Genomic DNA, 45,906 nt, shown 5'->3' on the forward strand with positions numbered 1-45,906 from the left:
AATAACTTCATTATCAATGTGAAATAGACCACAGGTCGCTCCATATTCAGGAGCCATATTGGCAACCGTTGCTCTGTCGGCGATACTTAATTTGGAAACACCGGAACCATAAAACTCAACGAATTTGCCAACGACACCATAGTTTCTCAATATTTGAGTGATAGTTAAGACTAAATCAGTTGCCGTGGTACCGACTTGCATTTTTCCTAGCAATTTAACGCCTACTATTTGAGGAGTATTTATACTCAATGGTTGGCCTAACATTGCGGCTTCGGCCTCAATACCTCCGACTCCCCAACCAAGCACCCCCAAGCCATTTATCATCGTCGTATGACTATCAGTACCGACCAATGTGTCTGGAATTAATACATTAACTTCATCTCTAACTACTTGTGCTAAATATTCGAGATTGACCTGATGGCAAATGCCACGCCCTGGTGGGATAATAGTTAAATTACTGAATGAGGCTTGTGCCCATTTTAAGAATTGGTAACGCTCATGATTTCTTTCCATCTCACGTTGTTGATTATGCGTTAATGCATTGGGGCTTCCAGCCAGATCTACAATAAGTGAATGATCTATTACTAAATCAACGGGGCATACGGGATTTATAATAGTAGCGTCACCGTCTTTATCTGCGATTGCATCTCGCATTGCTGCCAGATCAACTAATGCAGGCACGCCTGTATAGTCTTGCATTAATACACGACTGGGGAAAAATGGAAATTCAAAGTCAGCTGGAGATGTTGACGCAACTATATTTTTGATTGTTTTGACAACATTTTGATAATTAAAAGTGTCATTAGCTGTGCAGTTTCTAAGGAAGTTTTCCAAAAATATCTTGGTAATAAATGGTAGATCATCCAAATTGAACTGAAAATCTTCAGCAAGCTTGTTTAGTGACCAGTAGTAATTAATCTTACCTTTATTGTGTTTGTTATTGTCAATTAAACGCGTTAAGTACCTTTCTTGCCATGCGGCTTTATTTATTGGAATCACTGGATTGCTCCTTAGGAACATCTTGATCTAACGCTGCAACATTCAATGCATCTTGAAAGTTATTAAAGCGTAATTGTTTGTAGCAATAAACCTTCTTGTACTCGCAAAAAATACCGTACTTTTCCATAAATACTCGTTGGTCATTAAGTGAAGTCATCATCAGCTCTCCAAAACACGTTAAAAGTAAAAAGTCATCTTAAGCAAGTAAATCGCTTAGCTATTTAGCTTGTATTGTTTTGCCTGTTCTATTAATACCGTTGATAAATTTAAATAGGTCACTGTCTGTTGACATAACCAGCGTTGTATTGTCTGAAATTATTTCAGGATAGGCGCGCATGGTGCGGGTAAACTGATAAAGACGAATTGCTTCAGGGCTCTGGCTGTAAGACATAGCATAAATATCAGCGGCCTGCGCATCAGCTAAACCTCTTATGGTTTCAACTTCTTTATACGCCTCAGATTGTATTTTATTGAGATCTCTCTTTCGATTACCCCGTATTCTTGCCGCTTCACCATTACCTTCGGATAAAAATCGCTCTGCAATTTGTCTGCGTTCACTGATCATACGGTCGTAAATTTTAGGACGTACACTTTCGTTGTAATTAATGCGCTTAAAACGAATATCCAGCAATTCAATGCCAAACACTTTGACTTTCTCTGCTGCGGCAGTAAATATCTCTTGTTCAACCCATTTTCGACCTTTTTTAATAGGCACTAAATTACCCATTTTTAACTCTATTTCAGCCTTGGTCAGCATTGTATCGCGAAGTGGTTGGCGATCATTAGTGGTACGTATAATTTCTATTAATTCATGTTTTGCCACCGCATTACGCGTTTCGCTCCCTAATATGTCATCAAGCCGCGATTGCGCACTACGCTCGTCTCGCAGCCTTAAAAAGTACTGGAGAGGATCGGTAATTCGCCAGCGAGCAAAAAGATCGACTGAAATATATAACTTATCTTTAGTTGGCATATCGGAGGGGGCTCCATCCCATTCTAATATACGCTTATCAATGGCGTTTACAGATTGAATGAAAGGCATTTTTGCGTTTAAGCCAGCCGTCATTACTGGTTCGCCAATTGGTTTACCAAACTGGGTAATGATCACTTGTTCCACTTCATCTACGGTATAAAGCGATTGCTGTACTGTAATAGCTAAACACGCTAGTACGATCAGGAAAATAGTAGTCTTTTTGGAGATCATCGCTTTTCTCCTATTTTTAACATTTTATTTGATTGTTCAAGGTTAAGCAGTGGCAATATACTGCTTGTTGATTTATCTATAATGATTTTAGAGTGCACTTGAGGTAGCACTTGCTGCATGGTTTCAATATAAATACGACGAAGCGTCACTTCTGGCGCTTTAACATATTGAGCAAGCAAGGCATTAAATCGAGCAACATCACCTTCAGCTTCATTAATGCGTTTTAATCGATAACCATCCGCTTCACGAATTCGTTGATCTTTTTCACCTAACGCTAAAGGAATAACTTTGTTGTAGTCTCTCCTTGCCTCGTTGATCAGCTTTTCCTTCTCTTGCTGCGCTTGATTCACTTCATTAAAAGATTCTTGTACCGGTTTAGGAGGGTTAATATTCTTTAACTGTACTTGATCAATGCTAATGCCCATAGTGTATTTAGTTGAAAGAGCTTGCATCTTTATCAGTGCTTGTGATTCTATTTCTTGGCGACCAATAGTAATAACTTCATCAACGGTTCGATCACCAACCACTTCACGCATGACCGATTCAGAAACATACCTAAGTGTTTCACTAGGCTCCCTGACTTCAAATAAAAATTTCACGGGATCCAAAATACGATACTGCACCACCCACTCAACTAAGGCCGCATTGAGATCGCCGGTGACCATTTGAGTTTCGCGTTGAATATCTTTATTTTTACTATTTTGGTATGGGTCTTGTGCACCTGACGTTGTAAAACCAAACTCTTGCTTTAACTGACGTTTTACTGGAACAATTGTTGCTGATTCAATACCAAAAGGGAATTTAAAATGCAGGCCAGGTGGTACCTCCCTTGCGTATTTTCCAAATCGTTTAACGACTGCGATAGAATCACTTGGAATGGTGTAAACCGATGTCCAAACAGTAAAACCTAAAAACACAATGAGTATCGTTAAGAAGAAATTTAACAGACTTCCGCCGGGTAAAAAGCGTTGAAATTTAGACATTCCATCACTTAATAACTTGTCTAAGTCTGGTGGAGGTGGCGATTTATCGCCCCATGAGCCTCGAGAAGGAGGTTCGGCATTAGCAGGCATAATAACGCCCTCTGAATAAATGACCATGATTGATCACTTAACCTTATATATGGGGTCAAAAAACAGACAATCAAGAGGGGAAGGTTCCTAATTATTTTATTATTGGGTACCTATAAGTATTCATTAAGCTATTTTGTCATACACAGTATCTGCCTAACTTAGTTCGGACGTTTATCCTTACAAACTAATTTACATGTGAAAGTTAACAAGACAATTGGCCGCCTAAGCCAAATTCGACTGGAAAGTTAACGAGAACAGTTGGAGGAATAATCCCTTTTCAGACATTATGTCCGATCAAAAGGGGTAATGACATTACAGCCATTACCCTCTAATTTATCCCAAAGTGAGCAAACGAACACAGCTTTGCTCAATAAAAACTAAAACATCATATTTTCAATCACTTATGACATTTTTACCTAAATAAACCATAGGTTAACTCGATTCGCTTACCATATTCACCGTGTATTTTGGTATTTCAACAACCAAATCTTCATCGGCAATAATGGCCTGACAACCCAAGCGAGATTCAGGCTCTAAGCCCCATGCTTTATCAAGCATATCGTCTTCAAGCTCATCGCTTTCTTGCAATGAATCAAAACCTTCACGGATGATCATATGACAGGTTGTACATGCACACACTTTTTCACAAGCGTGTTCTACTGGGATGTCGTTTTTTAACGCGACATTTAATACCGTCTCACCGGTATCAGCTTCGACTGCTAAACCGTCTGGACATAATTCCTCATGAGGAAGAAAGATAATTTGTGGCATGATTAAACCTCATCTACCGAATGGCCAGCCAACGCCTCGCGAATGGACGAGTCCATGCGACGTTCAGCAAATATGGCCGTAACTTTATCAACCGACTCAATTGCTGCTTCAATAGCGGCAATATCATCACCTTGACTGATTTTAATTAATTCGTTTAATGCTCCGTTGATGGCATTTAGCTCACCTTCGGACAGTAATCGACTTGCATCTGCGGCTACCGCTGCAGTCACGCTCTCGTGTACTCGGGCAGCTTCGACTTGCTGTTCTTTCAACATTCGTGCGTCCATATCCCCTTTGGCGTGAGCCATAGAGTCTTTTAACATTTGCACGATGTCATCTTCTTGCAAACCAAACGAAGGTTTCACTTCGATTGACGCTTCAACACCGGTCGATTTCTCCATGGCGCTAACACTTAGCAAACCATCCGCGTCGACTTTAAAGGTGACACGAATATGTGCGGCACCAGCGGTCATTGCCGGAATATCACGCAATTCAAATCGCGCTAATGAACGACAGTCTTCAACCAACTCACGTTCACCTTGAACAACATGAATCGCCATCGCCGTTTGACCATCTTTGAAGGTGGTAAACTCTTGTGCTCTAGCAACCGGAATGGTGGTATTGCGAGGAATAACCTTCTCAACCAATCCACCCATGGTTTCTAAGCCTAAACTTAACGGCGTCACATCAAGCAATAACATTTCGCTTTCAGGCTTGTTACCAACTAAGATATCCGCTTGTATCGCCGCACCTACCGCAACCACTTTGTCTGGGTCAATTGAGGTTAATGGTTGGCGTTGGAAAAACTTGCCGACTTCTTCACGCACCAAAGGCACTCGTGTTGAGCCACCAACCATAATGACTTCAAGCACTTGCTTATTGCTAACGCCGGCATCTTTTAATGAACGACGACAAGCACGCAAGGTTTTGCTGACCAAAGGTTTCACTAGCTCATCAAACTGACCACGAGTTACCTCAAATTGACACGACTCGCCGTTTTCTAGGGTAAGCAGGCATTCGGTCACAGGTGCTGCAGACAAACGCTCTTTTACCGACGTTGCTTGCATCAATACCTGACGTTCCATTTCATGTGAAAGTGGACGGGTTAAACCAGCTTGGCTGACAATAAAGTCAGATAAAGCATGGTCAAAATCATCGCCGCCTAGCGCAGAATCACCGCCGGTGGCCATCACTTCAAAGACACCTTTATTTAGGCGCAAAATAGAAATATCAAATGTACCTCCACCTAGGTCATAAACGGCAATAACGCCTTCTTGACCACTATCAAGACCGTAAGCGACGGCAGCGGCCGTCGGTTCATTAAGCAGTCGCAGTATATTTAAACCAGCTAGGGTTGCTGCATCTTTGGTACTTTGTCGTTGCGCATCATCAAAGTAAGCAGGTACGGTAATAACCACACCTTGTAATTCACCGCCTAACGACATCTCGGCACGTTCAGCCAAGGTCTTTAATATGTCAGCCGATACCTGCACAGGGTTTTTGATCCCTTGGCGGGTTTCAATTGAAGGGTGAGATGCATCGCCACAAAAGTTATATGGCAATGATGGATACTTTTGCTGAATATCTTGCAACGAACGACCAATCAAGCGTTTCGCCGAAACAATGGTATTTTGTGGGTCACTAATGGCTTGTGCTTTGGCTTTATCACCAACCAAAACGTCTTTGCTTTGATAGCTCACAATCGATGGTAAGATATCGTTTCCTTGGGAATCAACCAAGGTCTTCGGTAGACCACTCATAACACTGGCGACCAGTGAATTCGTCGTACCTAAATCGATACCTGCTGCCAGTTTGTGTTGATGCGGAACACTGCTTAGTCCCGGTTCAGCGATTTGTAATAATGCCATAGCTAATATTCGTACTCTTTGCCGTTCTAATCGAACAGCTTGTCTTCAATTCGTTCAAGCTCTATCTGTAATTTTTGATAAAACTTTAGCTTTCTCAGGGTTTCAGCCGCTGCTTTGTTATCGCTTTCGCTGTTGCTTACAATGCTCGCTTTAAGCTGCTGCCATAAACTTTGTGATTGGATATCGAGCGTTTCTTGTGCGGCAAACAACGCCGAATCAGGATCACTGGCATGTTCGACCTCACCAAGCATTTCCCTTAGCTCCATTTGCTGCATCAAAAATTCAACATCAGCAAAGCTTTGTTGTTCCGACGGCAGTTCGACACCACGTTGGGTCAGCAAATATTCACCGCGAGCAATAGGTTGCTTTAAGGTTTGGAAAGCATCATTGATTTCTGCAGACTTTTGCACCGCAATCATTTGTTCTTGAGCAGAAGAATGTGCAAAACGGTCCGGGTGGACCGTTTTTTGTAGTGCTTGATAAGTTGCAGATAGCTCTGCCAGATCGAGCTCAAAGTTGGCCTCAAGACCAAACAATTGAAAATAATCCAAAGTGTTATTCTCTTTTACAGAATAAAATCAACTGAAAGTTGCGATTTCATTACACGCTGAAGCTTTCACCACATCCACATTCGCCTTTGGCGTTTGGATTGGTAAATTTAAAACCTTCGTTCAAACCTTCTTTGACGAAGTCTAATTCAGTACCATCAAGATGGACTAATGACTTACCATCAATGATGATTTTAACGCTATCTATATTAAACACAGCGTCATCAGGATTAACTTCATCAACAAACTCCAACACATAGGCCAGACCTGAACAGCCTGTCGTTTTTACACCAAGACGCAGGCCTACACCTTTGCCTCGGTTTAGCAAAAACGTTTTTACGCGCTCAGACGCCGCTGGCGTCATAGAAATTGCCATAGCTTAGTCTTCTTTCTTCGCTTTGTAATCGTCGATTGCTGCTTTGATTGCATCTTCGGCTAAAATCGAACAATGAATTTTAACTGGTGGTAACGCTAATTCTTCAGCGATTGCGGTGTTTTTGATTTCCGCAGCTTCGTCAATAGACTTACCTTTAACCCACTCAGTAACCAATGAGCTAGAAGCAATAGCAGAACCACAACCGTAGGTTTTGAATTTTGCGTCTTCAATGATACCTTGCTCATCAATTTTTAATTGCAACTTCATTACGTCACCACATGCTGGTGCGCCTACCATACCGGTTGCAACGCTAGGGTCGTTTTTATCAAATGAACCTACGTTACGTGGATTCTCGTAATGATCGATAACTTTTTCACTATAAGCCATAATTTACCTCTGAATTCTTTTCACTAATTACCTAGTGACCAACCCACTCTACTTTGTCTAAATCAACACCGTCTTGGAACATTTCCCATAGTGGTGACATGTCACGTAAGTGATTAATTGCATTTTTAATAAGTTCTATTGCGTAATCCACTTCTTCTACCTTGGTGAACCGACCAAAGCTGAAACGGATTGAACTGTGCGCTAACTCGTCGTTAAGACCAAGAGCACGCAGCACATAAGATGGTTCTAAACTTGCTGACGTACAGGCTGAACCTGACGATACTGCCAAGTCTTTCAATGCCATAATTAATGATTCGCCTTCAACAAAGTTAAAGCTCACATTCAGGTTACCTGGGTAACGTTGACTGAAATCACCGTTAACGAATACTTGGTCCATTTCTTTGATACCAGCCCATAAACGATCACGCATAGCCGTTACATGCTCAAGATCTTGTTGCATATCTTCTTTGGCAACTCGACATGCTTCACCAAAACCAACGATTTGGTGAGTCGGCAATGTACCACTGCGCATACCACGCTCGTGACCACCACCGTGTGTTTGTGCTTCTAAACGGATGCGAGGCTTACGACGAACAAACAATGCACCGATACCTTTTGGACCGTACATTTTATGTGCCGAAATCGACAGTAAATCAACTTTCAATGCTTGCATATCTACCGGAATTTTACCGACTGATTGTGCCGCATCTACATGGAATACGATTTTACGAGAACGACATAGCTCGCCAATTGCTGCAACATCTTGAATGACACCGATTTCATTGTTCACGTGCATGATAGAAACAAGCACGGTGTCATCACGCATTGCCGCTTCTAACTTAGCTAAATCGATTAGACCATCAGCTTCTGGGTCTAGGTAAGTTACTTCAAAACCTTGACGCTCAAGTTCACGACAGGTATCAAGTACGGCTTTATGCTCAGTTTTACAGGTAATAACGTGCTTACCTTTTTTGCTGTAAAAATTAGCAGCGCCTTTAATCGCTAGGTTATCTGATTCTGTTGCACCAGAGGTGAATACAATTTCACGAGGATCGGCATTGATTAAATCAGCAATTTGATTTCGAGCGATATCAACTGCTTCTTCTGCTTGCCAACCAAACTTGTGCGAGCGAGACGCTGGGTTGCCAAAAATGCCATCATTGGTCATGTATTGCACCATCTTATCAGCAACACGTTTGTCTACTGGCGTTGTTGCTGAATAATCTAGGTAAATAGGTAACTTCATCAAAAATTCTCTCTTACGTAAACGGGTGTATTACCACTCGTTAATAATGCTTTTCGTTGATATCACGGTTCCGACGGGTTTTTGCTGGTGATTACTAATGTATTCAGCATCCTGACGTTCCGAAACTTGCTGTACATCGCCTTGATTTACTAGCTCACTTAAAGTGATACCGCTTAGAAAATCAGCAATGCGTTCACTTAAATCGTTCCACAAATTGTGGGTTAAACATTTATGGCCGCCTTGACAGTTGCCTTGGCCTTGACATCGAGTCGCATCGACACTCTCATCAACGGCACTTATCACATCGGCAACAGCAATCTTTGCTGAACAGCGACCTAGGCGGTAACCGCCACCAGGACCTCGCACACTGCTAACCAAGCCATGTTTACGTAGCTTTGAAAACAGCTGCTCTAAATAAGACAGCGAGATACCTTGCCTTTCAGATATATCCGCCAAAGGCACAGGACCACTTTCAGCATGGATAGCAACATCCAGCATAGCAGTAACGGCATAGCGACCTTTAGAAGTCAGTTTCATGTTCTCAACCTGAAGTAAAATGCTCTAACCATAGCAATTTTGCTATTACATTATTGTTACAGTTAAAGGGAGTATTTAGCGCAAAAAATGTGGCAAAATGTAGCCTGTATGTATTAATCACAGCGCATTTTACTTATCCATACAAAATAGTCAACTAAATACCCACATAAAATAGTCAAACTAATACCTGACCATTTTACTAAGGAATTACTGTTACGGCAAGTTTAAATTTTAGGATCAAACTTTTCTTGTTCGGATTGACGACGTTTGGCGGCACTTTTTTCAGCTTCGGCAAACTCGGTGACATGTAATTCAGGCAGTTCGTCTTCGCAAACATTACCACCTAATTTATTTAATTCGCAGGTCATTTCCTGCAATTTTGCGTCCATCAGATTGACGTGATCAAGCACTCGACCAATGGCTTTGGCAACCGGATCTGGATTATCTTCTGATACAGCGTAAGCATCAAAACCATATTTACTGGCTAATTCATTACGCTTGTCTTGCTCGGCATCATGACCATTGCTAACCACACGCCCGGGAATACCAACCACGGTCGCGCCGCTTGGCACATCTTTAACAACCACAGCGTTAGAACCAATTCTGGCATTCGCACCAACACTTAACGGCCCTAATACTTTTGCGCCGGCACCAATAACCACATTATTACCTAAGGTAGGATGACGTTTACCGGCATCCCAACTGGTACCACCTAATGTGACGCCATGGTAAATCGTACAATCATCGCCAATCTCAGCGGTTTCACCAATAACGATACCCATGCCATGATCAATAAAAAAGCGACGACCAATGGTTGCACCAGGGTGAATTTCCACACCGGTAACCCAACGTATTAAGGTTGAAACTATGCGCGCCAGTAATTTCAGATTTTTTTGCCATAACCAAGACGATAGACAATGCCCCCAAATGGCATGAAGCCCCGGATAGTTGGTAAGCACTTCAAACGTGGTTCGAGCCGCTGGGTCGCGGTCAAATACGCTTTTTATATCTTCTCTAATTCTGGCAAACATAGTTGTCCTAATTTAGTTGCTGCTTATTTTACCGACTTATCGATTGACGCTAAAATGCCGCGAAGCATTTTTAGCTCTTTGCCATCAGGTCGGGCACGGTTAAACAAACGACGTACTTTCGTCATGATCATGCCTGGATGCTTCGGCTGAATAAAGCCAGTTTTTTCCATCGCTGATTCAAAATGCTGATAAAAACGTTCCGTTTCATCGACCAAAGGATACTGCTCTTCGCTGTCTTGCTCTGGCTTAGGTTGATGCTGAGCGTCAACACTTTGCAAATAGTTCACGCGTACTTCATAACTTAACGTTTGTACTGCCATCGCTAGATTCAATGAGCTGTATTCAGGGTTTGCCGGAATACATACATGATAATGACAAAGTTGTAATTCATCATTGGTTAAGCCACTGCTTTCCCGACCAAACACCAAAGCGACAGGGTACGTCTGCCCTTCTTCGACCATTTTGGCACCGCACTCTCTTGGCTCAAGCATAGGCCAAGGTAAGGTGCGCGAGCGAGCACTGGTGCCAACAACCAAACCACAATCGGTGATTGCTTCTTCTAATGTGCTTACCACTTTAGCATTGGCTAATACATCTGTCGCACCCGCCGCCAAAGCTTGCGCTTGGCCGTTCGGCATTTCCATAGGATCAACCAAATACAGGTTTTTCAGGCCCATGGTTTTCATCGCCCGAGCAGCGCTGCCCATATTGCGGCAATCAGAGGTGTTTACCAGTACAATTCGAACGTTATCTAACATAATTTGTTTCTTGATTTGGAAAATTGCCGCGATTTTAACACAGCACAAGATTTCCTGTCGTTAAAATTAGCATATTTCGTTAACAAAAAAGATCAAAATTATTTGCTCCGATTAGAGCATTTATTTATGACACCTTGCTTTTGTTTATAAAAAGTAAAAGCCTTGTTAGCAAAGGGGTTAAGTTGAAAATACCTATGATTGAACTATAACTATTAGCCAACTTCCAACAGTTTTGATCCTCTATCGCTTTTTTAATTCGCATTTGTTATACTGCGCGCCGTTTTGCAGACCAGCGAATGAGACTGGTCAAAATTGTTCTTTCTAAAATAAGGTAGTCACACATGCATCCAATGCTGAATATCGCTGTGCGCGCTGCGCGTAGTGCCGGTAACGTTATTGCTCGCACTTTTGAGCAAACGGACAAGATAGAAATAGAAGCCAAAGGTAGCAACGATTTTGTTACTAATGTTGATACACAAGCTGAGCAGATCATCATCGATACTATTTTAAAGTCGTATCCTGATCATTCTATCATTTCTGAAGAACGCGGTATTATTGCGGGTAAAGATGCTGACTACCAATGGGTCATCGATCCTCTTGATGGTACCACCAACTTTGTTAAAGGCATTCCTCACTTTGCCGTATCTATTGCCCTTAAAGTTAAAGGCAAACTAGACCAAGCCGTTATTTACGATCCAATCCGTGGTGAATTATTCACCGCCAGCCGTGGTAAAGGCGCACAACTGAATAATGTGCGTATTCGCGTAAACAATATGAAAGAACTAAACGGTACCGTATTGGCTACCGGCTTCCCTTTCAAACAAAAAGCCAGCATTGATGCCTACCTTGGTATGTTCAAAGACTTATTCGCGAAAACCGCTGACATGCGTCGAGCAGGTTCTGCGGCGCTTGATTTAGCTTATGTTGCGGCAGGTCGTATTGATGGTTACTTTGAACTTGGCCTAAAACCTTGGGATACCGCTGCTGGTGAACTATTGGTTATTGAAGCGGGTGGTTTGGTTTGCGACTTTACCGGTGGCAACAACCACGCTAAAAGTGGTAATACCGTTGCAGCAAACGCTCGCGTATTAAAGAATATCCTAACCGATATTCGTCCTCACCTTACGCCGGCGATGAAAAAGCTGTAATCACAAAATAGATTCAATAAAAAAGGCTGCAGATGCAGCCTTTTTTTATTTGTAGTTAATTAAAATTAGATTGTTTTGCCTTGGCACCAAATACTCAACTTTATCGCCATTATAAAAAGCGTTTTCTTCGAGCATTATCATCACGTCTTTTTGCCACTCCTTAACAAAGGTTGTGACATTCAATTCAATTGAATACGCCGCATCAGGATATAACTTACGGTCGCCATCGCCCGCGACACCATGCTGAGAATCCCACTTACCTATAGTGGTACCTGCGCCATGGCCATGATAGCCAATTGGATGGGTATAGATCATAGGGCGCAAGCCAGCAAGCAAAGCCTGTTCTCGAGCACGGGATAAAATTTCATTACCACTGCGACCGGGTTTAAATTGCTTTAATAACAGGTCTTGTAATTTATTGCCTTCTCCCAGCGCCTGCTTTAAGTATCGCGGCGCGGTTTTTTCTTGCGCTTTTAATACATAGGCATGTTGCTGAATATCGCTATTGAGGCGTAAATAATGAATGCCAAAATCTACATGCAACAAATCACCTGGCATAATGATTTCGTCAGGGTTTTGGCTTACCCCCATTTTTTTGTATTTGCGCTGCAAACGAATCGCAGGTTGAAACCAGGTATCGAGCCCTAAACCATTTACGCGCTCACGAAACCACCACACCAAATCACCAATAGTGGTTTTACGTGGACGTATGACTTTGGTCGAAAAGCCCTCATGAATAATGGCCTTGGTTAAGCCAACCAAATTGCGATGCATTTCGACCTCTTCATCAATACGGGTATCTAGCCAGCTCACCGCCAACTCTTCAGCCGACACTAAACGTTGCGATAAATTCGCGGGTAAATGACGCTGCAATAATTGTTTATCACTTGCAGCTAACCCATCGGCAAGACCATATGTATCTGACACATTAATACCAATGCGATTTGGTTGATAGCGGTCTATCAGTTTTACCAGCGCTTGCATTTGATTGGGTTCGGCGGTTTTATCCCATGCTTTTTTAAACACCCCTGATACATCATAGGTAGATATCGCTTCTGCACGCACTCCCTGCTCTTTACCTAGGTCGGTAAACACTAAAATGGTTCTGCGACGGGCACCAAACCAATCGCCAGGTAGCATGGTTTCTATAACAGGATCTTCGTTATATTCACGAGAGATTAATACCCACATATCAATATTTGAACGGCGCATTAATTGTGGCAACAAGGTTTCAACGCGTTTTTGTAAGATTTGATCAACCACCTCAGCGCGTTGCTGTAATGGCAAGATGTTGAATTTCTTAACTAAGTCATCACTTTGCTGGGCTATGGAGATAAAACTAAGTGTCAGCAAAGCAACGACACTTAATAACTTTTTAACATATAAAAGCACAATACGATTCTTTATGGTTATTAATATCAAGGTATAGTTACCCCAAGATTAACAACTTCAACACATATTGCAATGACCGGCACCGCATAGCCTGTCTTAAGATGACTAATGGATTCACTAACTAAAATTCAGGCTAAATCACAATTTGTTGCTGGCGAAGTTGCACTGATAGGTGCAGGCCCAGGCGACGCCGAATTATTGACCATAAAAGCGATGCGCTTTTTGCAGCAAGCTGACGTCATTATTTATGATCGTTTGGTTAGTCGTGAGATTGTCAATTTAACCCCAGCTAATTGCCAGCGTTTGTATGTTGGTAAAGCCGTACACAAACAATGTGTCAGCCAGCAAGAGATCAATAACACCTTACAGGAAAAAGCCAAGCAAGGTCTAAAAGTCGTGCGTTTAAAAGGCGGTGACAGCTTTATCTTTGGCCGCGGCTCTGAAGAAATCGATTACTTACTTGAACACAATGTCAGTTGTCACATTATCCCTGGTATCACCGCTGCCAGTGGCGCGACGACTTACGCAGGTATTCCATTAACCCACCGTGACGTTGCTTACAGCTGCAGTTTTATCACAGGCCATTTTAAACACGATGGTGAGCTTGATTTGCCTTGGCACGAATACGTCAACAGTAAGCAAACCTTGGTGTTTTACATGGGCATTGGTAACGCCGGCATTATCGAATCTAAATTGCTAGAGCACGGGAAAAGCCCTGATACACCAGTGGCGATTGTTTATCGAGGTACACAAAACAGTCAACAAGTTTGGCGCACCACGCTTGCAAAAATAAACCAGTGCATTGATGACAACAACATCAAAGCACCAAGCCTTATCGTGATGGGTGCTGTTGTAGACGTTTTACAACAGCATCAACTATCAAGCAAACAACCAGCATACTTTTTAGGTAAAGAGGCTGAACACGCCAAGAACAGAACTTCCAAAATCGCATCAATGAAAAATTATGCGTAACTTTTTGCCAGGGTATTAACCCTGGCTTTTTTTATACATGGATGTATTTATACCCGGAAGGCAGGATAGCCTGAGAGGGTATTTATCATGGATGTATTTATACCCGGAAGGCAGGATAGCCTGAGAGGGTATTTATCATGGATGTATTTATGCCCAGAAGCAGAACTCACCAAAGTACAAAATAGCACCGTCAGAAGGTACAACCTTCAGCCATGAAGCCACTTGCATTAGCACTTCCTGCGCATCATTTAATATAGAAAACCTCTAAGTACGTACTCTCATATAGTTGTTAAAAAGGAAAATGAATAGATAACACAATAAATACTGAAGCGAGTAGCAAGATTTTAATCATTAACGGCATGATAAATCGTAACCAAGCGATGTAAGGTACTCTGCCTAATGCTAGTCCGCCCATGAGAAGAGCACTGGTTGGTACAAACATATTCGTAAAACCATCGCCAAACTGAAATGCCAGCACCGCCGTTTGCTGTGGGACACCTGTTAATGTAGCGAGAGGCGACATGATAGGCATGGTCACAAACGCCTGACCAGAGCCCGAAGGAATAAAGAAATTACATAGCGATTGTACAAGTAACATGCCAATACCTGATATTTCAGCCGGAACACCCTGTAGTAATTGCGCAACACTATTTACAATACTATCGAGAATTTGCCCATCGGCTAAAACAACGGATATGGTGCGGGCGAAACCAACAATTAAAGCTGCACCAATCATAAGGCTTGCACCTTTGAGGAAAGCTTCACTGGTGTTTGTAGCACCTAAACGACCTATCATTGCTGCCGCTAAACCAATACCTAAGAATATGGTATTTAACTCGGTGATATACCAACCATATTTAGCGGAGCCCCAAATAAAGAGCCCTATTCCAGCCATAAAAACAATGAGTATCATTGTTCTTGTAAGATTCATTTTGGTGTCATCGGGAGGTGTAAAACCGTCGTCATAATTAACGTCGGTAAGTAGGCTTTTACTGGGATCGTTTTTAACTCGCATGGCATAACGATAGGTATGATGAAACCCCAGAGCCAAGAAAGCCAACATCATTAAAGCACGAATTTCCCAACCTGATGTTAATGGTATACCGGCAATGTTTTGAGCAATTAATACATTAAAAGGGTTTATACCAGCACAGCCCCAGCCTATACCATAAGGGATCCAAACCATCGCCATTGCGACCATCGCATCCATTCTCATCACCAAAGCCATAGATACAAGAATAGGTATTAATGGTACATATTCCTCCCCCATACCTATAGTAAATGAACCGAGGCCAAACATGGCAAAACAGCCCAATATTAATATACTTGGATTGTGTCCCATCTTGTGCACAGCCGACATTAATGCTGCATCGATGGCGCCGGTTTTACGTACGACTTCAATCACGCCACCGACAATAAAAATCAAAAATATAATATCGTGTGCTTCAGCCATTCCCTTAGTAATCGCATCGAGAAAATGCCATAAAGGTAAGCTTACATGCTCATCTGCTGGCAGCATATCATAGGTACCAGCAACGACAATTTCATGGCTAGGATTCTTTGTAAAAGGTTCACGCTCAAAGCTGCCTTGGGGAATAACAAAGGTGAGTAACTGCGCAAAAATAATAAAGGAAAAAATTAGAACCAAAGAGTCTATTTTAATGCCTGTAGCTTTCATAGTTATTCCAATGACTGTGCGTAATTTATAATTATTAAATACACTATACCCGCCACAATCATTGTGTAACAAGCTTTACTTGAACTGCTATCATGAAGCTATTTGTATTAGCAATAGCACATCCTGTGCGTCACCCGTCTTGTTTTTGCGTGGGTCCCCATCGGGTTTGAAGTAATAATGAAGGGAAGTTTTGTGCCATTTTGAGTCATCCACACAATTAGAAAAATAGCACCAAAGAAGCACGCACATTATCAAAACAGTAAACCGTCATCCCACCATGTTTTTGGGTGGGATGACGTACAAGGAAGTACAAATGCCGATGGATTCAGGATGATTGTTTTCCTTAGGTGACGGCGCTTTTTTTCTAAACCTTGATCGGGCAGCAATTCGCTCACACCAGACATTAACCTTTTCAACAAGTTATCGTCAATACCGAGTTGAACACAGGCAATTGATGACAGACAAACCTATTTACATTTAATCTTTGAATATCGATGCTGCGATCAAGTACAGTAAAGGTAATACAATATTAGGTATTAGATGCTCACTATGGACAACAACAAAAATACAATTTATCTCGTCACCACAGTTAGTTTCTTCTATATCTGGTCGACCTTGTTATGGCAATATTTTAATGGTGGCGTCGAAGCTCATTACTTATTACAAAACAAAGACTTACCAAGGATATCAAATGCTTGGGGTGGTATCGTCTTACCGTTAATCACCTATGTGTTAATGAATTTAATTTATAAGCAGACACCCGTATCAAAATACGTGTGGTGGCAAGCCGCTGCGGCGTTTACCTATGGAGTGATTTTATCGATTACCTTTAGTATGGGCTTAACCGCCATATCTTCGATGTTGGCGCCGCTCATTTTTGCTATCGCTATCTTTGTGCCTATCTATAAACCGCAGTTTATACTGGGTTTTATCCTTAGCATGTCGTTCACCTTTGGTACGATATTACCTGCCATATTTGCTACGGTGTTTGCGCTATCTGGCTGGGTTATTTATAAACTTGTGCGATTCGTTTGGTCTAAACTGACGGCAACTAAACAGGCTTAGCCTGTTATTGCATTGTAGGTAACTTGATATGAAAACCGTCGGTTTATTAGGTGGCATGAGCTGGGAAAGTACGCAAACCTATTATCAGCTCATTAACCAGGGGATTAAACACCAGCTTGGCGGCTTACATTCGGGCAAAATCATTTTATACAGCGTCGACTTTGCTGAGATTGAAGCACTGCAGCACAACGATGGCTGGCTGCAAGCTGCCGAGCGTCTTAGCGATGCCGCGATGGGTGTGCAAGCTGCCGGTGCCGACTTTTTAATGATTTGTACTAACACCATGCATAAAGTGTTTGATCAGGTGCAAGAGAACATCGATATCCCGATGTTGCATATCGCCGATGCTACCGGTGAACAACTTCAAGCCATGGGCATAACAAAAGTCGGCTTACTTGGCACCGCCTTTACCATGGAGCAAGATTTTTATAAGTCGCGGCTTACCAATAAGTTCGCCATTGATGTGGTGATCCCCAATAAAAACCAACGGGATTTGGTACACAATGTCATTTACCAAGAACTATGCCAGGGCATTATCAACCATGATTCCAAACAGCAACACTTGCGCATTATCGAAGACTTAGCGAAACACGGTGCACAAGCAGTGATTCTCGGCTGTACGGAAATAGGTTTACTGATACAGCAAGACGATTGCAACATCCCTCTGATAGATACCACAGACGTGCATGCTAATGCGGCAATAACAGCAATGCTGACACCATAATCGAATATATTTACGTCTGCCTAGATAATTTTTAGCTATTGACAATTAACTGCTTTCAAACGAATATAAATGAGAATTATCACTAATACAATAACACACGGATGTCGTTCAAAAAGCTTATTTCAATTTGCCTTTGCTGCACTGTCAGCCTATTAAGTGGCTGCGTATCTTCGTCTTATGTCGCCAGTTTTGGTGCCAAATCATTACATGGTTCAGTGCTAAACGATGAGCCGCAACAAAGCATTGAAATTGCCATCAAAGATTCCGACCGAAAAGTTTCTGGATTTCTGTTTGCACACGGTCATTTTTTTCCATACAGCAATCTCATTCATGAGCAAGACGGTGAGCGAGTCGGCACACTTGAATTTGGATACGACGATATCGTCTGGTTATCAGACAGCAAAGGCTATTTGTTAACGGAGCTAAATAGTAAGCCTATTCGCTTCGAAGTGATTAAAAGCGGTGCTCGACTGCAATTTATTCATGATTATCGCGCTTGGCATGGATACCCGGCACAAAGCTTAATGTTATTTACCATACCCGCGGATATCATTTTTAGTGTTGCTGTTGTGCCAGCGATGATTATTGCCACTCCATTTATCGATGAAGAGTCATCACCCCCCCCACAAAGTTAATTAAAGGATAAACAGATGCTAGATGTTAAACACAGTCGCTATGCTGTGCTTTTAGCTGTGTTATTAATGACAGGATGCTATGAGAGAAAAGATGTTGAAGATATTAAAGAAGATGACAGCGTACATCTAGATTGGCAAATTAGTCGTGTCTACGACAGTTCAACTAATAAAGAACAAGAACAAGAACAAGAACAAGAACAAGAGCTGGATGAAATATCCTTTTATTTTAAAGTTGAAATAAAAGTAGGCAGCTTATATGTAGATGCCAACCACAATGATGGCTTGCTGTTGCATTTAGATGACCAACAAATCGATCTTGGTAAATACAACTTCAGCGAACTTTATGATGATTATGTTTATTATGAAGTTGCCATCGACGATGCTGATGATTTTGAACATGTCGAGATTACGTTAAAAACACCAGAGAAAACATTTCGCAGTAAACTTAAGTTACCTGAACGGTTTACTGTTGAAAACTCAGCAACGGCGGAAAGCTACGACCCTATATTGGATGATATTCATTTAACTTGGGATTCTGAGTTACCCTTTGCAACCGTTAAAGGAAAATTACATTACCAATATGACCAAGGTGTTGTTGGTTGTGAGCGAGAGGAATTCAGTGACGCAATCGAAAGCGGCAATGCCTACAGCATTATGATGGAAGATTTACACACAGGTTGCGACATAAAGGACTTATATACGGAAAGTATCCGTACCAGTATTAGTCTCGGTGGTGGTGACACGTTAACACCACAAATTAATGACTTTGAATACTATATTATTGATTTTAAACAAGGTTATAACTGGACTCGTAATATCCCAATGGATTAACCTTATTGCATTGTAAAAAAACGGCCTGCTGGCCGTTTTTTTATATGCGATGATTTATTAGCCGCCTACGCTCACGGTGGTAAATTGAAATATCACTTGCGAATTAAGGTTTTCATTAATTTTCATTAATGTTTTGCGCTGTGCATTAACCAAATCGGCAGAACATAGGTTACCTGGCGTTGTATCATTAACAAAACGCTTAACGGTTAACACATTACCTTCTTGTTCATAGCTTGCCTTAAACTCTATGTGGTTCTCATTGATGGCGAAGTTGTCTGGTTTTGCTAAAATTTTCAAGTTTTGTGGTAACTCATACACTAACTCTTCCTCAGAAAAACCATTCATACAGGCGATAACGTCTGTCACCAGCTCTTCTTGTGAATAATCTAAGTAATTAAACAACGCTCCAGAGGTTAGCACGAACGGGTACACATGAAAGCCACCGGCACCTGAACTTTGGATAAATTCTGGGCGTTCAAATTCAAAAGAGTAATTGAAATCGCTCTTCAGCGGCTTCGGATCATCTTTTGTAAGAGTCGCTTTACCAAGTTGGTTACGAGAACTAAAGGTACGTTCTAACCACTCTTTTTCTTGCTGCTCGGTGATCATCCGAAAGCTCGCGCGCAAATCTATAGCGGCTCGACCTTGGGCGGAAATTTGCAAATCGCCGGTTACCGAGCCATTGGCATTAATTGTCATTTTTGAGGTGAGCGATTGTTTGTTTTCACCAACTTTTGTCGCTGGCGTTTTCGCGACTTTATAACGCTCATCAATCATGATCACCGGTTTATCAGCAATGTTAAACGCTAAGCTTTCAAATGGCATGTGTGGGTTAGTTGAATCGATGAACATGTCCCACTCGGGTAAATAAGTAATTACGTGATTCACCGCAGATACCAGCGCCACATCAGGCAATACATATTGATTACCTGAGTTGATTAAAGCTTGGCTGCTATCGATGCCTTTGGCTTTGTAAAATGCCTCTAATAAAGTGGCATGATCTTTACAATCCCCCATACGATTATCAAGGATAAAATTGACATGGTGTGGCACCACAGCGCCAACACCAATACAGTTTCCGGCATAAGAAATATGAGTAGCTACCCACTCATACAGAGCTTTCGCCATTTGCTTTTTATCAACTAAATCTGCGGTAATATCATCCGCCAGCTTTTGTACTCGGTCGTTCACTTCAGCTTGCGGTAACGCTCTTTTGGCATAGGCATCAGCAACCTCTTGGTAAGAGGCAAAGGTTGAAACAATAAAGCCTTTCGATGTATTGGCGTTCCATGTTGAATAGTCGTTGCGTTTGCCTTTAATCGGCTTAGGGTTGCTGTAGCTGACACGAATAACTTTGCTATCCCCATCTTTAGTCACTGACTTTTCAACACCGTTAAACTGTTGATAGATGACGACATCATCCGGCATGCGAATGGTGATATTGAGTTCATCGTATGCGGTATGATCCCAAACACTCTCGGCAATGGCAAAATGCCCCGCAAACATAGGCTCTGTTTCAACTATTTTCGATTTCACGTAAATCGAATCATTGGCGTCTAACTCAGGAAAGACGACGGTTAGCGAGGTGCGATCAGAATATATTGCCTGACTGTCATTGTGACCGCGATTGATGCTTTCCTGATAATTGCCTTCAGGAACCATAACTTCACTGCCATCAGCATTGATGGTCTTGGCTTCAATGACCTTTAATTTTTCAATACTGGTACTGTAGTTAAAGCTATAATTTTTCAATTCTTTAGCGACATTATCATTTAATGCCAACACTTCAAGTTCAGTCGTACGCTCAACAGTAAAGTCTTCATTTACCGTATACTCGACATTGAGCTTTTTAATTTTCGACTGTAATTCAAGGTATTCAACAGACTCTGCAGCAAGACCAAAGCTAGCGCTCAAGGTAAGCGCACAACATACCTGGGATTTTTTCACATTTGCATCCTTTCTTATTGTTATTATTACTAAATCAGCATATAACGCGGGTGCTTATTTGAAAAGCCGAAAAGGTAAAATCAACAAGTTTTTTGTACTAAACAGCATTCGAATTTATTCATCGTCGCACCATACATCACGACAGCCCTCATATAGAAGACATAAAAAAACCAGCGCAAGCGCTGGTTTTTGGCATTCAATTAGGCTAATGCCCATAACTGTTCGTTATAGTGGAAAGCCTTCTTGGTCTTCGCCTTCTTTCTCGATAACTTCAGGGATCAGATCTTCTTTAGAAATACCTAAACCTAACGCTACGGTTGAAGCAACATAAATTGATGAGTAGGTACCAATGATGATACCGAACAATAACGCTGTCGCAAAACCGTGAATCAAGGCGCCGCCTTTAAAGAACAAGGCCAACAATACCAAGAACGTGGTCAATGATGTGATCATCGTACGTGATAGAGTCTGGGTCAGTGAAATATTAATCACTTCCTCAGGAGTGCCTTTACGAAGTTTACGGAAGTTTTCACGAATACGGTCTGATACAACAATGGTATCATTCAATGAATAACCTATTACCGCCAACACCGCCGCCAGTACGGTCAAATCAAACTCTAAGCCCAATATTGAAAACAAGCCTAAGGTTAGAATCACGTCATGTGCCAAGGCCGTTACCGAGCCCAAAGCAAAACGCCATTCAAATCGAAACGCAACATAGATAAGAATACAGATAAGTGCCGTTAGCATCGCTAAACCACCTTGCTCTGTTAACTCTTCACCTACTGACGAACCGACAAATTCGATACGACGCATTACCAATTCTTGGCCTGTGCCTTCGTTTAACATATCCATGATTTGATTGCCTAGCATTTCTGCTTTGACATCATCACGATAACCTAAACGAATAAGTACATCATTTGAACTACCAAATAGTTGCACTACCGCATCGTCATAACCGCCAGCTTCTAACACGCTGCGAACTTGTTTCAAGTCAGCAGATTGTTCAAAACCAACTTCAATTAATGTGCCACCAGTAAAGTCGAGTCCCCAGTTAAGCTTGTTAACAGACAGAGACACAAGTGATGCCACAACCAGCAGTAGACTGATCACTGACGTCACCTTACGGTAGGACATAAAGGCCACGGTTTCTTTAAGTTTTAATAATTGCATAACTTACTCCAGGCCTATATCGACAATTTATTCAAACGTTTACCACCCCACACGGCATTGACGACAGCGCGTGTACCAACGATAGACGTAAACATTGAGGTGATAATACCGATAGATAGGGTTACCGCGAATCCTTTAATAGGACCGGTACCCACGGCGAATAAAATAATGGACGCAATCAAGGTGGTGATATTGGCATCAAGAATTGTTGAGAATGCCGAATCATAACCACGATGAATCGCTTGTTGTACCGATTGCCCTTCGCGCAGCTCTTCTCGAATCCGCTCAAAAATCAGTACATTAGCATCAACCGCCATACCAACGGTCAAAACAATACCCGCCATACCCGGTAAGGTTAGCGTTGCGCCAGGAATAAGTGACATGACACCAACGATAAGAATCAAGTTTGCCGCCAATGCCGTATTGGCAACCAAACCAAATTTTCTGTAGTAAATGACCATAAACGCCAAGACCAGTACAAAGCCCCACATGATGGCTTGCATACCTAGTTCAACGTTTTCAGCACCTAGAGATGGACCAACAGTACGTTCTTCAACAATAGCGATCGGTGCAATCAAGGCTCCTGCACGAAGCAATAATGCTAGGTTATGTGCTGCAGCCGGAGACTCCTGACCAGTGATACGGAAACTCTTGCCAAGACGAGCTCGAATTGTCGCAACACTGATCACTTCCAATTCTTTTTCAAATTTGATGCTGCCATCTGGGTTTTTACCCACGGCTTTACTTTCAATAAATACCGTTGCCATAGGCTTGCCGATATTATCTTTCGTCGCATTTGAAAATAAGCTACCGCCTTTGTTATCCAAGTCGATGTTTACTTGTGGGCGGCTGGTTTCTTGGTCTAGTGATGATTTGGCGTTAACAATGTGCTCCCCACGCAACATAATGCGCTTTTTAAGCAATTGTGGACGACCATCTTGATCGTTAACTATAAACGAGCCTGGCGGTACACGACCATTGACCGCTGACATAACGTCGCGCTCCTGATCAACCATATGGAATTGCAGGGTTGCTGTTGCACCCAAAATTTCTTTGGCGCGTGCAGTATCTTGAATACCCGGTAATTCAACAACAATGTGCTTAGCACCTTGACGTTGTACCAAAGGTTCCGCAACACCCAATTCGTTTACACGATTACGGATGATGGTGATGTTTTGCTGTAGTGCATACTCACGAGTTTCTTTTAATTTAGCATCGCTCATGGTCACTTTTAATGACATACGATCTTCATTATCAGAAAACAAGTAGTCAGCATAAGTGCGCTTTATTAGCGTTTCAGCACGTTCGATATCTTCAACATTGCGAAATACAATTTCAACACCGTTACCAGATTCTTTGACACTACGGTAGCGAATTTTTTCAGCACGTAATTGAGTGCGGAAATCACCAACCATATTTTCCTGAGCACGGCTCATCGCCGTCGCCATGTCAACTTCCATCAAGAAGTGCACCCCACCGGATAAGTCCAGACCTAGTTTCATTGGCGCGCCGCCAAGGCTTGCCAACCAATCAGGTGTCGCAGGTGTCAGGTTTAATGCCACTGAGTATTCACGGCCAAGATGATCGGCAAGTGATTCATTAGCAACTTGTTGTTCGGTGTAATCGCTAAAGCGCACCAATACTTGACCATTTTTCAGTGCCGCACTTGAATAGGCTATGCCCTGTGAGTTTAGATGCTCAGTTACCGCATCCAATGTCGCCGCATCGGCTTGCACACCTTTGGTACCAGAAACCTGTACCGCTGGGTCTTCACCGTAATAGTTGGGCAACGCATACAGAGCTGCGATGGCGACGATAAACACCACCATCAAGTTTTTCCATAATGGATATTTGTTTAACACAACAAGTCCTTATAGAGACTTCATAGTCCCTTTTGGTAGTACAGCTGAAATTGCCGCTTTTTGTACTGTAAGTTCAATGCCATCAGCAACACTAACAATAACGAAATCTTTTTCTGCAGAAACTTTGCTGATTTTACCAACAACACCGCCTTGGGTTAGGACTTCATCGCCTTTTGATAGAGCTTCCATTAGATTTTTGTGCTCTTTCACACGCTTAGCTTGTGGGCGGTAGATCATAAAGTAAAAAACCACACCGAAGATCAAAAGCATAATAAGCATTTCAAAACCACCACCTTGTTGTGGGGCGTCTGCTGCGTGTGCCTTACTGATTAAAAAGTCCATAAATTCCTCTTACTACTTATATTAAAATTTAAAATGATGCCTTTAAAAGACTATTGTTGTTCTTTTTCGGCTTTTAAAGGTGGCACTTCCATATCTCGAAGAGCATAAAAGTTTGCCACAAATTCGTCTAATTTACCCTGCTCAATGGCTTCACGCAAACCCTGCATTACACGTTGATAAAAACGCAGGTTGTGCATGGTGTTTAATTGCGAACCAAGTATTTCATTACACTTGTCTAAATGATGCAAATAAGCTCGGGAATAATTGTTACAGGTATAGCAATCACATTCTGGATCCAATGGCCCTGTATCTGTTTTATGTCTAGCATTGCGTATTTTAACCACACCGGTGGTTACAAACAAATGACCATTTCGGGCATTTCGGGTCGGCATAACGCAATCAAACATATCAATACCGCGGCGCACACCTTCAACCAAGTCTTCAGGCTTACCAACTCCCATTAGATATCGGGGCTTATTTTCAGGAATCAAGTCAGGTGTGTGATCCAATATGCGAATCATCTCATCTTTTGGTTCACCGACCGATAAACCACCAATTGCGTAGCCGTCAAAATCAATGTCTTGTAGACCCGCAGCGGAGATTTCTCGAAGATCTTCATACATACCGCCTTGTACGATACCGAACAACGCATTCGAGTTACCTTGATGCGCTTTTTTCGAACGTTTAGCCCAGCGCAATGATAATTCCATTGACTCTTTGGCTTCCTGATGTGTCGCTGGATATGGCGTACACTCATCAAATATCATCACAATATCAGAGCCAAGGCTGCGTTGAACTTCCATTGAACGTTCAGGGGTAAGCATGATTTTTTCGCCATTTACCGGCGAACGAAACTCTACACCTTTTTCGGTGATTTTGCGCATTTCGCCCAAACTGAATACCTGAAAACCACCAGAGTCGGTCAAAATCGGCTTATGCCAATTCATAAAATCATGTAAGTCACCATGTTGTTCAATGATTTCAGTACCAGGACGCAACATTAAATGAAAGGTATTACCGAGTAGGATATGCGCACCTGTCGCTTCCACTTCATCGGTGGTCATGCCTTTCACGGTGCCATAGGTGCCAACTGGCATGAATGCCGGCGTTTCAACCACACCGCGATCGAAAACAAGACGGCCGCGACGCGCTTTACCGTCTTTTGTCATTAATTCGTATTTCATATCTATCCTTTGTTGCAGCGAAACAGGCCGCAAACAGTATTTAAAGGTTAACCACAAAGAATCTGTCTAAGTATTAACCATAATGCTAATAATGCCTTTGATGGCAGCATCAGCGTACGTTATTTGCTTACCTGACGGGTCAGGAACATAGCGTCACCATAAGAAAAGAAGCGATATTTTTGTTCAATCGCAATCTTATAGCCCGACATAATATTGTCATAGCCGCTAAACGCACTCACCAGCATCAATAATGTTGATTCTGATAAGTGAAAATTAGTAACCAAGGCATCAATCAATTCAAATTGATAGCCTGGGGTAATGAAGATGTCGGTATCTCCATAAAAGGCAGTCAAAGGTTGGTCATTATCTTTGGCATGTTTTGCCGCACTTTCTAATGAACGAACTGAGGTAGTACCTACGGCAATAACCCGATTACCGGCAGCTTTAGTCGCCTTTATTTGCTCGACAACCTCATCACTCACCTCAACGTATTCAGAATGCATGATGTGCTCATCAATATTATCAACGCGCACAGGCTGAAACGTGCCCGCACCAACATGCAGAGTAATAAACGCTAAGTTAACGCCTTTCTCTGTTAACTGTTCTAATAATTGCTTTTCAAAATGCAGACCTGCCGTTGGCGCGGCAACCGCACCAGGCTTTTCATTATAAACGGTCTGATAGCGCTCTTTATCTGAGTCTTCATCAGGGCGGTCGATATAAGGTGGTAGCGGCATGTGACCGATATCTTCGAGCACCTCAAGCACACTTTGCTCAGTGTTGAACTGCAATTCAAATAAAGCATCATGGCGGGCTAGCATGGTTGCCTTAACTTTTCCTTCCAAGAGCAATTCGGCACCTGGCTTGGGCGTCTTGGATGCACGCACATGCGCCAACACTCGATTGTCTTCTAAAATACGTTCAACCAGAATTTCGACTTTGCCGCCGGTAGACTTGGTAGCAAAAATGCGAGCAGGAATAACGCGGGTGTTATTAAACACCAGTAAATCACCAGGATTAATCTTGTCGATTATTTGATTGAAGTTTAAATGCTCAATAACGCCACTATTACCATCGACACTCATCAGGCGACTCGCAGAGCGCTCAGCCTGAGGGTAACGAGCAATTAACTCGCCTGGTAATTCAAATGAAAAATCGGAAACTCGCATGACCGTGCTGTTAACCTTGTCCAAAGCCTAAAAAAAACGGCTAATTTTAAAACCGTGGCGGGCAATAGGCAAGGAAATTCACTAAGTTCAACACTTGGTTACAGATAAAACGACAGGAAATAAGGCAAGAGACGACACATTCATTGAAATTCAGGCATCAAAAAAGGCAGCTACTACTGCCTTAGGCAATTCATCAGTGTATTGTTGCTAAAGGGCAAAAATAGCTTAAGCGATTTCCGTTTCAGATTGCTTTTGTCTATCGCAATCCATTTTTTGTTCAGGTGTTGCTGCGTCTTCTGATTCGCCAAACACACTATCTGCATGGGCATAACTTTGAACGTAATTTAAATCAACCTGAACTTTTTTATTTTCTTTTTTTGCTGGTTTGGCAAAAAACTTGGTCACGGCTTTGATTATCTTCACACTTAAACTCCTTTTAAGTTGATTGCTGTCATCGAAAAACGGCTTCCTTCAAGCAATGCATATTATTGACTCATGTCGCAAGCAATCATCTTAGTAATACATTGACTAAAATTCAATCACTAAGCGCTATAAATGTAAATAATTTGTTATTAGCAATGCTGTAAACTGTTGATTCGTTCCACTATAGCGCAATAAAAATCGAGGTTTTCGCTAATTTTTTGTTAATATTGTTGATAATTTATCCATTTAAATATTTTTTTAAAAATTCCTCTTTACAGGCGATCAAGCATAGGTATAATGCTCAGCCATTGCAGGGGTGTAGTTCCAATTGGTAGAACGGCGGTCTCCAAAACCGACGGTTGGGAGTTCGAGTCTCTCCACCCCTGCCATCTTTCTTCTTTTTCTTCGTAAATCTCCAATTTGAAATCTGTTTTTATTAAATAAGCTCGTAGCATTTGCTTGTATATTTCAGCCTTATGCGCACCGCTTTCAGTTAGACGTTGCTAATATCTGCGGCTAGTGTTTGAGTCGGTTAACACAATCTGTCATCATAGGCTTACTTCGTCAGGCCATACCGCTAGTTAACGCTTGCACGCTAAAACAGCATACAAAAGCAAAAAAATGACATTAACCGCAAAACAATTTTCGCATTTATCGCATATGGGTATTGCCGTTTGGCAGCGTCGTCAAGGTGCGTTTGCTGAGCCATCACAGGCAGAAACGGTGGCTCAACAGCCAGCACAGCTGTTAGAGCAGGCACCTAAACAACAAGCAGAAACCCCAAATGATGCGCTAACAACGGTTGAGTCAAAGCACGATGCCGCGACACAAACGGCAAAAACGGCGCACATTGCACAGGCAGCACAACAACCTCAGCAGCCAGAAAAAGCAGAACCGGCGATAAACCTGCAGATGCTATTGGCTAATCGATTATTGACCGATGTACTTCACGTATTGCAAGTCCAAACCCAAGACATTACTCTTCAACAAGACGGTCTACAATTGCAAAAGCTCACTTGGAAATTTGCCGAAAATGCAGATGTGAGCTATCAGCAGAACACCCTAATAACATGCGATATCAACAACTTAGAGTCATCTGCGACATTAAAGCGAAAGCTGTGGCAAGCTTTATGTCAGCACATTTCTGGCCATAACTAAGATGACTTCACACAGCCATTGCATTAGCGACTTTACTAAAGATGATATCGAGCCTGTCTACGCCATAGAGTTGGCCAGCAACCAACATCCTTGGAGCAAAAAAATTCTTGCCAGCTGTATTGGCGGGCGCTATCAGTCGCGACAAATACGTCACAATGAGCAGCTTTGCGGGTTTTATGTTGCCGACGTGGTTATCGATGAAATGACCTTAATGGAAATCTGTATCCACCCAGATGCACAAGGTCAAGGCTTAGGTCAGAGATTGCTTGATGATTTACTCCATATTGCCAAGCACAAACAGATCAAAACCATTCACTTAGAAGTACGCGCCAGTAACTTAGCAGCTCATATGTTGTATATTAAAAATGGTTTTATTGAGACCCACCGTCGCACCGGCTATTACCCATGTGCAACAGGTTACGAAGATGCCATTGTTATGCAGCGACGCCTATAACTACCCCACTGATCGATATTTCCAGCCAAAAAGCTGAAAAAAATACAAATTTTATCCGCAAAGATACTGCTCTTAATGGTTGTTTTCTGTATAATGTTGCGCCTTTGCACAAGTGCAAAATTTAACCGTCGACGCCAGCTACAGTTTGTTGCGTCACGGCCAACATATTAATCTAGATTTTTGGTAAGCGTAACGTATGTCAATCCAACAGCAGGAAGTAAACAAGCGTCGAACATTTGCGATAATCTCGCATCCCGATGCTGGTAAGACAACCATCACAGAAAAAGTACTGTTATTCGGTCAAGCGATTCAATCCGCAGGTACCGTAAAGGGTAAAAAATCAGGGCAACATGCCAAGTCTGACTGGATGGAAATGGAAAAAGACCGTGGTATTTCAATTACCACCTCGGTAATGCAATTTCCTTATGCCGATTGTTTGGTCAACCTACTTGATACTCCGGGTCACGAAGATTTCTCAGAAGATACTTATCGTACGCTTACCGCCGTTGACTCTTGTTTGATGGTTATCGACACCGCCAAAGGTGTTGAGGATCGAACCATTAAGTTGATGGAAGTTACCCGCTTGCGCGACACGCCTATTATTACCTTTATGAACAAAATGGACCGCGATGTGCGAGATCCTATCGAGGTAATGGATGAAGTCGAGGACGTCCTAAAAATAAAATGTGCGCCAATTACCTGGCCAATCGGTATGGGTAAAGAGTTTAAAGGCGTGTACAACCTGCTAACGGACGAAACCATTTTATACCAAACAGGCCAAGGCCATACGATTCAAGAACGCATCATCATTAAAGGTTTGGATAACCCAGAACTTGATCAACGCATAGGCCATTTCGCCGAAGATTTCCGTGAAGAAATGGAGCTAGTGCAAGGTGCTTGCCACGAGTTTGATCTTGACGAATTTTTAGCCGGTGAGCTTACACCTGTCTATTTCGGTACCGCATTAGGTAACTTTGGTGTCGACCATATGCTAGATGGTTTGACCGAGTGGGCTCCTGCGCCACAATCGCGCCAAACCAATACTCGCACCGTTGAAGCCGCTGAAGAAAAGTTCTCAGGTTTTGTGTTTAAAATACAAGCCAACATGGATCCAAAACATCGTGACCGCATTGCCTTTATGCGTATTTGCTCTGGTAGCTACAGCAAAGGCATGAAAATGCGCCAAGTTCGTATTGGTAAAGATGTCAAAATAGCCGACGCCGTAACCTTTATGGCTGGTGACCGCTCCAACGTAGAACAAGCGTTTGCCGGTGACATCATTGGGTTGCACAATCACGGCTCGATTCAAATTGGTGACACCTTTACCGATGGTGAAGAAATGAAGTTCAGCGGTATTCCAAACTTCGCACCGGAAATGTTCCGCCGTATCCGACTTAGAGATCCGTTAAAGGCCAAGCAATTACAAAAAGGCTTAATTCAGTTATCTGAAGAAGGTGCTGTGCAAGTGTTCAGACCTTTGGCTAACAACGACATGATTGTAGGTGCCGTTGGTGTGCTACAGTTTGAGGTGGTTGTACACCGCCTAAAAACCGAATATAACGTTGATGCGATTTATGAACCGATTTCGGTTGCTACTGCACGTTGGGTTTATTGTGATGATGACAAGATCATGGCGACTTTTGAGAAGAAAGCATATGATAACCTAGCCTTAGATGGTGGCAACAACTTAACCTATATCGCGCCTACTATGGTTAACCTGAACTTGACTCAGGAACGTTACCCGGAAGTACAATTCCAGAAAACCCGTGAACATTAATGCCATCGCAATATTTGCATTGAGAGATTATTAAAGACAATGAACATTCGTCATTTACTAACTGAAAAAGTACACGCAGCAATGATTGCTGCCGGTTTGCCTGAAGAGACTAACCCAGCGGTGAGCATGTCATCTCGCCCACAGTTTGGTGACTACCAGGCCAATGGTGTCATGGGTGCCGCGAAAAAGTTAAAAACCAACCCAAGAGAGCTTGCACAAAAGGTTGTTGAAAACCTCAATCTTGAAGGCATTGCCGACAATATTGAACTAGCAGGTCCAGGTTTTATCAATATTCACTTAGACAAAGATTGGTTAAGTGCACAACTTGGCAGCGTTAGCAGCGACGCAAAATTAAACGTTAGCCAAGCCGAAACACCAAAAACAGTTGTGGTTGATTACTCAGCGCCTAATTTAGCCAAAGAAATGCACGTTGGTCATTTACGCTCCACCATTATTGGTGATGCCGTGGTTCGCGCATTAGAGTTTCGTGGCGAAAAAGTTATTCGCCAAAACCATATGGGTGACTGGGGTACTCAGTTTGGTATGTTGTTGGCACACTTAAGCGATAAGCTTGCCAGCAATGAAGTAGCAGAAACCGCACTTGCTGACTTAGAAAACTTTTACCGTGAAGCAAAAGTGCGTTTTGATGACGAAGAAGGTTTTGCCGATCGCGCCCGTGATTATGTGGTGAAACTACAAGGTGGTGACGCTGACTGTTTGGCCTTATGGCAACAGTTTATCGATATCTCTATTCATCATTCAGAAGAAATTTACGACAAACTAAACGTCACCTTAAGCCGTGATGACATCATGGGTGAAAGTGCTTATAACCCAGATTTATCGGCAGTTATTGACGATTTAATAGCGAAACATATCGCTGTTGAAGACCAAGGTGCGAAAGTTGTATTTATTGAAGAGATGGCAAATAAAGCCGGTGATCCTTCGGTATTTATCGTGCAAAAATCTGGTGGCGGTTACTTATACGCAACCACAGATTTAAGCGCTTGTCGCCATCGTGCTGGCACGCTTGGTGCTGATCGCATCATCATTTTTACTGATGCTCGCCAAGCCCTGCATTTTAAGCAAGTAGAAATCACAGCCCGTAAAGCCGGTTATTTACCAGAGGCGACTGCCTATGATCATTGTCCGTTTGGCATGATGATGGGTGATGATGGTAAGCCATTTAAAACACGTACTGGTGGCACTGTTAAATTAGCGGAACTATTAGAAGAAGCCGTAACTCGTGCCGAGCAATTGATGGCCGATAAAATTGCCGATTTTTCTGAGCAAGAACGCAAAGAAGTTGCCCGTAAAGTTGGCATCGGTGCGGTTAAATACGCTGATTTGTCAAAAAACCGTACCTCAGATTACATCTTTAACTGGAAAACCATGTTGAGCTTTGAAGGCGCTACCGCACCTTACTTACAATATGCGTTTACCCGTGTGCAAAGTATTTTCAAAAAAGCCGGTATAGATGCAACATCTATTACGAGTGATCTTATCATTGCGGCACCGCAAGAAAAAGCGCTAGCGGTTAAGTTACTGCAATTTGAAGAAGTACTTGATCTAGTTATTGCCGAGTGTACTCCTAACTTATTGTGTAGCTACTTATATGAATTAGCCAGCTTGTACATGAGCTTCTACGAAGCCTGCCCTATCTTAAAAGAGGGTATTGACGAGTCAGTTAAATTATCTCGCCTACATTTATGTCATGTTATTGCTCGTACATTAGAGCAAGGCTTAGACTTACTTGGCATTGAAGTGATGGATCGCATGTAATCTAAAGCCACATCAAATCATTAAAGGGTAAGCTTAGCTTGCCCTTTTTTTCGGACGCTATTTCTTTAGCCTTTTGAGTGGTTAAGCAAGCAAAAAATTTTGTGCTAGCTTTATAGATAGTTATTTTGATTAACCGAACTAATCTATAAGAGGCCGATTTATGCTAGGTGAAAGCCACTCCTTGAAGAATGAATTCCCAGAATATTTAGATACTTTAAAGTCACTGATCAAAAGCGATGCAAAATTTGCAGCTGATGCACAAAAATACGACCAACTCGATAAAGAAATTCGTGAGCTTGAACTTAATGCGGCACCTATTGATGACGAAAACATGCACCAAATGAAGCATGATCGTGCGGTGTTAAAAGACTATTTATACGCCAAACTCAAAGGCGCTTAACGCTCACTTAGAAAATTTACTTATTGTTAAGCAAAATAAAATCGCTTTTATTAGGCATGTCTTTGCTGGTATCAACTTGGCGATCTGCGCGATTGGCCGACTTGGTCAAATAGACAACCCAATACTCAACATGGGGTGAACTCCATTCTTTTATAAAGGCTACGCCTATTTCATTTTGCTCTAGATAGAACTCATGCTCGCCCAACAGGTGGGTACGATGGTCTTTGGATGATTTAAATGCCTGCCAAACATCTTTCGCCGATGCATAGCCGCCGGCAATCGCCTCGACCTGATTGGAGTTAAAGTCATCGCCATAATAGTCAGGTAAAGGATAGCCTCCATCGCGTAACCTGGCATTTGGACTGCCGTCAAGGTTATGAGTCACTAAGCCGAATTCAAGCATGAGTTTAGCTTTTTGTTCAGCAAGTTCAGACAACTGTGCATTACAGTGAATGGCTGCTCGGCGTTGTTGGTTATCTTCAATAATATATTTAGCAAGTTGCTTTGCCACAGCGCTGTTACCACAAGCACTAAAATCTGCGGGATTATTTTGGGCGAATGCCAGCGTTGTCAGACTTAGTATGACAACCAAAGTCGTGGTAATGAAGAGCAGTTTCAATGAATATCCCCCTTATAAAATGACCAAAATGGTCGCTACTTGTAATGTTTTTAATCGAGCTATAACAAACGGCAGATACAGAAAACCCCTTAGTTTTTAGCCTCTAGTAGCTAGCTCCTAGACAAAAATCACCAACATCAGAAACAATTTGTCACCAACAAAGTGAACACCAATATTTTATAACCCCATGATTTTATACCAATAAATACAAAACAATGTAATATAGAAAACGACATTTTACCGCTTTACTGTCGAGAATGGTCAGTCTTTGCTACATTGAAACAATAGCCTTTATCTTGTCGGAGTTTGCCATACACTATGTTTACCGATAGCCATTGCCACCTAGATTTTAGAGAATTCGATGATATTCGCGATGACCTTATGTTTCAGTGCCAACAATTGGGCATTAAACGCTTTATCGTCCCTGGCATCACCCGTAAACGCTGGTCGCGCGTTTTAGGTTTGGCGCAACGCTATCAAGGCATTACCCCATGTTTAGGCTTACATCCTTGGTGGATAGAAAAAGCCACAGAGCAAGATCTATGGTTATTGCAAGAACTGGCGGTTGAACATAACATCGCCGCGATTGGTGAGATAGGTATTGATGGTGCTGTTGAGCATCTGGAAAAGCAACAAGAGTATTTTGCAGCGCAACTGGCTATCGCCAAACAACTCAATTTACCGGTAATCGTTCATCATAGAAAAAGTCATCACTTGATAATCCCTCATTTGCAAAGCACTGGATTAGAAAAAGCTGGTATTGTCCATGCATTCTCAGGAAACTACCAGCAAGCCAAAGCCTATATTGATTTAGGCTTTAAACTGGGTATTGGCGGCACCATTACCTACGACCGCGCGGCGAAAACTCGTGATGCCGTAAGTAAAATACCACTTCAACACATTGTATTGGAAACTGATGCGCCAGCGATGCCATTACAAGGTTTTCAAGGGCTCGATAATTCACCTAAGTATCTACCCAAGGTTTTTGACCAACTGCTCAGTTTAAGAAGTGAATCAGCTGAGGTGATCGCCGAGCAAATCGAGGCGAATGTTAATCAATTTCTTGGGGATTAATACCAAGTTGCTGTTTCGCTAAAGCGACAATATTGTCATCTACCGGCGGCGGACTGATATCAACGCCTGCTGATAAGGTATCGACTAAGTACTTAAGCACACGGATGCGTGCGCTCCATTTATGATTACCACTGATCGCTTGCCATTGGCTGTGATTGGTGGAAGTTTGGCGAAACATATCATTTATCGCCTGATGATATTCAGGCCACTTTTCCCGATTACGAATATCTTCTTCGGTTAATTTCCAACGTTTATACGGGTTTTGTAAACGTTCTTCAAAGCGCTTTAGCTGCTCACCTTCACTTATGTGCATGAAAATCTTAATAATGCGAGCACCGTCATCGCTTAGTTGGCGTTCAAATTCATTGATTTCCTGATACGCTCGTTGCCATTGCTTTTTACTGGCAAAGCCTTCGACTCGCTCGACTAACACGCGACCATAATAAGAGCGGTCAAAAATGCCAATACGCCCTGCAGGTGGCAGTCGTTTTTGGAAACGAAACAGGTAATGTTTGCTCTGCTCTTCCTGATTTGGTGCTGCAATTGGGTATACGCGAAAGCCCCGCGGATCGAGCTTCTCAGTAACGCGTCGAATCGCGCCACCTTTACCGGCCGCGTCCCAACCTTCAAACACCAATATGGCTCGATGGCCTTGATGAAAATAGGCTTGTTGGACGATCAACAATTGCTTTTGCAGTTTGGCTAAGGTTTTTTGATACTGTTTTTTCCCGTCTTCAAAGCTGTTGTTTAAATCAACATCTTCTAAGCAGGGTGGGTTGTCTATTAAATGAATTGGTGATGGTTTATGCATACTATTCTCTTATTCGAATACATACATAAACCATAGTAGACAATTAACAACTAAGGGGAGTTTCTCTGGCGAGATTTTATCGGCAATCGTAAGCCGTGACGTGAAAATCGACTTAAGCCGCGAGTTAATAAGAAACCGGCCACAACCGCTGTAATCAACATGATGCGAAACAATTCAAATTGCGAATAAATCTGACCTTGCATCTGTTCAGTGACCTTTTGCTTAACCAAATTCATGCGCAAATAGCCATACAATTTTTGCTCACGAATTTCTTCAATAAATGGTACATAGTCAGCGGCTTGAGACTCACTGCCAAGTGATAAACCGTACAATTGTTGGATACTGGTTTGATTGTCAGAACTGGCAATCGCCTCACCTTTATTGTCATACAGAACCGCTTGCTCGACAAAATCCGCGTCGGCTAGAGAACTGACGAAGGCTTGTATTTGTTGTTTGTTTTTATCCGCCAATAACACCTTACTGGTATTGACTGCTTGCAGTAGATGTTGCTTGGCAACCGCATCAAAATGCTTGTCTAACAAATCTTCACTGTCATCGACGCCCATAACCGATAGGTTAAGGATCATCAAAAGCAGGATAACGGCTACGCCAATTTGCATTAATTTGACGTAGATCGGCGTGACTTGTGGGTAAATTATTTCGTTTGGATCGTCCATTACAGCTTAACTATTAAAAAGTTATAATTATTTCGATAAAGCTCTATACACTATAGAGGGTTATTTGCGATTATAGAATCAATTTTTTAGTATTACTGTAAATATAACATGTCTGAATTTGCCGCTCTTTCCCGAATCGAGTTTAGTCAATCACAACTCATCGACCAGGTTTTTAACCAGTTTAGCCAAGCTGTTAATCTGCCGTTTGACTTTGATGTTACCCAAGATGAAATCGTCTTTAGTGACGTTGCCATTAACAGTGACGTTGAGCTGGTATTATTTGCAGATACCAGCATGGAAGATTTTGTCGAACTGATTAATCTGTTGCAAATCGATCAGCTTAGCTTGGTCGCTTGTAATGACCGCGGCGGAAGAGCCAGCTACCGTTTTAAGGTCGATGCCATCGCGCTCGATAAAAAAGCATTGCTTAATGATTTTGCTCTCGATGCAGGGCTAGAGTTAGCGCTAATCGAGCATGCACCAAGTATTGATGAGCCAGGTCTTTTGGTTATGGATATGGATTCAACCACCATTCAGATTGAATGTATTGATGAAATTGCCAAACTGGCAGGCGTAGGTGAAGAAGTCAGTGCAGTCACCGAACGAGCAATGCAAGGTGAACTAGATTTTGCTGAGAGTTTGCGTGCCAGAGTTTCAACCTTAGCTGGCGCTAGCGAAGACATTCTCGCTCAAGTTGGCGAAAACCTGCCATTAATGCCGGGGCTTGAGATCTTAATTGCTGAATTGCATCGTCGCAATTGGAAAGTCGCGGTTGCTTCAGGCGGCTTTACTTACTTCACCGAAATTCTCAAGCATCAATTGAACCTAGATGCGACACAAGCCAATGTTCTGGAAATTGAAAACGGCTTACTAACCGGTAAAGTCGTTGGTGATATAACCGACGCGCAGGTTAAAGCGGATACCTTGGTTAAGCTCGCTGAGCATTACCAATTACCGATTGCGCAAACGGTTGCCATGGGTGATGGCGCTAATGACTTACTGATGATGAATGCCGCCAATCTTGGTGTCGCTTTTGAAGCCAAGCCTATCGTATTGCAACAAGCAAGCGCAGCGATTAACACCTCAGGTCTCGACACACTTTTACATTACTTAAAGTAACTTCTTTTGCCAGTTATGCGCTCGAGCTTGCCAATGGGTAAGCTCGACAGTACACTGTATATTTATACATAACAACGAAACACAATACTCATTATGGCTAAAACAAAAACAGCATATGTATGTAATGATTGCGGCGCTGATTTTCCTCGTTGGATGGGGCAATGCACAGAGTGCAAAGCTTGGAATACAATAAGTGAAATCCGCTTAGCGAAAGCGCCGGGGCGCAATGGTAACTTAACGGGCAACTTGAGTGGTTATGCCGGTCAAACCGAGGCAAAAGTTCAAGTATTAAACGCTATAGACCTTACCGATTTACCACGTTTTAGTTCGGGTTTCGTTGAATTTGATCGTGTATTGGGTGGCGGTATTGTGCCAGGTAGCGCCATTTTGATTGGTGGTGAACCTGGAGCCGGTAAATCGACTTTATTATTGCAAACCATGTGCGAATTAGCCGATAGCATGGGTGCCTTGTATGTCACCGGTGAAGAATCACTACAACAAGTTGCTATGCGTGCCAATCGTTTAGGTTTGAAGACCGATAAATTGAAAATGCTATCGGAAACCTCGGTAGAAAACATTTGTAATATTGCCGAAAAAGAAAAACCTAAACTAATGGTTATCGACTCGATTCAAGTCATGCATATGAGCGATATCCAATCGGCGCCCGGCAGTGTCTCGCAAGTTCGAGAATCGGCAGCCTACCTAACACGATTTGCCAAACAACATCATGTTGCCATGTTAATTGTTGGTCATGTCACCAAAGATGGCTCGCTCGCTGGACCAAAGGTTTTAGAGCATTGTATTGACTGTTCTATCATGCTCGAAGGCAGCACTGATTCGCGCTATCGTACTTTACGAGGTCATAAAAATCGCTTTGGCGCGGTTAATGAGTTAGGCGTGTTTGCGATGACCGGTGAAGGATTAAAAGAAGTCAAAAATCCATCGGCGATATTTCTCTCGCGCCAAGATGAACAAGCCCCCGGTTCGGTGGTTATGGTGTTATGGGAAGGTACTCGCCCCTTGATGGTGGAAATCCAGGCACTGGTTGATTATTCTGCACTTGCAAATCCACGCCGAGTTGTAGTAGGCGCAGAACAAAATCGTTTGTCGATGTTATTGGCGGTACTAAATCGTCACGGCGGCCTGCAAATGAATGATCAGGATGTATTCGTCAATGTCGTCGGTGGTGTTAAAGTCAGCGAAACCAGTATCGATTTAGCCCTTATTTTGGCGTTAGTTTCAAGCTTTCGCGATCGCGCTCTTCCACGGGATTTGATGGTATTTGGTGAAATAGGCTTATCTGGTGAAATACGCCCAGTCCCATCTGGGCAAGAGCGTATCAATGAAGCTGCAAAACATGGCTTTACCAAAGCTATCGTGCCGCAAGCGAATATGCCTAAAGACGCCATTGAAGGCATGGAAATTATTGGCGTGACTAAATTAGTTGAGGCACTCGAAGCGATATAACGGTGTCAATGATTGGCGCAAATTCTCAATGGTTTAATTATGGTTACAATTTTTATCGGCAAAACCGTTACCAAATTGTAATCAAGTTTCGACAGTATGTATTTGGCAAGGTAGAATATCGGCAATTTATTTTGACGAGAATTTTACCTTGGCACAGATTCATACCTATGTGCGTCGCCTGCTTAGCACGGTGGCTATTGCTGCTTTTGCAAGTTCAGCGGTTGCACAAGACATGTATGCCACTGAAGAAGTGGACACAGATCAAAAGCAAGCGCTCAATAACCCTATCAGTATCGAACGCATCTATTCGGCGCCTTCTTTACAGGGCCCTGGTACCAAACAGCTAAAGTACAGTCCTGATGGTAGTAAAGTCACTTACCTAAAAAGCAAGGACAGTGATAGCAATCGTTATGACTTGTGGCAATACGATATCGCCAGTAACAAGCACTCTTTGTTGGTAGACTCTGATTCGATTCACAGCGGTAAAGAAGAGCTCAGCGACGAAGAAAAAGCCCGTCGAGAACGCATGCGCGTCTTCGGCTCAGGTATTATGGAATATGTATTGTCAGCTGATGGTACGCAAATTTTGTTCCCGATCAACGGTGATTTGTACCTATACACCCTTGCTAGCGGAAAATCTAGTCGTTTGACCTTAGACCAAGCCTACGAAACCGACATTAAATTCTCGCCGAGTGGTCGTTACGTCTCTTTTATCAAAGATCAAGATATCCATATTATCGATCTGCAGGAAAACCGCGAAAGTAAGCTAACCGAAGACGGTGACGGCACCATTAAAAATGGCATGGCCGAATTTGTTGCGCAAGAAGAAATGGATCGCATGACGGGCTATTGGTGGTCACCAGATGATAAGCATATCGCGTTTCTAAAAGTCGATGAGTCAGAAGTAAAAACCGAACTTCGTAATGAAATATACGCAGAGCAAATCAAGCTTTATGAGCAACGCTACCCTGCGACGGGTACCAACAACGTTAAAATATCCCTGCACAGCGTTAAAGTAAGCAATGGTAAAATCAGTAACTATAACTTAGGCTCAGAACAAGACATTTATATTGCTCGCGTAAACTGGACACCTGATTCAAAGAGTATTGTCTATCAATGGCAAGACCGTTCACAGCAAACCTTAAAACTGGTATTGCAAAGTTTAAAGAGTAAGCGTGGGCGCACGATTGTTGAAGAATCATCGAAGCATTGGATCAACCTGAATAATGATTTGAGATTCCTCAAAAAAAGCAGACAATTTATTTGGGCCTCAGAAAAAGACGGATTTAAACATCTCTATTTATATAACTACAGTGGCGAGCAAATAGCGCGATTAACGCAAGGTAATTGGGTTGTCGACGAAGTTGTTGCGGTAGACGAAGATCAAGGTTTTGTTTACTTCACTGGTCGTGAAGATACACCACTGGAAAAACACTTATATAAAGTGACGCTTGATGGTAAGTCGCCAGAGCATGCCATTCGCATCAGTAAGCGCAATGGATTTCATAAAATCACCTTTGCCAGTGATAAGAGCAGCTACATTGATAACTTCAGCAATATTGATACGCCGCCGCAAGTGAGTTTGCATTCGCTTAATGGCAATGTAAAAACCTATTTGCAAGAAAACAAACTGGACAGCAGCCACCCTGCTTTCCCGTACATTGACGATATGGTGAAACCTAAGTTTGGCTCAATCAAAGCCAATGATGGTGAAACTTCCTTATATTACAAACTGTATCAACCAAGCAATATGCAACCGGGCAAGAAATATCCGGTCATTGTTAAAGTTTATGGTGGTCCACACGCACAACGTGTCACCAATAAATGGGAAGGTATGGACTTTACCCAATACCTTGTGCAACAAGGTTATGTGGTATTTCAGCTCGACAACCGCGGATCAAATTACCGTGGCAGCGCATTTGAATTTGCGATCCACAAGCACCTCGGCAAAGTAGAGCTTGAAGACCAAATTAGTGGTGTTAAGTTTTTGCATACCCAGCCGTTCGTCGACAAAGAACGCATTGGTATTTATGGCCACAGTTACGGTGGTTACATGGCCATTATGGCAATGTTTAAGGCCGGTGATTACTTTAAAGCTGGCGTAAGTGGCGCCCCGGTAACCGATTGGTTGCTGTATGACACCCATTATACTGAGCGTTATTTATCTCACCCGAACAGCAATGCACAAGGCTATGAAGACAGCTCTGTATTCCCTTATGTGAAGGATTTTGATGACAACAATGATGCTCTATTTTTGTATCATGGTATGGCTGACGACAATGTGTTGTTTACCAACACCACAAAGTTAATCAAAGCAATGCAAGATGAGAACAAGCAATTTGAATTGATGACCTACCCTGGCAGCAAGCACAGCATGCGTGGCAAGGCAGTTAAAACACATTTAAATTATTCAATCGTTGATTTCTTTAATCGCCGATTAAAACAATAATCCATAGTTATTGTTAATAAAAAAGCTCCGCAATTAGTGACCTAACTGCGGAGCTTTTTATTTTTTTGCTTAGCGTGGTTATTTATCCAAATCGCTAATTAACGTCTTGAGCCAACGCTCTTCGGTGATAAAATTCCAACCCCAGTCTTTGTATTCCTCACCAATACCATAGGCAAGAATGTCTTCACTGCTTGCGCCTTCTTTTAAAGCCGCTTCAACTTTGTTAACTGAAAATTCAATCATATCAATAAAGCGCTGAAGCTCTTTTTTATCGCTTAGAGCACCATGACCCGGAATGATCGCCACATCATCTGGAAACGACTTGGCAATGGCTTTGATATTAGCCAAATAGCCTTTCACGCTACCGCCACCTTTTAAGTCAACATATGGAAAACGACCTTGAAAGAATAAGTCTCCCATATGCAATACATTGGCATTTTTAAAATAAACCACCGAGTCGCCATCGGTGTGACCGCTAGGTAAGTGCTTTAATTGAATGGTTTCGCCACCTAAGTAGATGCTTACACCGCTATCATAAGTAACGACAGGCAAATCAGCTTCAGTTTGTTTTTCGTTTGCGGCGACACGCTTACGAACATTTTCATGGGCAAAAATAGGTGCTGATTTGCCAAAGTGGGCGTTAGCACCGGTATGATCACCATGATAATGCGTGTTAACCACGTACTTAACAGGCTGATCTTTAATTGACTTCATCGCTGCTTCAATTTTTGCTGCCAGCGGTGCGAACTGGTCATCAACTAAGACCAACCCCGCATCTGTTGCCAACACACCAATATTACCGCCTGAACCTTCAAGCATATACACATTGCCAGCAACCTTGGTTGTTTTTATTTCTACGTTTGAAAAATCTCGAGCAGCTTGCGTTACAAAACTACAAAGTGATAAACAAAATGCAATTAACGTTAATCTTTTCATAAACTTATTCCCACTAAAAATGACACATTAAATATGACTGTTTGTGCAGAAAAGATCAAAGATATCGTTATTATTTTAAATCGAATGACAATTGCGGTTCATTTACCTGCACCACCTGTTGCGATTTGAAGCCCATATGTAAGCCAATTAGACGCACTTTTTTGCCCTCGCCTCGCTCTAAAGCTTTGCTCAATTGCGTTGCTAACATGCCCTGTTGGAATTCATCGCAGCTGTTTTCAACGGTGGTTTGGCTAAAGTCATCAAATTTCACTTTAACCCCTTGAGTTTTAATTTGCCGATCTTCGACTTTGCTTAAGCGTTCTTTAAATTTTGGTAGCAGCTTTTCCACCACGTGCATGCATTGCTCAAAACTTTCGATGTCTTCCATTAAGGTGGTTTCTATAGCTAACGACTTGCGTTCACGTTCAGTCTCAACCTGACGATCATCAATACCATGTGCGCGACGATACAAGCTGGTGCCAAATTTACCAAACTGGCGCACCAAGGTTTTGATATCGCTAGCGCGCACATCAGCGCAGGTATTAAAGCCCTTTCGGTTGAGTTTTTGCAGGGTCTTGGGGCCAACGCCAGGAATTTTTTTGAGGGGCAAATGTTCAACGAATAACTCTACTTGATTGGGGGCGATAACACACTGTCCATCAGGTTTGTTTTCATCAGACGCTATTTTGGCTAAAAATTTATTGGGTGCGACACCAGCGGATGCGGTTAACTGCAACTCATTGAATATATCTTGCCGAATTTTTTGAGCTATTCGTGTCGCACTGCCATTGCATAAAATGCTATCACTGACATCAAGAAACGCTTCATCGAGTGACAGTGGCTCTATAATTTGTGTATAACGACTGAATATCTCTCGAATTTTTTGTGATGCTTGTTGGTATTGCGCCATTCTTGATGGCACCAAGGTTAAATGCGGACAAAGCTGCAATGCTTTTTTCACCGACATCGCCGAGCGCACACCGTATTCCCGCGCAGGATAATTACAAGTAGAGACGACACTGCGTTCACTGCGGCCGGCAATTGCGATAGGAATATTGCGCAAGCTGGGATCATCACGCATTTCAACCGCTGCAAAAAAGCAGTCCATATCTATGTGAATTATCTTGCGCATAAGATGTTAACTCGGCACCATAAACTGTATATATAAACAGTACAATAATACTCACAGATAAATGACATGGCAAGTAACTTTAGTAATGATAAATCTGTGACTATTATTTATCTATCACTTACAATAACGACAAAATCTATTGTTTGACTTAATTTTTTAATAAAAACAATTACTAACTGCGTTATTAAAGGCTGGTTATGTACCATTATCTAAAACTGTTAACAAAACGACGTCGCAAAGTATTCTTTAATGAATTCACTGTCGACTATGACGTTAACGGCATAAAAGACAAACATTTAAGCGCATTTCGCCGCTTTTACAGTCTCGAAGGACATCAAACCTTGCCTGTAAGTTATGCCTTTATCGCTGGCTTTAAGCCGATGATGAAGGCACTCGGTCACAAACATTTTGCCTTCTCACCGATAGGGCTCATTCACCTAACCGCAGACTTTCGTCAATCCAAGCCCATAGATTATCGAAGCCCATTTAAAGTGGACATCAAAGTAAAGCAAAACCGTCGACATCCTTTGGGCAAGTTAATACAGGTAGAATCTAAGTTTTATCAAGACGAGCAGCTATGCGTGATCAATACCAATAGCATGCTGAAAAAGCTCAAAACCATGGATAACAAAGCGGCCAGTAAAAACATGCAAAGTTTTAACGAGCCAACAAGTATGCATATAAACGCTGACTTAGCGCGTAGTTACGCAAAGATAAGTTACGACTATAATCCGATCCACATAAGTAAACATTTGGCGAAGCTATTTGGTCTTCCTGGGACCATTATGCACGGTATGTATTTTGCGCATTTATTGCTTATTAACCATGATATTGATAACAGTCGAGTTAAATTTGAATTTAAGAAACCATGCTTATTACCTACCGATATTGGCTTTGCCAAAGTTGATGAGCAATATCAGGTATTCTCTGGCTGTGATGATTTGCACTTAAACCTAAAGCTGTTTAGCAGCAGCTAGGCGTCGTCCAACTTAGGTTTATAAAAAGTAAGGTTTTCATTGACCAACAATTGATTAATCGCAGCAATGTTTTTGATGTAAATCTTACCTCGCACCAATTCAATATACTGTTGTTTTTCAAAATCCTTTAAAACCGCATTAACCCGCTGCCGAGTAACATCAGATAGGTTTGCTAATTGTTGTTGTGTAATCTCAAGCATGATCATAGTGCCAGCCGGTGTCGTTTGTTTGCTGGCTAAATCCAATAAGGTGTACGCGACTTTTATCGCTACTGAGAACTTTTGATTAAGTAAGCCTTTTTGCAGTAATGGTAAAGTACGCATCTTCAGCAATGAGAACATGAATTTATAAAATTCCGGTTGTTGCTCACTCAGTCGTATAAGGTGTTGCTCCGATAGTTTTAACATCTGGCAATCTTGCAATACTTCGGCGGCAATAGACTCTTGCAAACGATAATCAAAAAATTGTCCGTAATATAGGAAGTCGTTTTTGCCTAACAACTTATAAGTAAAGTGATCAAAATCAGAGGTACGAATGGATAAAATTAGACTGCCGGTAAAAAGGTAGTTTAGGCCGTCTTTGGTGTCTTCTGTGGAGAGAAAATAATAGCCCGCCTTTAATGACTGAATACTGCCCGCCGACAAGAATGCACGCTTGAATTGTTCGGATAACTGACAAGGCCAGTCTATTTTTCGTTCTAATTCGACAATTTTTAACTTAGTTAATGGCAATGGTTACCTCCCCTCAAAAGTTAATGTGATACTATCACACTCGTATTAACAGAAGATCACAAGCCATTACAGCTAACATCATATTAACATTTACTAGTGTCCTGTAGAGGACAAAACTCGCCTTCATATTCTTCAATAATAGCTCCATCAAAACACGGCGCAAATTAAACACTTTGTTCCGTCTAAGTTTTTAAGCTTAATTTAGGAGCTAATCATGACATTGAAGAACCTTACTAAAGTTGCAGCATTTGTTTCTGCGGCATGTTTATCAACCGCAGCAATCGTGCCTACAGCAATCGCAGCTGGCGGCAGTGCTCCTGCTGTAGACCAAAACTTTAAAGTTGAAGCAAGTACCACCTTATTTAAAAACGTTAACGTGTTTAATGGTACTGACAATAAGCTTTACAAAGGTCTTAACGTGTTAGTTGAAGGTACCACCATTAGTAAAATCAGTGATGACGATATCCCCATTAACGGCGATGCTCGTATCATCGATGGTCAAGGTAAAACCTTAATGCCAGGCCTTATTGATGGTCATGCGCACATCATGATCAACAACAACTTTGCTAACGTTGAAAGTGATATGGACTTAACCGATATGTCTTATCGTGCTTCGATTGTCGCTGAACGTTTTCTTATGGATGGCTTCACCACAGTGCGTGACATGGGTGGCCCAGCATTTGGACTGATGCGTAACATCAATTCTGGTCATATTATCGGTCCTAAGATTTTTCCATCAGGCACTTTTATTTCACAAACCTCTGGCCATGGTGATTTTCGTGACCGCGGTGATGCCGGCTTCTCACCAACCAGTGCACACGATGCATCAAACTTTGAACACTTTGGTATTGGCGCTGTTGCCGATGGTGAAGCGGAAGTATTAAAAGCAACGCGCACCAACTTACGTAACGGTGCGACACAAATTAAAATCATGGCCGGTGGTGGTGGTTCATCCAAATATGACCCAATCGATACAGTACAGTTTTCTAAAGAAGAAACCTGT

The 45,906-nt window shown here is 42.2% G+C and carries 45 protein-coding genes and 1 tRNA gene (1 of these 46 running past the window's edge); 18 read left to right on the top strand and 28 right to left on the bottom strand.

The features are described from left to right. From acnA to trmJ, 13 genes are all read right to left on the bottom strand, one after another. On the bottom strand, positions 1-999 hold the start of the coding sequence (acnA, locus tag HII16_RS13520) for an aconitate hydratase AcnA (RefSeq protein WP_348981424.1). 1,758 nt of this gene lie to the left of the window's left edge; 999 of the gene's 2,757 nt are visible here — the first part of the coding sequence; it begins with the start codon at positions 997-999; its stop codon lies beyond the left edge, outside the window. Continuing rightward, entirely contained in the window at positions 983-1,159 is a 177-nt protein-coding gene (locus HII16_RS13525) for a hypothetical protein (RefSeq protein WP_169130880.1), read from the bottom strand. The genes acnA and HII16_RS13525 overlap by 17 nt, the downstream gene beginning before the upstream one ends. 57 nt (positions 1,160-1,216) lie before the next feature. Then, positions 1,217-2,203, bottom strand: coding sequence for a protease modulator HflC (hflC, locus tag HII16_RS13530; RefSeq protein ID WP_169130882.1), 987 nt, complete (start codon positions 2,201-2,203; stop codon positions 1,217-1,219). Further along, positions 2,200-3,186, bottom strand: a complete 987-nt coding sequence (hflK, locus tag HII16_RS13535; protein WP_248289633.1) for an FtsH protease activity modulator HflK — start codon at positions 3,184-3,186, stop codon at positions 2,200-2,202. The genes hflC and hflK overlap by 4 nt, the downstream gene beginning before the upstream one ends. Positions 3,187-3,708: 522 nt before the next feature. Next, positions 3,709-4,047 carry an ISC system 2Fe-2S type ferredoxin gene (gene fdx / locus HII16_RS13540; RefSeq protein ID WP_169130884.1) on the bottom strand — a complete coding sequence of 113 codons (339 nt, stop codon included), beginning with the start codon at positions 4,045-4,047 and terminating at the stop codon, positions 3,709-3,711. Between the two features lie 2 nt (positions 4,048-4,049). Beyond that, positions 4,050-5,915 carry a Fe-S protein assembly chaperone HscA gene (gene hscA, locus HII16_RS13545; RefSeq protein WP_169130886.1) on the bottom strand — a complete coding sequence of 622 codons (1,866 nt, stop codon included), beginning with the start codon at positions 5,913-5,915 and terminating at the stop codon, positions 4,050-4,052. Between the two features lie 26 nt (positions 5,916-5,941). Continuing rightward, entirely contained in the window at positions 5,942-6,466 is a 525-nt protein-coding gene (gene hscB, locus HII16_RS13550; RefSeq protein ID WP_135439457.1) for a co-chaperone HscB, read from the bottom strand. Between the two features lie 49 nt (positions 6,467-6,515). Next, on the bottom strand, positions 6,516-6,839 hold the full coding sequence (iscA, locus tag HII16_RS13555; protein WP_135439456.1) for an iron-sulfur cluster assembly protein IscA: 324 nt from the start codon (positions 6,837-6,839) through the stop codon (positions 6,516-6,518). Between the two features lie 3 nt (positions 6,840-6,842). Continuing rightward, complete coding sequence (gene iscU, locus HII16_RS13560) at positions 6,843-7,226, bottom strand: Fe-S cluster assembly scaffold IscU (RefSeq protein ID WP_135439455.1); 384 nt, start codon at positions 7,224-7,226, stop codon at positions 6,843-6,845. Between the two features lie 31 nt (positions 7,227-7,257). Beyond that, the gene (locus HII16_RS13565) at positions 7,258-8,472 is read right to left on the bottom strand and encodes an IscS subfamily cysteine desulfurase (protein WP_135439454.1); all 1,215 of its coding nucleotides are present in this window, start codon (positions 8,470-8,472) and stop codon (positions 7,258-7,260) included. 30 nt (positions 8,473-8,502) lie between these two features. Beyond that, the gene (gene iscR / locus HII16_RS13570; RefSeq protein WP_135439453.1) at positions 8,503-9,009 is read right to left on the bottom strand and encodes a Fe-S cluster assembly transcriptional regulator IscR; all 507 of its coding nucleotides are present in this window, start codon (positions 9,007-9,009) and stop codon (positions 8,503-8,505) included. A gap of 224 nt (positions 9,010-9,233) precedes the next feature. Beyond that, positions 9,234-10,040 carry a serine O-acetyltransferase gene (gene cysE / locus HII16_RS13575; RefSeq protein ID WP_135439452.1) on the bottom strand — a complete coding sequence of 269 codons (807 nt, stop codon included), beginning with the start codon at positions 10,038-10,040 and terminating at the stop codon, positions 9,234-9,236. A gap of 23 nt (positions 10,041-10,063) precedes the next feature. Beyond that, positions 10,064-10,798: a tRNA (cytosine(32)/uridine(32)-2'-O)-methyltransferase TrmJ gene (trmJ, locus tag HII16_RS13580; RefSeq protein ID WP_135439451.1), complete on the bottom strand. Its 735-nt coding sequence runs from the start codon at positions 10,796-10,798 to the stop codon at positions 10,064-10,066. 341 nt (positions 10,799-11,139) lie between these two features. Between trmJ and suhB the strand changes: the two genes are divergently transcribed. After that, positions 11,140-11,946, top strand: a complete 807-nt coding sequence (suhB, locus tag HII16_RS13585) for an inositol-1-monophosphatase (protein ID WP_169130888.1) — start codon at positions 11,140-11,142, stop codon at positions 11,944-11,946. Positions 11,947-11,991: 45 nt separating this feature from the next. Here suhB and HII16_RS13590 read toward each other — a convergent pair whose 3' ends face one another. Continuing rightward, positions 11,992-13,338, bottom strand: coding sequence for a M24 family metallopeptidase (locus HII16_RS13590; protein ID WP_169130890.1), 1,347 nt, complete (start codon positions 13,336-13,338; stop codon positions 11,992-11,994). 108 nt (positions 13,339-13,446) lie between these two features. Here HII16_RS13590 and cobA point away from each other — a divergent pair, with 108 nt between their 5' ends. Then, positions 13,447-14,310 carry a uroporphyrinogen-III C-methyltransferase gene (cobA, locus tag HII16_RS13595; protein WP_169130892.1) on the top strand — a complete coding sequence of 288 codons (864 nt, stop codon included), beginning with the start codon at positions 13,447-13,449 and terminating at the stop codon, positions 14,308-14,310. 289 nt (positions 14,311-14,599) lie between these two features. On the opposite strand, the gene HII16_RS13600 is transcribed toward cobA, so the two are convergent. After that, positions 14,600-15,988 (bottom strand): TIGR00366 family protein, encoded by a 1,389-nt coding sequence (locus HII16_RS13600; protein ID WP_169130894.1) that lies wholly within the window; start codon positions 15,986-15,988, stop codon positions 14,600-14,602. A gap of 549 nt (positions 15,989-16,537) precedes the next feature. On the opposite strand from HII16_RS13600, the gene HII16_RS13605 reads away from it, so the two are divergent. From HII16_RS13605 to HII16_RS13620, 4 genes are all read left to right on the top strand, one after another. Beyond that, the gene (locus HII16_RS13605; protein ID WP_169130896.1) at positions 16,538-17,053 is read left to right on the top strand and encodes a hypothetical protein; all 516 of its coding nucleotides are present in this window, start codon (positions 16,538-16,540) and stop codon (positions 17,051-17,053) included. A gap of 28 nt (positions 17,054-17,081) precedes the next feature. Then, positions 17,082-17,777, top strand: a complete 696-nt coding sequence (locus HII16_RS13610) for an aspartate/glutamate racemase family protein (protein ID WP_169130898.1) — start codon at positions 17,082-17,084, stop codon at positions 17,775-17,777. Positions 17,778-17,878: 101 nt separating this feature from the next. Further along, positions 17,879-18,412 carry a hypothetical protein gene (locus HII16_RS13615; protein WP_169130900.1) on the top strand — a complete coding sequence of 178 codons (534 nt, stop codon included), beginning with the start codon at positions 17,879-17,881 and terminating at the stop codon, positions 18,410-18,412. Between the two features lie 15 nt (positions 18,413-18,427). Next, positions 18,428-19,243: a hypothetical protein gene (locus tag HII16_RS13620; RefSeq protein WP_169130902.1), complete on the top strand. Its 816-nt coding sequence runs from the start codon at positions 18,428-18,430 to the stop codon at positions 19,241-19,243. 57 nt (positions 19,244-19,300) lie between these two features. Here the strand turns inward: HII16_RS13620 and HII16_RS13625 are convergent, their stop codons facing one another. The 7 genes from HII16_RS13625 to HII16_RS13655 form a co-directional block, all read right to left on the bottom strand. Then, on the bottom strand, positions 19,301-21,190 hold the full coding sequence (locus HII16_RS13625) for a DUF3857 and transglutaminase domain-containing protein (protein ID WP_169130904.1): 1,890 nt from the start codon (positions 21,188-21,190) through the stop codon (positions 19,301-19,303). A 225-nt stretch (positions 21,191-21,415) separates the two neighbouring features. Next, entirely contained in the window at positions 21,416-22,363 is a 948-nt protein-coding gene (secF, locus tag HII16_RS13630) for a protein translocase subunit SecF (protein WP_135439440.1), read from the bottom strand. A gap of 14 nt (positions 22,364-22,377) precedes the next feature. After that, positions 22,378-24,225, bottom strand: coding sequence for a protein translocase subunit SecD (secD, locus tag HII16_RS13635; protein WP_169130906.1), 1,848 nt, complete (start codon positions 24,223-24,225; stop codon positions 22,378-22,380). A 9-nt stretch (positions 24,226-24,234) separates the two neighbouring features. Further along, on the bottom strand, positions 24,235-24,567 hold the full coding sequence (gene yajC / locus HII16_RS13640) for a preprotein translocase subunit YajC (RefSeq protein WP_135439438.1): 333 nt from the start codon (positions 24,565-24,567) through the stop codon (positions 24,235-24,237). Positions 24,568-24,617: 50 nt separating this feature from the next. Continuing rightward, positions 24,618-25,751 carry a tRNA guanosine(34) transglycosylase Tgt gene (gene tgt / locus HII16_RS13645; protein ID WP_169130908.1) on the bottom strand — a complete coding sequence of 378 codons (1,134 nt, stop codon included), beginning with the start codon at positions 25,749-25,751 and terminating at the stop codon, positions 24,618-24,620. Between the two features lie 119 nt (positions 25,752-25,870). Beyond that, on the bottom strand, positions 25,871-26,920 hold the full coding sequence (gene queA / locus HII16_RS13650; protein WP_169130910.1) for a tRNA preQ1(34) S-adenosylmethionine ribosyltransferase-isomerase QueA: 1,050 nt from the start codon (positions 26,918-26,920) through the stop codon (positions 25,871-25,873). A 225-nt stretch (positions 26,921-27,145) separates the two neighbouring features. Then, positions 27,146-27,343 (bottom strand): hypothetical protein, encoded by a 198-nt coding sequence (locus HII16_RS13655; protein WP_169130912.1) that lies wholly within the window; start codon positions 27,341-27,343, stop codon positions 27,146-27,148. Between the two features lie 312 nt (positions 27,344-27,655). Here HII16_RS13655 and HII16_RS13660 point away from each other — a divergent pair. The 6 genes from HII16_RS13660 (at position 27,656) to HII16_RS13685 (ending at position 32,911) form a co-directional block, all read left to right on the top strand. Next, positions 27,656-27,732 (top strand) — tRNA-Trp (locus tag HII16_RS13660). 232 nt (positions 27,733-27,964) lie between these two features. After that, complete coding sequence (locus HII16_RS13665) at positions 27,965-28,501, top strand: hypothetical protein (RefSeq protein WP_169130914.1); 537 nt, start codon at positions 27,965-27,967, stop codon at positions 28,499-28,501. Position 28,502: 1 nt separating this feature from the next. After that, positions 28,503-28,955, top strand: coding sequence for a ribosomal protein S18-alanine N-acetyltransferase (rimI, locus tag HII16_RS13670; protein ID WP_169130916.1), 453 nt, complete (start codon positions 28,503-28,505; stop codon positions 28,953-28,955). A gap of 196 nt (positions 28,956-29,151) precedes the next feature. Further along, a complete protein-coding gene (gene prfC / locus HII16_RS13675) occupies positions 29,152-30,732 on the top strand; it encodes a peptide chain release factor 3 (RefSeq protein ID WP_169130918.1) in 1,581 nt (526 codons plus the stop codon). Between the two features lie 39 nt (positions 30,733-30,771). After that, positions 30,772-32,511 carry an arginine--tRNA ligase gene (gene argS, locus HII16_RS13680; RefSeq protein ID WP_169130920.1) on the top strand — a complete coding sequence of 580 codons (1,740 nt, stop codon included), beginning with the start codon at positions 30,772-30,774 and terminating at the stop codon, positions 32,509-32,511. 160 nt (positions 32,512-32,671) lie between these two features. Next, entirely contained in the window at positions 32,672-32,911 is a 240-nt protein-coding gene (locus tag HII16_RS13685) for a YdcH family protein (protein WP_169130922.1), read from the top strand. 16 nt (positions 32,912-32,927) lie between these two features. On the opposite strand, the gene HII16_RS13690 is transcribed toward HII16_RS13685, so the two are convergent. Further along, entirely contained in the window at positions 32,928-33,530 is a 603-nt protein-coding gene (locus tag HII16_RS13690) for a CAP domain-containing protein (RefSeq protein WP_169130924.1), read from the bottom strand. A gap of 318 nt (positions 33,531-33,848) precedes the next feature. Between HII16_RS13690 and HII16_RS13695 the strand changes: the two genes are divergently transcribed. Then, on the top strand, positions 33,849-34,604 hold the full coding sequence (locus tag HII16_RS13695; protein WP_169130926.1) for a TatD family hydrolase: 756 nt from the start codon (positions 33,849-33,851) through the stop codon (positions 34,602-34,604). On the opposite strand, the gene HII16_RS13700 is transcribed toward HII16_RS13695, so the two are convergent. Continuing rightward, positions 34,582-35,415 (bottom strand): polyphosphate kinase, encoded by an 834-nt coding sequence (locus HII16_RS13700; protein WP_169130928.1) that lies wholly within the window; start codon positions 35,413-35,415, stop codon positions 34,582-34,584. The genes HII16_RS13695 and HII16_RS13700 overlap by 23 nt on opposite strands. A gap of 50 nt (positions 35,416-35,465) precedes the next feature. Next, on the bottom strand, positions 35,466-36,092 hold the full coding sequence (locus tag HII16_RS13705) for an AhpA/YtjB family protein (protein WP_169130930.1): 627 nt from the start codon (positions 36,090-36,092) through the stop codon (positions 35,466-35,468). Positions 36,093-36,200: 108 nt separating this feature from the next. Here HII16_RS13705 and serB point away from each other — a divergent pair, with 108 nt between their 5' ends. The 3 genes from serB to HII16_RS13720 all read left to right on the top strand — a co-directional run bounded on the left by serB (position 36,201) and on the right by HII16_RS13720 (position 41,127). Continuing rightward, positions 36,201-37,211 (top strand): phosphoserine phosphatase SerB, encoded by a 1,011-nt coding sequence (gene serB, locus HII16_RS13710; protein ID WP_169130932.1) that lies wholly within the window; start codon positions 36,201-36,203, stop codon positions 37,209-37,211. Positions 37,212-37,304: 93 nt separating this feature from the next. Further along, complete coding sequence (gene radA, locus HII16_RS13715; RefSeq protein ID WP_169130934.1) at positions 37,305-38,678, top strand: DNA repair protein RadA; 1,374 nt, start codon at positions 37,305-37,307, stop codon at positions 38,676-38,678. 148 nt (positions 38,679-38,826) lie between these two features. Next, a complete protein-coding gene (locus HII16_RS13720; protein WP_248289631.1) occupies positions 38,827-41,127 on the top strand; it encodes a DPP IV N-terminal domain-containing protein in 2,301 nt (766 codons plus the stop codon). Positions 41,128-41,205: 78 nt separating this feature from the next. On the opposite strand, the gene HII16_RS13725 is transcribed toward HII16_RS13720, so the two are convergent. Both HII16_RS13725 and dinB read right to left on the bottom strand, forming a co-directional pair. Then, on the bottom strand, positions 41,206-42,063 hold the full coding sequence (locus HII16_RS13725; protein WP_169130936.1) for an MBL fold metallo-hydrolase: 858 nt from the start codon (positions 42,061-42,063) through the stop codon (positions 41,206-41,208). Positions 42,064-42,133: 70 nt separating this feature from the next. Further along, complete coding sequence (gene dinB, locus HII16_RS13730) at positions 42,134-43,195, bottom strand: DNA polymerase IV (protein WP_169130938.1); 1,062 nt, start codon at positions 43,193-43,195, stop codon at positions 42,134-42,136. 197 nt (positions 43,196-43,392) lie between these two features. On the opposite strand from dinB, the gene HII16_RS13735 reads away from it, so the two are divergent. After that, positions 43,393-44,172, top strand: a complete 780-nt coding sequence (locus HII16_RS13735; protein WP_169130940.1) for a MaoC/PaaZ C-terminal domain-containing protein — start codon at positions 43,393-43,395, stop codon at positions 44,170-44,172. Here the strand turns inward: HII16_RS13735 and HII16_RS13740 are convergent. Next, complete coding sequence (locus tag HII16_RS13740) at positions 44,169-44,903, bottom strand: Crp/Fnr family transcriptional regulator (protein WP_169130942.1); 735 nt, start codon at positions 44,901-44,903, stop codon at positions 44,169-44,171. The genes HII16_RS13735 and HII16_RS13740 overlap by 4 nt on opposite strands. Before the next feature lie 214 nt (positions 44,904-45,117). Between HII16_RS13740 and HII16_RS13745 the strand changes: the two genes are divergently transcribed. Further along, positions 45,118-45,906: amidohydrolase family protein (locus tag HII16_RS13745; RefSeq protein WP_169130944.1), on the top strand; the 789-nt coding region annotated here is incomplete at its 3' end.

It is taken from the genome of Thalassotalea sp. Y01 (assembly GCF_012932945.1).
Lineage (GTDB): Bacteria > Pseudomonadota > Gammaproteobacteria > Enterobacterales > Alteromonadaceae > Thalassotalea_A.

Bases quoted from the DNA above. Each gene is read 5' to 3' on its own strand.
- HII16_RS13705 (WP_169130930.1), bottom strand. From the start codon at position 36,092: ATGGACGATCCAAACGAAATAATTTACCCACAAGTCACGCCGATCTAC.
- yajC (WP_135439438.1), bottom strand. From the start codon at position 24,567: ATGGACTTTTTAATCAGTAAGGCACACGCAGCAGACGCCCCACAACAA.
- HII16_RS13615 (WP_169130900.1), top strand. From the start codon at position 17,879: ATGTCGTTCAAAAAGCTTATTTCAATTTGCCTTTGCTGCACTGTCAGC.
- fdx (WP_169130884.1), bottom strand. From the start codon at position 4,047: ATGCCACAAATTATCTTTCTTCCTCATGAGGAATTATGTCCAGACGGT.
- cysE (WP_135439452.1), bottom strand. From the start codon at position 10,040: ATGTTTGCCAGAATTAGAGAAGATATAAAAAGCGTATTTGACCGCGAC.
- dinB (WP_169130938.1), bottom strand. From the start codon at position 43,195: ATGCGCAAGATAATTCACATAGATATGGACTGCTTTTTTGCAGCGGTT.
- HII16_RS13620 (WP_169130902.1), top strand. From the start codon at position 18,428: ATGCTAGATGTTAAACACAGTCGCTATGCTGTGCTTTTAGCTGTGTTA.
- hflC (WP_169130882.1), bottom strand. From the start codon at position 2,203: ATGATCTCCAAAAAGACTACTATTTTCCTGATCGTACTAGCGTGTTTA.
- iscA (WP_135439456.1), bottom strand. From the start codon at position 6,839: ATGGCAATTTCTATGACGCCAGCGGCGTCTGAGCGCGTAAAAACGTTT.
- trmJ (WP_135439451.1), bottom strand. From the start codon at position 10,798: ATGTTAGATAACGTTCGAATTGTACTGGTAAACACCTCTGATTGCCGC.
- queA (WP_169130910.1), bottom strand. From the start codon at position 26,920: ATGCGAGTTTCCGATTTTTCATTTGAATTACCAGGCGAGTTAATTGCT.
- hflK (WP_248289633.1), bottom strand. From the start codon at position 3,186: ATGTCTAAATTTCAACGCTTTTTACCCGGCGGAAGTCTGTTAAATTTC.
- secF (WP_135439440.1), bottom strand. From the start codon at position 22,363: ATGCAATTATTAAAACTTAAAGAAACCGTGGCCTTTATGTCCTACCGT.
- HII16_RS13695 (WP_169130926.1), top strand. From the start codon at position 33,849: ATGTTTACCGATAGCCATTGCCACCTAGATTTTAGAGAATTCGATGAT.
- prfC (WP_169130918.1), top strand. From the start codon at position 29,152: ATGTCAATCCAACAGCAGGAAGTAAACAAGCGTCGAACATTTGCGATA.
- HII16_RS13725 (WP_169130936.1), bottom strand. From the start codon at position 42,063: ATGAAAAGATTAACGTTAATTGCATTTTGTTTATCACTTTGTAGTTTT.
- hscA (WP_169130886.1), bottom strand. From the start codon at position 5,915: ATGGCATTATTACAAATCGCTGAACCGGGACTAAGCAGTGTTCCGCAT.
- HII16_RS13735 (WP_169130940.1), top strand. From the start codon at position 43,393: ATGTACCATTATCTAAAACTGTTAACAAAACGACGTCGCAAAGTATTC.
- iscR (WP_135439453.1), bottom strand. From the start codon at position 9,009: ATGAAACTGACTTCTAAAGGTCGCTATGCCGTTACTGCTATGCTGGAT.
- HII16_RS13700 (WP_169130928.1), bottom strand. From the start codon at position 35,415: ATGCATAAACCATCACCAATTCATTTAATAGACAACCCACCCTGCTTA.
- HII16_RS13565 (WP_135439454.1), bottom strand. From the start codon at position 8,472: ATGAAGTTACCTATTTACCTAGATTATTCAGCAACAACGCCAGTAGAC.
- suhB (WP_169130888.1), top strand. From the start codon at position 11,140: ATGCATCCAATGCTGAATATCGCTGTGCGCGCTGCGCGTAGTGCCGGT.
- rimI (WP_169130916.1), top strand. From the start codon at position 28,503: ATGACTTCACACAGCCATTGCATTAGCGACTTTACTAAAGATGATATC.
- tgt (WP_169130908.1), bottom strand. From the start codon at position 25,751: ATGAAATACGAATTAATGACAAAAGACGGTAAAGCGCGTCGCGGCCGT.
- cobA (WP_169130892.1), top strand. From the start codon at position 13,447: ATGGATTCACTAACTAAAATTCAGGCTAAATCACAATTTGTTGCTGGC.
- iscU (WP_135439455.1), bottom strand. From the start codon at position 7,226: ATGGCTTATAGTGAAAAAGTTATCGATCATTACGAGAATCCACGTAAC.
- HII16_RS13685 (WP_169130922.1), top strand. From the start codon at position 32,672: ATGCTAGGTGAAAGCCACTCCTTGAAGAATGAATTCCCAGAATATTTA.
- HII16_RS13665 (WP_169130914.1), top strand. From the start codon at position 27,965: ATGACATTAACCGCAAAACAATTTTCGCATTTATCGCATATGGGTATT.
- HII16_RS13610 (WP_169130898.1), top strand. From the start codon at position 17,082: ATGAAAACCGTCGGTTTATTAGGTGGCATGAGCTGGGAAAGTACGCAA.
- radA (WP_169130934.1), top strand. From the start codon at position 37,305: ATGGCTAAAACAAAAACAGCATATGTATGTAATGATTGCGGCGCTGAT.
- HII16_RS13605 (WP_169130896.1), top strand. From the start codon at position 16,538: ATGGACAACAACAAAAATACAATTTATCTCGTCACCACAGTTAGTTTC.
- serB (WP_169130932.1), top strand. From the start codon at position 36,201: ATGTCTGAATTTGCCGCTCTTTCCCGAATCGAGTTTAGTCAATCACAA.
- HII16_RS13600 (WP_169130894.1), bottom strand. From the start codon at position 15,988: ATGAAAGCTACAGGCATTAAAATAGACTCTTTGGTTCTAATTTTTTCC.
- HII16_RS13525 (WP_169130880.1), bottom strand. From the start codon at position 1,159: ATGATGACTTCACTTAATGACCAACGAGTATTTATGGAAAAGTACGGT.
- argS (WP_169130920.1), top strand. From the start codon at position 30,772: ATGAACATTCGTCATTTACTAACTGAAAAAGTACACGCAGCAATGATT.